Origin of the sequence: Mariniflexile sp. TRM1-10 (genome assembly GCF_003425985.1) — a bacterium.
In the GTDB taxonomy this organism is placed as follows: domain Bacteria; phylum Bacteroidota; class Bacteroidia; order Flavobacteriales; family Flavobacteriaceae; genus Mariniflexile.
This window is the reverse complement of record NZ_CP022985.1, coordinates 3515074-3572744: the sequence shown is the minus strand read 5'-3', so window position 1 is coordinate 3572744 and position 57671 is coordinate 3515074. Positions and strand designations below refer to the sequence as shown.

Below are 57671 nucleotides of genomic sequence, written 5' to 3'. Positions count from 1 at the left end.
ACATTTTATGTTCCAATACGGATGCTTGATAAGCTTCAAACTATACTTGTGCAGCTCAAAAGCCATATAAATCTCCCTTACTTGATAAATCAAGTCTCCCTTTAGGTTCAAACTTAAATCCAGAACCGAGGAAAGCAAAAGTCTTCTAAACCATTTTTTGTGATAAGGAAAACGCGATTTAAATTTAGCTACTTCAGCTTTTAAAAGTTCTCCTTCATAACCCGAGAATGTTAATTCCGTTAATGCATCAGATATTTTTATATGATATTGTCGTTTTCTATAAGAAAGATAGACAAACCTTAATCTGTGGTATACTATAATGATGACAAGAACAAGCAACAAAAGCATTAATATGGGAACCATATAATTTTGAAGGAAAGTTTCAAGAAAATTTTTAGCCATTAAATTTAAAAATCATTTTAAGTAGGTAAATTTGAGTTGGTCATTATACTATATATCAGTGTACAAATTATAAAACTTCAAATATTTTATCTTGAAACACTTACTTCAAACTGCATGAATATCATTAAAGTTAATAACCGTCTATTTACAAATGTAACGAATTGGGATGGTATTGATAAAATAAAATTTAAAACTATGATAGTCAGCACCATGTGCTCCCTTGAAAGGGGCGATATTAAGCACAGCTTTTTTCTTTAATTACGTGTGTAAGCAATACATTTAGCAAATCCACTAGTTTATGGTTAACAATTAACTTTCCTTCAGAATCACCAAAATAAGTAATATGGAACAATGCTTAATAGTTAGCTCCCATAAAACCATTAGCTTAACCCGTTTTATTTCTGAAAAAAAATACTGAAGAAAATGAATGAGAGGATTTTTACTATATTTATAAAAAGTTCAATCAAAATTAATAATAAAATAACTCCATAGTGATTAATAGAAAATGAAAAGACTATTTGTGTATTGCAAAGACAATTTTAAGTTTTTGCTACAATATTTACCAGAATCTACCGGATTATCCTACTACTTTTTTAGTGAAATAACCCAATTGAATATAGCAATACAACAACTAAAACCAGATGCTATATTATTTGACAGCATAGAATTTGACAACGCCATTTCAAGTGGTATTGATGGTGTTGGTAATAAGACTCCAATCATCATTTCAGGAACATTCACAAGTTTGCCTAAAATACCAAATTCACAGATCCATTGTTTACCAGATATATTCAATAAAGCAGACGTATTTAAATTATTTTCAAAGCTGAAATTGATTAATAACAGTTTTATCCCATTTGCGGATATTCCAAAGCATAAGAACCATAGCGAAGAAATCAAAAATGACAAACAGTTAGAAAACCAACAATTTCTTAATCTTTTAATGGACAATATCCCAGATGCTATTTATTTTAAAGATAGAGCGTCCAGATTTACAAAAATTAATCATGCACAGGCTGTTACTTTGGGAGTCAATACTCCAGAAGATGCCATAGGTAAACGCGATGAGGATTTTCTTGGTGGTAATCAGGGTAAAGAAACCTATAAAGATGAACAAAATCTTATGAATAGTGGCATTCCACTAATCAATAAATTAGAGCATATTGTGACCTCAAGTGTAGATAAATATGTTAGAGCCACAAAAATACCCTTAAAGGATGCCAAAGGCCATTCTATAGGTATGGTAGGTATCTCAAGGGATGTTTCAAATGAATATAAAATAGGGAATGAACTTCGTAAAGAAAAAAAATTCATGGATTTGTTGATGGACAATCTTCCTGACAGAATTTATTTTAAAGACAGGGACTCTCGATTTATCCGATGTAATATGGCTTTAGCAAAAATGTTCGGACTTAACTCTCCTGAGGAAATGTACGGAAAAACTGATTTTGATTTTTTTGAATCCGTTCACGCCAAAGAAGCTTTTGAAGACGAACAAAGAATTATGAAAAAACGGTCTGTCATTATAGATAAATTGGAGAGTCATATAAAAAACGGTGAGCGGTTTTGGGAATTAACAACAAAAATCCCATTTGTTAATAGCAAAAATGAAGTTATAGGACTCGTGGGAATTTCACATAATTTCACAAAACAAAAAAAATTAGAAGATAATCTTGAAAAGGAGAAAGAGCTCTTACAGATACTAATGGATAATGTTCCTGACTATATCTATTTCAAGGATAAGAATTCAAAATTCATCAGAGCAAATAAAGCCGTTGCCTCTTTTTTAAAGACAGACGTGAACGAAATGATAGGAAAAACTGATTTGGATTATCTTTCCAAAGAAACAGCAGAGGAGATATACAAACAGGATTCTTCAGTATTTAAAAATGATGTGGAAATAATAAACCAAGTGGAAAAGCTAGAAAATCTAGATGGCAAAACCATTTGGGTATCTACAACTAAAATCCCTATAAGTGACGAACATTCCAAAGTCATAGGATTGGTAGGAGTCTCTCGAGACGTAACCATATTAGAATTGACCAAACAACAATTTGAGATGGCAAAGGTAAAAGCAGAAGAAGCCAATCGGGCCAAAAGCTTGTTTCTTGCCAATATGTCTCACGAAATTAGAACACCTATGAATGGTGTTATTGGAATGGCCGATATCTTGAGTAAATCCAAACTTGATTCCACCCAAAAAGAATATCTGGATATTATAATGAAATCTGGACAGACTTTATTATCATTAATTAATAATATTTTGGATTTCTCTAAAATTGAGTCTGGCAAAATGGAATTGGAAACAGTACCTATCAATATTAGAAGTGTTATAGAAGAGGTTGCAGATATTCATATAGTCCATGCGACATCAAAATCAATAGATTTATTAACATACATCGATCCTGAAGTGCCCGAATTTGTAGGAGGAGATTATGTTCGTTTAAAACAAATCATTACCAATCTGGTAAATAATGCTATTAAGTTTACTTCTAAAGGAGAAGTTGTCATTCATGTTAGCTACATCGGTACAACCAACGGAACCCATGAAATACAATTTAAAATTAAAGATTCAGGTATTGGTATTTCAAAAGAAAATCAAAAAAAACTATTTAAATCATTCTCTCAGGTTGATCCTTCAACAACAAGAAAATATGGAGGAACGGGATTAGGACTGGCCATTTGCCAGAAGTTAGTCACTCTAATGGGCGGTGAATTGGATCTTGAAAGCTCTTCAAACTCGGGGTCTACATTTTTTTTCAAGGGCAAGTTTGCTGCATCTGGGGAAATTAAGAACAATAACATGTTTTTATGTAAAGATCAACTTCAGGGTAAGCACATTGCCATTGTAGATGATAACGAAACCAACAGGCTAATATTCAAAAATTATCTTGAAACCTGGCATGTAAAAGTATCTGAATTCAAAGACGGATTTGAAGCATTATCCTTTTTTAAGGAACAGTACGATTCAGGCAACCCCATAGATTTAGTGCTGGTTGACTACCAAATGCCTGGTATGAGCGGAAAGGAATTGGCAAAGCAAATTAAGGCAGATCAAAGAATAAGCGATTTAAAATTGATTTTATTGTCTTCAATCATTGATGCCATACAAACATCTGAAATGAATGAAATTGGTTTTGAAACGGGTCTTAACAAGCCAATTAAGATGAACCAACTGTTAAATGTCATTCTAAAGGTTTTAGGAATGCCGCAAGAGCAAAAAGAATTTGAAAGTGTAGAAAACGAAAACCATTTAATAAGCTTTAAAAATAAACGGTTTCTTATTGTAGAGGACAATAAAATCAATATTAAAGTGGCTCAAATAACATTGAGTGGATTGTCGTCACATGTTGAAGTCGCAACAAACGGTTTGGAAGCTGTTAATCTATTTCAGAAGCATAAGTTTGATGTCATATTAATGGACATACGGATGCCGGTAATGGATGGTGTAGAAGCAACTTTGAAAATAAGGGAATTGGAAAAGAGTTTAAATGCAGAAGATCCCGTTAAGATCATTGCAACAACCGCAAATACCTTGCATGAGGATATTGAAAATTGCATGGATAATGGAATGGATGCTTTTCTTGAAAAACCATTTAAAAGAAAAGATTTAGTTTACATTTTACAACAATTACTATAATTTGTTATAGAAGTGATTTAAACTTTTTTATAATTGGCTAAAAAATGATTACTGATTTTTATCCAAGCTAATGACATTTATATGAAGAAAATTTACTCTTAAAATTAAGATTGCAAAATATGCTTTACAGAGTTAATCGATAATGGTTTTGAAAAGATACTTTTAACAAGATCATGGTTTTGAGCCTGCTTTATATCATCTATATCTGTTGAAGAAGAAACAATATAAAGTGTCAAATTGTTATTTTTAATAATTCCCGATTTTTTTATTTCCTTCAAAAATTGCCAACCATTAATTTCTGGCATGTTAATATCTAGCAAAATAATATATTGATTATTAGAAGTGTAATTCTTCTTTAAATGATCAAGGGCCATTTTTCCATTTAAAAGAGAAATCACTTTTAGATGTTTACATATTTTTTGAATCATCCTTATAAAGATAATATGAAAAATAGGATCATCATCTATCAATAACACATGCTTATTCATTTTGGAATGTATTTAGGTTTAGTGATTTGGTTTCTTCTACAATATTTTGAACAATTTTATCCAGTTCATTACCTGATTGTTTGACTTGGTCTATCAGGTATGGTAAATCATCTGAATTAAAAGCTTCAAGTTCTAAAAGATTAATTATTCCTAAAATTCGTGATAAAGGAGCACGAACTATATGGGATTGAGTCCATGCAATATTCTTTAATTTAACGTTTTGTGCTTCAATTTTCTTTAAATACTCTAACTTGTCCGTGACATCATTTGCCAATACCAATCTTACAAGTTTATTATCATATTCTATGTTACTGCTATAAATTTCTACACTTATATTTTCACCTGACTTTAATACGTGGGTAAAAAAACCTGCAAAGCGGTCAGAATCATTTAACATACGTTGGCTTAAACTATCTTCTAACAGTTCAACTTCATTTGCGGGTCTAATATCCTTTATGGTCATACTTCTAAACTCTTCAAAAGTATATCCATATTTTACAATTGCTGCCTGATTTATATCTAAAAAATGTAAGGATGAAATATCGTAAAGCCACATGGGCTGTGGACTCAAATTAAATAAATCTTGATATGTTTTTTTTGTTTTTTTTAATCCTCTTATATAACTTTTTCGTTCTAGTGAATAGATTATGGATTTGTATAAGATCTCTGGGTTAATCTCGTCTTTAATTAAAAAATCCGACACTCCCACTGATAGGAGCTTTCTAGCCAAAACAAGTTCGGTGTATCCAGTCAAAATAATTACAGGAATATCGCCCGTATGCTTCTGCACTTTATCTACCAGAATTTCTCTTTGAAAATCGGGCAATATCAAGTCCAAAAGGATGATATCTATTTTTTTGACAGATTTTATAGTTGAAATTGCCGAGGAAAATAACTCCTCGTGAAAAATTTGGATAGTCTCAAATTTTTCATGGAGATAGTCTTCAAGTAACACAAAATCTCCAAGATTATCTTCTATGATTAGAATTGAAAGCGGCTGATTGTCTTTTAGCATTTTCCTTAGTGTTTTACTTAAATACGCACAGATTTACTTAGCTAGTTTGGAAAGTTGTAACCAAAATTGCTCTATTTTTAAAATGGCTTTTAAAAAATCGTTCATGTCAATCGGTTTGGTCACATAACTATTACTATAGTTTTCGTAGGCTTTATTTATATCATTTTGACTAGCAGACGTTGTAAGCATTATAACAGGTATCGTTCTTAACGAGGAATCTCCCTTGATTTTTTTAAGCACATCATGCCCATTGTAAACGGGGATATTTATATCAAGTAGGATTAAATCGGGACGGTCTTCCTCCATATAATCTCCTCTTTTAAATAAGAAATCGAGAGCATCAGCGCCATTTTTCACAACACTTATGCGCGTTTTTATTTTGCTTTCTTCAAAAGCATCTAGAGTGAGAACAATATCGCCTTCATTGTCTTCAACCAATAATATATGGACTTCTTTCATGTATTTATATTTATTATTTTTCAATGGTCATGCTTCGACAAGCTTCACTTGCTACCTTCGCTGCAAAATATATTTTACATCTCGCTAATGCTCAGCACAGGCTTGGAACATCCTAATAATCTTTCCTTTATGTGTCAAATCTGTTTCCATGGATGTTTCATGTGTTTATATTTATTGTTTTTCAATGGTCATGCTTCTACAAACTTCACTTGCTACCTGCGCTGAAAAATATATTTTGCATCTCGCTAATCCTCAACACGGGCTTGGAACACTTTAGATAATCATGTGCGTTTGCTAATATTTTCCTCATAGGTGTTTCATATTATGCCTCTATGTTTTTATCAATTGTAAAACAAAACTTACTACCATTTCCCAATTCCGATTCCACCCAAATCTTTCCTCCCCAAGATTCGACATGTTTTTTGGCTATAGACAACCCAATACCAGTACCTCCGTATTTATCTCGATTATGCAATCTCTGAAAGATAATAAATATTTTATCAAAAAACTGTGAATCGATGCCTATCCCATTATCTTCTATGGTTATCTGCCAATAGGATTCTGTTTCCAAAGCCGAAATTCTTATTATTGGATGCTCTGTTTCCTTTACATATTTAATAGCATTGTCAAGTAAGCAATGGAGCGTTTGTATAAGAGGTACCTTAAAACATTTAACCTCTGGAAGCACATCAACAATTATCGATGCTTTTTTTTCTTTAATTAATCTCCTCCTTAAGGCACGATAATCATCGATAAGTTGGCTTAAATTAATAGTCTCGATAGGATCAAAAAGTTTACCTGCCCTAGAATATTCAAGCAAATCCAGTATGATTTGTTTCATCCGTTTAGCCCCATCGGTAGCGAAATGTATATATTGTTGGGCTTTTTCATCTAATTGATGCCCATACTTTCGCTCTATTTGATTTAAAAAACTCGAAATCATCCGCAAAGGTTCCTGTAAATCATGGGAAGCAATGAAAGCAAATTGTTCCAATTCTTCATTGGACATTTCAAGTTCCTTGACATGCTTCTTTAGAATTTTATTCAATTTGAGCATTTCCTTTTCATATATAACACGGTGAGTAATATCAGTAATCGCACCAACCATTCGAATGGCTTTTCCATCCTGATTTCTAATAATGACGCCTTTATCTATAACCGTTTTTTCTTCGCCATTCTTTTGAATAATTCGGTATTCCTGCCGCCAATATTCCTTTAAAGGATCCTGCAAACACTCATTGAGACCTGCTTTTAGTTCGGGAAGATCCTCTGGGTGGAATTTTTCTTCCCAAAACTCGGCTCCTTTTAGTTTTTTACTTACTTCATGTCCAAATAGTTTATCAAAGCCGACTCCGCGATAAAGTGTATCATTTTCAATGTCCCAGTCCCAAATAGCATCTGTGGCGGCCTGGGTTACTTTTTCAAAACGCTCATTGGCCTGTAATATCCGTATATCTGTTTCCTTTCTTAAGGTTATATCTCTGAAATAAACAGACAAGCCTTTAAAACTTGGGTAGGCAGACACCTCAAACCATTTGTTCAATGTTGGATAGTGTTCCTCAAATGATACCGTTTTACCTGTTGCCACCGCTTTATGGTATTGTCTGTAAAAATCGGTATCTATCGCATCCGCATACTCTTCCCATAAGTTTTTGCCTAATATAGCATCCCTTTTCTTGCCAAGTATATTTTCTGCTTCTTTATTCCAATAGGTAATGGTCCAATCTTTATCAACAGCAAAAAAGGCATCCCCTATACTTTCTAAAATCTGGTTCTTTTCATCGTAAGCTTTTAATAAGCGCTCGTCTGCTTCTTTCCTATGTGAAATATCCCTAAAAAACACACTGATACCATCATTTGAAGGATAGGCATTAACCTCAAACCAAACACCATAAAAGTCTTCAAACATGATGGGCTCTCCTGTCTCCATTACTTTATGGTAATTGGTATACGAAGGCAAGGATACTGCATCGGGAAAAACATCCCATAAATTTTTGCCTAATAATGCCTCTCTCTTAAGTCCAATAAGCTTTTCGGCGGTTTTATTCCAATAAGTCACTATAAAGTTACTATCCATGGTAAAAAAGGCATCACCTATACTTTCTATAATGTCTATTTTCTCCTCGAAAGCTTCTTTTAGTTTTTTGTTTGATTTTTGTAATTCTAAAAGTTGCCCTTCTTTAATTGTAACATCTTGACAAATTACCATAATACACTTTCTGCCTTGAAAATCTATCTTGTGACCATTCGTATCCATTCTTATATTTTCACCATTTTTTTTCTGTTGGGTAAAAATTCCAAAACCAATATTCCCAACTTCATTGCAAATATTTAAATGGGCTTTCTTCACCCTTAGTCTTTCTTCTTTTATGCTTAGATCAGTGATTTTTAGAGACAAAAATTCTTCACTACTATAACCATAATGGTTTATTGCTGACTGATTCACATCTAGAATTTCAAAAGTGTCAAAATCATATACCAAATTAGGAAAAGGGTTAAAATAAAACAGTCTGCTATAGTCTTGTGTATACCCCATATAATTTTTTGTAGTACAAATATCACACAAATATAATAAAAAATATTTTTAACCCGTTGGATGCGACTATTTTTATTGCTATCCCTATCTCAATTGCCATATTAAATCTGTTGAAATGCATTTTTTTGATGTTTTCAACAATACAAGACTCACAATTATTTCCTAATTGATTAAATCATTACAAATGTGTGTTGTATTTAAAAAAAGTAAGTTATCTTTACTTTGTGAATAAGACTTATCGACATATAGTTTCTTACCTTCTTCTGCTCTACTTTTTTGCAACACTTATTCCAATCAATCTTTTCCATCATCATGAACTATATCCACATTGTGATAGAACTGATGTTAATATAGAAAGCGACCCTTGCCACATCAGTATTTATCATGGTCAATCCAAAGAGCATATATGTGGGCATAAATCACACTTAACCAATGTACACGATGCCTGTAAATCCTGCAAGTTTCTGACCCCAAGACAATATCATTATACCGCGGTCAGGCCCTATCAGCATACCATTGTTCCCATACTAGTTTCTAAAGACTTTTCATTAGAGTACAAGTCCTTTATACCTCTCTATTTTTCTAACTCTGTCCTTGGTAGGGCGCCCCCTTGCTAACCTTTTTTTTATTTTTTGCATCCCTTTTCCCGCTCGATAATTTAGAGTGGCTTTCTGCTATTTAACCCTGTTGATTGCAGTTGAGCCTTGGGTTGCACAATCATTTTTAATTATTTTCTAAAACAGATCGTGTAGAATGGGTGAATACGCTCGTTCCAATCGATCATAATATCTAAAATCATGAAAGAAACATTAAGTTTTTATGACGTAAAAAGTAAATCAAAGTTTGAATCGAATGAATATGATGTACGAGAAAAAAGCAACCGCTATTTTGCAGTTACAAAATCCCCTAATGGTCCCCACGAATGCTGGAGAGTTTTATCCAAAGAACAAAGTGAACGGCTCAAGTAGTAACACCGTATGTAGCAAAATCAGTATTCAAGTCTCGAAACTGCTTGAAAAGTGGCAATCATTATTGCACATTCATTATTGGAATATTCTATGCGAACCAATTGATGAGATGCAAGTTATGGATGATTTAAAAGGCGATATGCCTGGCCATGAATTTGTAGGGATTGCGATCGATTTTACAAATCTATTAGGCATTATCTACCATACAAGGCCCTTGCAGGAAGATGATATTGTACACGAATTGCTGCACGTTCGCTTTCCTGATTGGAGTGAACAAGAAGTGGATTATTGGACCAGCTTGCTTATAAACCGCCCAGATATTGATATATTAAAATTAAATGGCGGTTAATTAGTTAGAAACCGGGAGTTATGAATGAAATATATAATATACTCCGTTCAAGGGAAGCAGTTTTATCACTGCTTCCCTAACCGGTTTCTTGTTAACAATTATCCTATTCGTATTGCTATGGCAGAAAATCTGACTAAAAGGGTTGTTGACATTAATTCAACAATACATGAGTAATTATATGGCAACTAATAAAACGACATCCATCAAAAAAACCGATAATTATTATAAACAATTTCATAATAGCGGACACTATTTTTAGACTGATGCTGTACTTTTGTATTGTACTGTGTATTGACCAATCATATACAGATCCACAGAAATAAACCACCTTGACTGGATAAAACTGAGCGTAACAAAATCATTGCTAAGCCTATATGTGGCTTGGGCTGGAACACGTTTTAAATGCATGATGATTTCCATTTTCAGCGGTTCACTTTCACTATTTTTTGCATGTATGTACTTAACTCAATTTAGAATTGAATGCTCCTTCATCTAGTTTAACGTGAGTTCGATTTATTCTTGTCTGATAATCAATTATTTGCATTAACACTGTCTGGTCGAGCCTTTCGTCTTCGCTCAAGATAAACTAAAGTCGAGACCTCATTTAAAGGCATCAAAGTCTAAAAACCTCTCGACTGCGCTCGAGGTGACAGAAATACTATTCTTTAATCATATAACAATCAATAATTTGCATATCGTTCTATATCGATCTCACGTTAGTTTAAAGTTTTTTATTTGTTGAAATATTCTAATGCCCAGCCTTTTCTTTCAGCTCTTTATAATACTGTTGAAGGACATAAAAGGCCAGTTTTTTATTTCCTTTATTGTCTATTAAGCCTTTACGGTTCCACCCTTCTTGATAATCGGGGTTGTTTCTTCTGGGAGAACGGAAATCGGCAAGTATCCATGGGGATACGCCACTAAAATTATCAGGGAAACGCTCTTTGAACATGGCTATCTGTTCTTCATAAAACCATTTCTGGTATTCTTCACTAAATCGCATTTCCTTTTCATCATGGAAGCCTCCCTTGGCTCCGGCACCCGTTTCGCTGATAAAGAAAGGCTTGTTATATTTTGTTTCCCATTGGGCCGTTTTACAGGCATCTGGCAAACCTCCGTACCAACCAAGATACTCATTTAGAGAGACTATATCGGTATATTCCCCTAAAGGGTCATCTACGTAGTTTTTCCCTTCATTATATCCTACTTCCAATGCTGCCGATACCAAACGGGTGGGATCCAGTTTTTTAGCATCTTTTACCAAAGTGCTCATAAACTGGGTACGGGTTTCACTGACTGGGGTCTCGTTTCCTACCGACCAAATGATTACCGAAGCCCTGTTTCGGTCGCGGACAATCATTTCCTTTAATTGTTTTTGTGCTTTTTTCAATACCTCAGGATTCCCAAAATCTATAGTCCAGTACACAGGAATCTCTGTCCATACCAGAATTCCTAATGAATCTGCCATACGTGGCATATATTCGTTATGCGGATAATGGGCCAAGCGCACCATATTGGCATGTAATTCTTTTACTTGACCAAACAACTGCGCAGCATCTTTTTTACTATGAGCCCTTCTTACCTCCTGCGGAATCTCTTCGTGGATGCAAATTCCTCTCAGGAAAATCTGTTTACCATTCAGCTTTATTTGTTCTCCATCTACTTCTATTTTTCTAAAACCTATCTTATCTGATATGGGATTACCGTTAAGTTTTAGGGTTATATCATACAATTTTGGATTATCAGTAGACCAAAGGCTGATTTTTTTTACATCAAATTCAAATTTAAGGGAGTCGCCAGTTACCTTGTATTGTCTTTTTACTTTCAGCTCTGGAATTTCTATGCTAACCTCTGCATCGGTAACGGCTTCATTCAGTTTGACCCAGCCTTTAATATCATATTTTTTTAATTGTTGGGATTTTATGATGTCCTGATCCTGAGCTAACTGAATATGGTATTGCTGAATGAACTCTTGTGGAACCACAACCAGTTTTACATCACGGGTAATACCTCCGTAATTCCACCAGTCGGTATTAACGGTCGGAATTTCTTCCTGATGGCGTTCGTTATTTACCCGGACTACCAAAAAATTGTCTTTATCCTTTAACAACGCTGCTGGAATCTTAAAATTAAAAGGGGTGAAACCTCCTTTGTGCATGCCTAGTTTTTTTCCGTTCAAATATACATGGGCTTCGTAGTTTACCGCACCAAAGTAGAGGTATACATCTTCCCCGGAAGTTACATCGGGTGTATCAAAATTACGTTGGTACCACACAGTACCTTCATAGTACAAAAATTGCGGATCTTGCGAATTCCAATCCCCGGGAACCTGTATGTTGTAGGGCGCCTGATACCCGTGTTCTGTCCAATCGGTTTTCTTCTTTGGTACAAATTTATTCCAATAGGCACCTCCATCATTTTTCCTTCGCTCCCTTAAACGATAATCATAAAATCCCGTTTCGTATGGGTCAATAATATAATGCCATGTTCCGTTTAGCGAAACGGTTTTTCTTCCCTGGGTATTGATGATCAAATCGTCTTGAGCGTTTGTATATAACGGATTTAAAATGGTTAGCAATAAAATGAAAGCTGCATTTTTAATAGCTCTTATAAAAAATCTACAGGTTTTTGAAACCTCTGGGGTTTGGTTAATTAAATTCATTCTTTTTATTTTGAAATTAAACTGATACAATATGTGACTGTCCAAGTTCTATCCTTTGGTACTGCCTTTTCGTGTTGCAATCGACTTCATAGGTTTAAAATCTGTATTTTTTAAATTAGTTGTTCATTTTTTCATAGCGAACCATAGCTTCGGTTAAATAATAATCCCCGTAAGTCAGCGGTGTATCAATTTCAGTACCGTTGGGCATATTACCTACTCCGTGTTTTAATAAAAATCCGCCATTAGTGCCTTTTTCGGCTATATATTCAGGAGTTAAGAGGGTTTTTAATATTGTTTTGGCAGCATCATTATATTTTGCTTGTTTTTCTTCTTCTACATAGGTACTCAATTCCAGTAAAGCCGAAGCTATTATAGCAGCTGCCGAAGAATCCCTTAAGGCATTCGGAATATCCGGAGCATTGAAATCCCAATAAGGGATATGATCTTCTGGAAGGTTAGGATGATCTAAAAGATAATGGGCAATATGATTAGCCTGTTCAAGATATTTAAGGGCTTTGGTTTCCCTGTACGTCACAATATATCCGTATAATCCCCATGCCTGACCACGTGCCCACGAAGATTCATTTGCCGCTCCTTGGTTGGTAATCTTTGCTTTTACATCTCCTGTATTTCCATCATAAATAACCTCATGGTAAGAACTGTAATCATCCCTAAAATGATGCTTCATTGTTTTATCTGCATGATTTACAGCTATATTATAATATGTACTGTCCCCACTATGCTGGGTGGCCCAAAAAAGCAATTCTAAGTTCACCATGTTATCAATAATAACTACCACATCATCTCCTTCGCCTTTATTCCATGGTGCGTTGTCCCAAGAGCGTATGCCCTTTACCGTATCATTATATCTTGTGGCTAGTGATTTTGCACTATTCATAAGTACTTCTTCGTATGCCTGTTTGGGGAACAATTGTTGTGCTTTACCAAAACTGCAATACATCATAAATCCGAGATCGTGTGTGGAAGTATTGAATTGCTCCTTTTTTAAATCTTGTAGAACTTCTTCCGCTATTTTCTTTAGTTGGGGAGCATCTGCTGCTTTATACAGGTATAATAACATCCCCGGATAAAACCCGCTACACCACCAACCTGAATTACTTGTTTCAAGGGAATCGGTTTCGGCATGATATGTTTTGGGATAAACACCTTCAGATAGTTGATTGTTTAAAAATTCGTATTGTTTTACTGCTCTTTGTAATGTGGAATCAATATCCACAAGCAATGGATCTTTTTTTTGTTTTCCCTCCTGTTTACAGGCAATAAAAATAAAAATTGAAAGAAATATAATTATTAGTTTTTGCATCGTTAAGTATTTATCGCTTTTTAGGCAAATTGTAATTTGAATAATATATGGTTGCGTTTTCTCTTAAGCAAACCTTCGCCGTCAACCTGTATAATACTTTGTAAAAAACATATTGGGTCTCCTGTTTGCTTCATAAAGCTTTATCAAAATTGGGATAAGCCACTTTTTCCGTTAGAAAATGCGGCTTATTTATCACCTGCATTCATTGGTTTTCTCTTTACTGTCACATTTTTTGCAAAATAGGATGTTCCTGTATGAGGTCCCATGTCTCCTGAAGAACCTTCCATTTGCAAGTTGATGATAAGCCATAAAGGCTTGTTCGTAAAATTTGTATAGTGAACCCCGGTTTGCTCACCATCAATGTAATAAGTGATGGAGGCATGTTCTGCATCAATGTACTTTAATTTAACCGCATACGTATGCCAATTTTCTAGGGCATCCTGAATGGTTCTTTTTATCGTGGTTACATTCTTTGGGGTTATAAAGGTATTTTGCCAGTTTACGGCATCGCCTTTAAATTCCAGAATATCACTTTCTGGTGGCCAACCATCGACCGCCGTCAACCAAAATGCCGGCCATGTACCTTGTTCCGTTGGGGCTTTAAATTCACCTGAGATCATATATTCAGGGTATTCTTTAGATACTTTTATTTGGTGTTTTGCATGTACAGCGCCAGAGTGGTATTTAATAGCAAGATGTGGTGGCGATGTACTTTTTCCTTCTCCTTTTGCTACAGGCGATGCTTTTAAATGCAGTGAATTATTTTCAAGTCTAATTTGTGATTTGTACATCCTCGCCGACCCATTATGGTCTGTTCCCCAAGGATAAAAATAGTTCCAATTAGCTTTAAACCTTTTCATATCATCAAAAGAATCAGCTTCTATTATAGTTTCCCAGTCTTCTTCTTTTTGATGCTGATTTGGAGAATAGGCATGATCTATGGGTGCCTTGCCCCCTTCCCATATACTTTTTTGCGTCCAGTCACTAGCCGGGGCTGCCCAAAAAGGGGTTTGCTCCGGAAGTCCCAATACCAAAAAAGCTGCAGTACATAAATACAGGCTTCCGGTAGAAATATAGCCTTCGGCAATGTCTTTTTGACGTCCGTAAAAACCAATAGTGAGCCATCCGTTTTCATCAAAAGTCCCAGGAACGTCCATCTGTTTTTTAATGAGCGTATATAATGCCGAACGTACTTGGGTTGGGTTCATATTATCTGGTAATTGCTGCATTAAAGCGATTTGTGAAAGCAGCTGAAATGCCCCACACCTATAGGCCAACGAACGCCCTATGGGTGGAAAAGTTCCTTCGGGGGATATCAAACGCTCTTGAACCTCAGCATAACGTTGTGCCCGCTCTAAAAAGACATGGCTCTCATTTATAAATTTGTCTTTATTTACCCAATGTTTTAACAACTCTTTCTTTTCTTTTAAAACCGAAAGTATATCCAATATCATGGGCTGGATAACGTAACTGTTATAATAATCCCAGTGAAAATCCGGACCGTCTCCATACATTCCATCACCGAGGTACCATTCATCATGTTTAATGAGTGCATATTCCAAGCGGAGGATATCTGCCTTTCCCTCAAATTTTAACAATGCTGCCTCAATAGTGGCGCTAAAAAGCAACCAGTTCATATAATAAGGTGAAATGTCCCGTGTTTTTTTAAGCTCTTTTAAAACATTTTGTTGGGTGGAAGCATCCAATCGCGCCCATAATTGATTTGGGGCGCGGATTAATGCTTCTGCAAAAAATGCAGCATCAACAAGAGGCTGTCCACCTTTGGTAAAGTTCATATAATCCTTAGCCTCAGGGTCAACAGCGTTTTTAATGCCCTTTAAAGCCAATTGAATGTATTTTTCCCTAAGTTTTCCTTCCTCGGTATCATCTGGTCCCAATTCAAGCCACGGCGCCATACCAGCCAACGTTCTACCAAAAGCTTCCAGATAAGTCACATGTGTGCGTTCATCCCATGCGTGAGGTGATTTCTCTACGGGCATCAGCTCTTTTAATTTATTTTCACTCAATGCTGTTAAAACTGGATCACTTATTCTAATTAAAGAAGAAACAAAGAAGTCACGTATCTCTTTAGGAGCATCTTTATATGATTCCTCTTTTTGGGAATACGTGTTATTTGTAATCAAAAACAAAAACCCAATAAGCGATAAAGTTCTTTTTACAGTTTTGTTATTCATAATGTTTATTTTAAACGTGAGTTCGATGTAATATAATTTGATATACAAGTATTTAAATAGTTGTATAAATAAAAAAACGATATCATTACAAAACCTTAGTTCAGGTTGATAAGCACACCTTGTAACTTTTAACGGTTTAACCGTGTAATCATTGAATTGTGTATCACAAACTTCATACGTACATCAAACTTTGAACTTTGAACAAAAACAGGCACGTATGTTAAGTTAAAAAAAGAGAAGAAGACATTATATCTTCTTCTCAAAACTAAACTAATTACAACTAAACTCAATTTTTTTAATACCCTGGATTTTGTTCTAAGACGGCATCCTTATTAAGGTCTATTTCACTTTGTGGAATAGGTAAAAGCATGTGAAAATCCTGTAATCCATTCGTGGTTTCAATATTACCTCCTGCTAAAGGCGCTGTTCCATTTAAACTTTTTGCTCGGTCTACAAGGGTTCCTGTCCTTACTAATGTCATTCTTCTATTTTCTTCACCAATTAATTCTCTTGCTCTTTCATCTAAAATAAAGTCTAAAGTCATATCTCCTGCACTTACTGTTGGGGCATTGGCTCTATCTCTTAGAACATTTATGTCGTCTGCAGCACCATCAAAATTATCTTGCTTTAATCTAGCTTCAGCTCTTAACAAGTAGGTTTCCCCTAAACGCATCAGGATAAAATCTTTAATCATGTTATAACCAAAAACGTTTCTGCTATCAAATGCACCCCATTTTAGTGTATATGGCACGTATTTATAGATGGTGTCTGCTGCAAAAATTTTAACCTCACTACCATCAGGCAAAGGAAATACAGCATCTTCTCCATACGGTACTTCTGTTCCTCTAATGGCATCATATTTAGAATCCGGATTATTAAAATAGTGCTTACGATGGATTGAATATTTTGAATTACGCATATCTTCATCATCATAAAGATCATATACAACCCAATTATTTAATCTAATCCTAGCCAATCCTCTTCCACCTAATGTATCTGTTGGTACCATTCCCGGTAAATCATGATAAGATCCGCCCCAAACCCTTCTAAATTGGGAGTTACCAGTGCTTCCACCGGTTACATCTGTAGGGTTTTCTTGCTCTAAAACCCAAATAGCTTCAGTATTGCCTTGATTTCTTCTTTGATTTCCATAAAGGAACATATCTGAAAAAGCGTCTCCAGGCTCACCTGCACGAACACCGTATCTATCCGTTATTAGTGAATATTTTCCACTAGTAATGATATCTGTACATTGTTGTTCTGCTAAATTAGGCTTATTAGTACGTAAATAGACTTCTGCCAAAAGCTGGCGCGCCATATTTTTATTGGCTCTTCCGTGGTATGCCGCTTGGTCTGTATCTGGTAAATTAGCAACAGCCATTACCAAATCTGCCTCTATAAAATTATTCACATCACTTAAAGCGGCTCTGGTAAAATCTGTTTTGGCATCATCTATGGGTTCTGTAATCAAGGGAACGCCTCCATATAAAGTTGCTAACATATTATAGGCATAAGCTCTAAAAAAGCGTCCTTCTGCATTGTAAGCATCAATCTGTTCTTGAGTCATCCCAATGGCGCTTCCAGATTCTGCATTTGCTATAATAGTGTTTGCATTATTTACAATTCTGTATAGACTCGACCATATTCTCCATGAGCCAAAATTATCGGATATTAATTGTGAATAATCAAAAAAAGGTCTAGCAGCTCCATTGGATCTACCCGCAGGAGCCCATGTAATATCGGTTCCTAATTGAAAAATCCCTGGAAAGGTTTGGTCCCAGTCTGTGGTATAAAAATCTTGACTTAGATTGTGATACAAACCTACCGCTGCGGCCTCGTAACCCAATTCATCATTTAATGTTTCTGGCGCTGGCGCATCTAATACTTGCTCATCTAAAAAAGACTTTTGGCAAGAATAGTTTGCAAGTAACAAAACATAAATACCAATTATATATTTTATATTTTTTCTCATTTTACTTGAATTTTATTTTTTATTAAAGTGTAACATTTAACCCTAAAGAAATCGTTTTTGTCGTAGGGTAATTATTTGTCCAGCTTCCTCCAGAATTATCTGAAGAACCTCTCGAAAAATAAGTAACTTCAGGATCCCATCCATACCATTTTGTAAACGTGTGTAGGTTTCTACCAGCGGCATAAATAGTTAAGGCATTAACGCCTATTTTTTCTAAAATAGAGGATGGAAAGACATAACTTAATCTGACATCTTTAATTCTTACATAGCTATAATCTTCTGGAAAGGCATAGCCCTTGTAGTTTTTATAAGCTGACAATGAAGGCCAATAATTGTCTTTGTTTTCAGGAGTCCAATATCTAAAATCCGCTGGTAAATTTCTTCTTCCAGCCTCATCAGCGTAGGTAAGGTCTCTATTGCTTTTTAACCCGCCTTGAGAGGTTTGGATAAATATACTTAAGTTGAAATTTTTATATCTGAATGTATTGGTAAAACCACCAACCCAATCTGGCGTTGTTCTTCCTAAGATAACTCTATCTTCATTATCTATTTTTCCATCTCCATTTTGATCTTTAAACTTGATGTCTCCTGGTTGGGCAACTGGGTCTACGGAAGCAATATCTTCACCTTCTTGCCAAATACCTTCCTTTTCATAATCGTAAAAAACACGTAAAGATTCACCAATAAACCATCTGTTTCCTATATCGTCCTGACCATCTCCATAAAGATCCAAAATTTCATTTCTGTAAGTGGAAAAATTTATTGATGATTTCCAAGAGAAGTCTTCAGTATCTATATTAACTGTGTTTAATGTAACCTCTAAACCTTTATTTTCCATACTCCCCAAGTTGCTCCAAATATTAGCATAACCCGTAATATTAGGGAGGTTTCTTCTTAATAATATATCTTCAGTTTTTGATTGGTAAACTTCTACTGTCCCTGAAATTCTATTTTTAAGGAATCCAAAATCAACACCAATGTTTGATGATGTTGTAGATTCCCAATTAAGATTAGGGTTTCCAATATTATTGTATCTAACACCTGTTAAAACTGTTCCATTAAAAGGAAATCTAACACTAGTTGCTGTTGTAGCGGTTTGATTAACATCTATCGCCTGGTTTCCTGTTTTACCATGTGAAAATCTGATTTTTAAGGCATTAACAAAATTTGAATCTTCTAAAAAGCTTTCATTTTTTATGTTCCAACCTATCGCAACTGATGGAAAAACACCAATTTTGTCTGTATTTGCACCAAAGGCAGAGTAGCCATCCCGTCTTGCTGTTAGTGTTAATAAATAGCGACTGTCGTATGAGTAATTAATTCTACCCATTTGAGAAACTAATGTATATTCATTTCCTTGTGAATTAACAGATTGGGTAGTTCCTGATGCCAAATCATAATACGATAAACCATCGTTTACAAAACCTACAGCTCTAGACTCAGATTGAAAATAATCAACTTTTTGGGCACCATATAGAGCTGTTACATCAAAATGATGTTTATCGATATCTTTTGCATAGGTAAGAATGTTTTCTATAACCCAGTTACCTGTTTCACTGTTTGAAACAAATCCAGTACCACTTTGGTCGTCGGCAGCTCTACCCGAATAACTTTTAAAATTACCCCAGTTATAAGTGTAAGAAGCATTCATTCTATATGTAAGCCCTTTAATTGGTGCCAACTCCAAGAAACCTGTTCCTGTTAAGTTTCTAGCAATATCTTCCCTGTCTGTCGTTAAACCCAATAGTGGGTTTCTAAATAATAATTCGGGACTCATTGGATATATTATATATGCGCCATTTTCATCTTTTGGCACAGAATAGGGACTCATAGCGGTAGCTTCTAAAAAATTAGCCCTGCCGCCACTATAATTGTTTTCAGAGAAAAATGCCGAGGTTCCGATTTTTAACCAATCAGTAACCTCTGAATCCGCATTGAATCTAAACGTATTCTTCTTAAAATTATAGCCTTTTACGACACCATTTTGTTCCAAGTGGGCCGCGGAGATATAGTACTGTGACTTTTCTGAAGCGTTAGACAAACTAATATTATGTTCTTGTATGAATCCAGACCGTGTTGCTTCACCTAACCAATCTGTTGTAATACCTGCGTCATAATTTTCAACCTCTGAGGCATTTGGTAGTACCGCTGTTTGGCTTAATCCATTTGCTGTTAAAAAATCAGCATATTTTTGTACATACGCATCTGGTCCCATAGGTGTTAGTGGGTTTGCCATAGCTTCTACGCCAGCATATCCACTATATTTAACTATTGGCTTGCCATCAGATTGTTTTCCTCTTTTAGTAGTTATAAGAATAACGCCATTACTACCTCTAGTACCATAAATAGCTACCGCTGAAGCATCTTTAAGCACTTCAATGGATTCAACATCATTGGTATTTATATCATTTGTTACACCAAAGAAAGGGATACCGTCTAAAATGATTAACGGTGAGTTACCTGCATTTATAGAGTTTATTCCTCTAACTTGCACAGATGCCGAACTACCAGGCACAGAAGATGATTGAGCAATATTTAACCCTGCCGTCGTTCCTTGAATGGCCTGTAGCACATTCGTGACAGGTAGGTTTTCTAATCTGTCTTTTGGCACTGAAACAACAGAACCTGTGATGTCCGATCTTTTTTGTGTACCGTAACCAACTACTACAACTTCATCTAAAGCAGCAGCATCTTCTTGTAAGGTTATATTAATGGTGGTTTTTCCGTTTAAAGCAACTTCTTGGGTTTTAAAACCTATATACGATACAACTAATATTGAGTTCGCGTTCGTTACATTTAAAGAAAATTTACCATCAAAATCTGATTGGGCACCGTTCTTTGTTCCTTTTTCTATAATATTTGCTCCTGGTAAAGGCTGTCCATTACTATCTGTAACGGCACCCGATATTTGAACACCTTGTGACTGTTTCAATTCATTATCAAAATCTGTAATATTTATTTCACTTGCTTGAATTTGACCAATGGTCATGCATAAAACGAGTAATGCAAACTTCATCTTAAAATCAAATTCAAAAACATTAAAATAAGAGTTCTTATTTTTAATTAATTTTTTCATATTTAGTTTAATTTGGTTATATTTTTTAGAATCGTTGTTTTCCAAAATGGAAACTTTAGGTAATTGCTAGTGTTATTTTTACATCATATTTCTTTTTTTAGTTTTTAGTTGATAATTAATTCTTAAGTATTTGTTTTTCGTCATAATCATTTGTTTTATAGTTATTTTAAAAAGGTTAATTCCATTTTGTTTTTCCCTACCAATGACGTTTTTTTAAATTAGGACTTCGACAAGCTCAGTCTGACAAACTAAAGGTCATTTTATATTGCTTTTTTTTAGAATAAAAATGATACCTCAACATGGCTTCAACTAATACCATAAGTGAGAAGTGTATTAATTTCTGTTCATTTAGCATATTGCTTATGTCTATTAGTTTAAAGTCTTCATTGATGCCTATTTTTGAGATATTCATAATGCCTTAAGGTTCTTAATTAATAGATATTATCTAAAAATCTAGGGACTGATTGGTCTATAAAATTTATATTTAATAAATTGCTATTGTTTATAATTGTAATTAATACACTTTTTAAAAATCAGATAGTAAAACTAAATGAAGTTACGTAATTCAAACAGGCACAAATGAGCAAAAAGAGGGGCACAATAGACCCAAATGGAAGAGAAAACTAAAGTATATTCTATTTTAATTATTACAGAAATAACAATTTCTATTTTAACTGGTAGATAAAAGTGATTCGTTAGTTTTTCAAACTGTCCGAACACGATTGTCTACTTAATGATTAGATATCTTTTTTAATAATTTTATTGTAATTTACTACATTTTTAAAACCTTATTATTTATGAAATCGCCATTAACAAGAAGTTTGATTGCAATTTTCAAATCACAGAACACTTAAAAAATAAAGTTTAGTGAAGTAAACACCAATGAAAATAAGGCAGTACCTTATGACCTTTTAAAAACAATTAATAGTTATATATGAAACTAATTAAGAACCACCTATTGTATATATTTATTCTTACAAATACATTTTGTTATTCCCAAGGTTCTAATTTTAATAATTTAATAGCCCAGAGAAGTACTTTAAAATTTGAGCACTTTAATGTTCAATCTGGGCTTTCCAATAATTTCATCACAGATTTGGCTAAAGACTCTTTAGGGTATATTTGGGTTTCAACATTCGATGGCCTTAATCGTTATAATGGAGATGAATTTTTTAGTTTTAAAAAAGAAAATGATTCCAACAACAGCCTGAACTATAACTTCATTCAGCAGGCAAAATTTAATAAAAAAGGAGAACTACTAATTGCAACAGGCGAAGGTCTTAATATTTACAATCCACAAACCGATTCTTTTACACTTATAGATGAAACAAATGGCTTGATTAGAGAAAGTCTTAGTTGCTTGGAATTTGGAAAACAAAACGAGCTTGTTTTAGGCGTTTATGGAAGAGGTGTTCAGTTTTACAACCCCGATAAACCTAAGCAAACTACTTTATTGAAACACGAGCCGACAAACGAAAAAAGTGTCTCATCCAATAACATTTCTTGTATTCTTTTAGAGGAGGAAAGCACATTATGGGTTGGAACTTTTAATGATGGTCTCAATAAAATAAATTACTACACCAAAGAAGTTGAACGCATAGCCATCGGAAATAAATCAAATGAAGGATTGCATCAAATCAATTGCTTATTTCTAGACAGTGAAGGTAATCTATGGATTGGAACAAGAGATGGAATCGTTATTTTCACTAAGGATAATGAAAAAATATACATGACTTCCAGTAAAGATGAAAATAATGGATTAAGCGATAAAGAAGTGCTTTCATTCGAGCAAGATTACCTAGGTAATGTATGGGTAGGAACTCAAAATGGCGGCTTAAATATTATCAATCTTAATTCATATAGAAATCATAAAAAATTCATTAAATGGTATTTGCCAAATCATAATGGTAACGATTTTCAAGGTAGAGGCGTTTCAACTATCATGAGAGATCAAGATGATCATATGTGGATTGGTACAAATTATGGTTTATACTATGTAAATCCAAAGGATGAGCCTATAAAACACTTTAAAGAGAAATTCACCGATGCCCCTATTTCTATAAACTGCAATTATATTCGGAGTATTACTGAACGTTACAATGGTGAAATTTGGATAGGTACAGATGGTGCTGGAGTAAATTTATATAACCCAAATACTGGCAGATACAAATATTTTGTTCACGACGAAAACAACCCATCAAGTCTCTCTAATAATTATGTATATGATATACTTGAAGATAGCAAGAAGCGTGTTTGGATAGGTACCTACAGAGGCGGATTAAATCTTCTAAACCCCGCAACAGGTCACACCAAAAAATACCTTCAAGGCTCTATAGAAAACGGTTTTAAAGTAAATGTTATTTATGAAGATAACTTAAAAAATATCTGGGTAGGTACAAACCGTGGTGGCTTATACAAATATAATGAAACTTTAGATGCTTTTATATACATGTCAACTTTAGGAAAAATAGATGTTCGTGATATAACTGAGGATGAGTTTGGCAATATCTGGATGGCTACATACGGCAATGGTGTTGTTAAGTACAACCCAAATTCAGGTGTATCAGATATTTTTATGATGGGTAATACGATTGGAATTACCAGTAATATTATGTATGCCATCGTTAAGTTGACAAATAAAAGTTTTCTTGTTGGTTCTGCCTATGGAGGTATGTTTAAATTATATCCAGACGATAGGCGAGTTATAAGCTATACTGTTAAAGAAGGATTAAGCAACAATACCATAAACAGTATGGTATCCAGAAGTAAAGATGAAATATGGCTAGGTACTTTTAATGGCATAAGTTATTTCAACACAACTACCGAAACGATAACAAACCTCAATTCTTTTGATAATATTTATCAAAGCGATTTTAATGTTGGTGCTGCTTTCAAATCAAAAGATGGCATTCTTTATTTTGGAAGTAATAATGGGCTTTATATCATTAATCCAGATAAAATATTTGCTTCTGCGATTGACTATCCATTAATATTTGAATCATTAGAGGTATTTAATAACAAAGTAAATGTAACTCCAGATCAATCAAAAAGTATATTAAAACAGTCACTTCCATACGTAAAGCATATTGCATTAGACCATAACCAAACATTGATTACAATTGATTTTAGTATTCTAAAATATCCAAATGCTCAAAACATTAAATACTCTTATTTACTAGAAGGCTATCAAGATCAATGGGTAAATATCAACAATAGTAATTCCATAAATTTAAGTAAACTACCCCCAGGTGATTACAATTTAATTGTAAAAGGCGTTATTAATCCAGAAAAAACGGTTAGTAATAATCTGTTTATTACTATTAATCCTCCTTTTTGGAAAACACTTCCCGCTTACCTACTGTATTTAATTATTCTATCCTTTTTAATTTGGATTGGAGCTAAGTATTACAGCGAACGCATCAAACTTAAAAACTCCCTGGTTTTTGAAAAAAAACAGAGACAACTTGAGAATGAACTTAATTTTGAACGAGCGAGGTTCTTCACTAGCTTTTCCCACGAATTAAAAACACCTTTGAGTTTAATAATTGCCCCTGTAGAAAATCTCATTGAAAAAATTGACAAAAAGAAACAAAAAGAGCAACTAAATTTAGTACTTAAAAACTCTAAATATTTATTAAAAAACATACAGAAACTTTTGGAATTTAGAAAAACGGAGATTGGCTTAGATAAACTCTCTATTGATAACGTTAATATATCAGACCACATCAATCAAATTCTTACAAGCTATAAATCGCTAGCTAAATCCCGTGGAATAAATCTAAAACTTCACAAACCTGAAAGTGACATTTATACGTGGTGCGATATAGAAAAAATTGAAATAATCATCCATAATTTACTTTCCAATGCTTTTAAATATTCCAAAAGAAAAGGAACAATATCAGTTGATATTAAAACAAACAATGACCATGTATTAATTTCAGTAGCCGATGATGGCGAAGGAGTTCCAGAACACGATCTTCCTTATATTTTTGACTGGTATTATCAATCGAACATAACAAATAGAAAAAAAGGATCAGGAATAGGATTGGCACTATCTAAAAAATTTGCAGAACTCCATATGGGTTCTTTATATGTTGAAAGCAAACATAAAGAAGGAACCAAATTTACTCTAGATATTCCTAAGGATGCTTTTAATGAAAAAACAATTAACTCAAACTATACGCCTATTATAGAAAATGAAGATCAAAAGGAATTTAACAGTACTGCTGAAATTTGGGAAGTTCAAGAAGAGCTGTTTGAAAAAGAGTTAATTAGATCTAAAATCAAACAAGATAAATCCCGAAATCTTATATTGATTGTTGATGACAACAAGGACCTTCTTTTGTTTCTTTCTAGTTTATTAGAGGATGAATATGATTTAATATTTGCTGAAAATGGTACAGATGGTATTAATAAGGCCATAAAATATGTGCCAGATTTAATCCTTTCCGATGTCATGATGCCTATAGAAAACGGTATTGACCTATGCAAAATATTAAAAAAAGAACAAACCACCTCTCACATTCCAATTATTCTTTTAACAGCCGCAGGAAATACTGAAAAAATAAATGAAGGCTATCAAGAAGGTGCAGATGACTATATAACCAAACCTTTTAATCCTAAAATACTAAAAACAAGAATTCAAAACCTTATTCAAAATCGTTTAAAACTGCAAGATTATTTTAGTAACAGCATTACTGAAAACCCAGAATTCATATTAGAGAACAAAAGCTTACTTGATAATGAAAAAACCTTTTTACAAAAATTCAACCAAATCATAGATAAACACATCACTGAAAAAGACACCAATATTGAAGGCATTTGCAAAGAAATAGGCATGAGTAAAACGTCTCTTTATAGAAAAATGAAAGTTTTAACAGGAAAAAACATTAATGAATTAATACGTAAAGCTAGACTAGAGAAAGCTGTTAAATTAATTAAATATGAAAATCTCACAATTTCAGAAGCTTCTTATGAGGTTGGTTTTAATAGTGTTAAATATTTCCGAAAGCTCTTCAAGGAAGAATATGGCGTACTCCCTTCTAAATTGAGTGAAAAAAACTAAGTTTATATTGACTGGTCCTGAAATATAAGTTAAAAATTAATTTTATGTTATTAATCTTAATTAATCTTATATAATTAGGTGCTGGATCTTTTCATAATATTGGTTGAATAATAGACGGCTGTATCCAAAATCTCATTAAAAGTCAATATTTCTATATTATTGAGACTATTTCTCAATTGGATAGAATCCTTGTATATTTTTACATCTCTTACCATAACCAAAACCTATAGTAACAACAGGAACGCAACCCTTTCATTCTTCTTGCATCTTTTATTAAAAAAAAGAAAATGAAACCCCTATCTAACAAAATTGATTTTAAAATATTCTGGTCTTTAATTAGTTATAAATTAATAAAAAGAAAATTACTTCCCATCCAAATTGAATACGCTTTAATCATTCCAAAAGAATAGCAAACAAAAAAATTAACACAGATTTAATTATCTGTAGATACATCCACATAAAAGCAAAGTATTGTGATTACACGACATATTTCGCTATGAGGATTAACTCTGGATTTATTCAAATAATATAATAATCACACATTTCAGAATCCCAGATTATTATTATGACCGTATCTATAAGAAAGTTGCTGTTTCTGGATCATTTTGTTAATTCATAAAAGCTATTCTAAATCCATCTGGATATTCTAATATTCCTATTAGTTTGACAATGGATAAATATGCGAAAATCATCTAGAATAGGTTTCACTTTTATTATGCAAAAACAATAATGACATAAAAATTTAGATTTAACTCTTAATTATGAAAATTCTAATTGTTCAACAAAAAATGATAGGTGATGTTCTTTTAAGCACCATGCTTTGCGAACAAATCAAAAAAAATATTCCAAATACAAATGTTCATTATTTAATAAACTCAAATACAGAAGCAGTTGTTACAAACAATCCATATATAGACCGTATCATTTTTTTTACTGATGAATATCGAAATAGCAAGTGGTCCTTCTATAGCTTTTTAAAAGGTATAACAAGAGAGAATTATGATGTTGTCATAGATGCCTATTGCAAATTGGAGAGTATGCTGGTTAGTTTGTTTTCTAAAGCGAATGTTAAAATTTCGATGGACAAATGGTATGCTAGGCATATATATACCAAGACTTTTAAATATGTAAGAGCTGAATATTCAAATGTAGGGCTCGCTGTTGAAAATAGATTAAAATTACTCAAACCTCTTATTGGCGATTTAAAAGAAGTTGCAAGCCCCCCAAAAGTACATTTAACAGATAATGAAATTTTAAATGCTCGATTATTTTTAGAAAAAAACGCCGTAGATTTTTATAATCCAATCATTATGATAAATATTTTAGGAAGTAGCGTACAAAAAACATACCCACTCTTATATATGGCTGAAATAATTGACCATGTGGCATGCCAAGAGAATTTTACTATTTTATTCAACTATATGCCTTCACAGTTAAAAGAGGCTAAGGAACTTTATAGCCTATGCTCATCTGCATCAAAAGCTAAAATTAAATTTGATGTTTACACTCCTTCACTGCGAACCTTCTTAGGTATTTTGTACCATTGCCATGCTCTTATTGGTAATGAAGGCGGAGCAATAAATATGGCAAAGGCACTCAATGTGCCAACTTTTAGCATATTCTCTCCCTGGGTAGAAAAAGCAACTTGGGAAACTTTTAAATATACTAAGCGTAATGTAGCAGTACATTTAAATGATTACGAACCTTTGCTCATTAAAGGTAAATCCAGCAAAGAATTAAAAAAGGATACCCAAAAACTCTATAGTAAATTCAAACCTTTGTTTTTTAAGGAAAAAATTGGTCATTTTTTAGATAGTCTAATTCTTAAGAAAAATAGAATTTAATTCTGTTATTCTTTTAGTATATACTCCTATGAAAATATAAAATTTTAGTGAGAGAACTATACTTGCAACAAAACCGTATATATAATATTTAACTATTTAAAAAGTTCAAATTACTATTAAATTAATAAGCAACCTTTTAACAATTTAAGCATCTCAACATTGACCAATACTTTCAATGTAATTGCTTTTAAATAGCAAAAAAACTGAAACATATCAATATATACTACAGTTAATAAAAATCAAAATATCTATGAAAAAACCATGTCCTCCCAAAAATATTTTTCTAGAAACACACAATATAAAAAATCTATACAGCGGTTTTGGACAATTCAATTTTAATCTTGCTAAAGCATTGAGCAAGGAAACTGAATTTTTAAGCGAACATCAAATAATTCTTAATTGTAACAATAACAGCGTAAAAAAAGAGTTAAATGGCAACATTTCCTTTAATAGATATTTGCCTATAACAAGATATCCCCTTTTTAGAATCAAAAAAAAGTTTAGTTTGTGGCATTCTGTTAATCAAAATACAAAAATAGAACCTGCTTCTTTGAACGTTCCTTATTTATTAACCATTCATGATGTGAATTTTTTAGAAGAAGAATCAGGCAAACGTTTAGATTTCAGAATGAATCAACTCAAAAACAAACTCAAAAGAAGCTCTGCCATCGTATATGTTTCTGAATTTGCAAAAAAAAATACACATGCTCATTTTAGCGTTCCAAACATTCCTGAATATGTTATATATAACGGAAATAATTTCAATGATAATTCGTCAAAAAGGATAGAAAATAATCACCCTGGATATGTTCCCAATAAACCGTTTATTTTTTCAATTGGCCAAATAGTTGAAAAAAAAAATTTCCATACATTAATAGAAATGTTAAGCTTTTTAAGTGATATTGTTTTAGTTATAGCCGGGGGTCTTAAAACTGCATATACTGAGATTCTAAAGGAAAAAATACAGCATTATAAGTTAGAAAATAGAGTTGTTTTATTGGGTAATATACCAGAATCGGATAAAATATTTTATTATAAAAATTGCCTCGCATTTGCTTTTCCTTCCTTGCGTGAAGGTTTTGGACTTCCTGTCCTAGAAGCCATGACTTTTGGCAAACCTATATTCCTTTCCAACAAAACATCCTTACCAGAAATAGGCGGAGATCATTCCTTTTATTGGGATAATTTTGATGCCGAAGATATGGCAAATGTTTTTGAAGCTGGAATGTCTAAATTTGAAGACAATAAAGATGTATTCAAATCTGCTTATATAAATCGTTCACAACAGTTCACCTGGGAAAAAGCAGCCAAAGATTATACAAATGTTTATAAAAACATTTTAAAAAACTAACCCCATTATTTCAATTATTGTCTACTAAATGAAAAACTTTAAAAGGTTTCTTAAATACCTTATTCCTTATAAGAAATTTCAAATTCTAAGCATTGTTTTTAATATTTTATATGCTCTATTTTCTTCAATATCCATGCTTTCCCTATTGCCCATGGTTAAAGTTTTATTTGAAGAAGGGGAAAAACTAAGAGAAAAACCTGTTTTTAATGGATTTCAAGATTTTGATCTAAATTATTTAGAAAACTATCTCAATTACTCTATCACCACCATTCAAGATACTAAAGGTCATTTAGCCACCTTGATAATGGTTGTAGCTTTTGTTTTAAGCACATTTTTATTAAAAAACGTGTTTAATTATCTTTCTATTTTGTATATGACCTATCTAAACAATGGCATTTTAAAAGATTTAAGACAAGATGTATATGACAAGGTTATAAGCTTAAATGTGGGCTTTTTTTCGAATGAACGTAAAGGGGATCTAATTGCTCGAATGACTTCAGATATCAATACTATAAAAGTATCCTTTATGGGGGTTCTAATGATGGTGAGGGAACCTTTAACTATTCTATTCACACTTGCAGGTATGTTTGCCATAAGTTGGAAACTAACAATTTTCGTTCTCTTTTTTATTCCAATTTCTGGATTCTTAATTTCAAAAGTAAGTAAAAACATCAAAAGCCAATCTGGCGATATTTTTGCTTTAGAAGGTCATTTATTATCTAATATTGAAGAAACCCTAGGAGGCATAAAAATTATCAAAAACTTTACTTCAGAAAATTATTTCTCAAAAAAATTTAAAGATTTTACAGAAAACATAAATACGATTAACAATTCCATTGGAAAAAAAATGAGTTTATCCGCTCCAGCTAGCGAGTTTCTAGGAATTTTTGCCATTTCTATATTACTTGTTTATGGAGGGTCTTTAGTACTCATTGAAAAATCTTTAAGTGGCGGGGCTTTTATGGCTTATATGGGGCTTGCTTACCAAATTTTAACTCCTGCTAAGGCCATTACCAAGGCTAACCATGCATTGCAAGGTGGAAATGCAGCCTATGAAAGAGTGGCTTTTATTTTAGATGCTGAAAACCCTTTAAAAGACAAGATTGACGCCAAGGTAATTAGTGAATTTACCAAAGAAATAAAATTCAATAACATATCCTTTAAATATAAAGACGATTATGTGTTAAAAGATTTTAGCCTTACTGTTCCTAAAGGAAAAACCGTAGCGCTAGTTGGTGAATCTGGAAGTGGAAAATCTACTTTGGCAAATTTAATAACCCGCTTTTATGATGTAAACGAAGGCAATATTACTTTTGATGGTGTAGACATTAAGGATGTAACTACAAAATCCCTAAGAGAGCAAATGGGTATTGTAGCCCAAGATTCTATTTTATTTAATGATACCATAGCTAATAATATTTCGTTAGGTATCGAAGACGCAAATGATGAAAAAATAATAGCCGCAGCAAAAGTTGCAAATGCGCATAATTTTATTTCTGAATTTCCACACAAATACCAAAACAATGTAGGTGATGGTGGTAGTCTACTTTCAGGGGGACAGCGTCAACGTATAGCTATCGCTAGAGCAGTGATGAAAAATCCACCTATAATGATCCTAGATGAAGCAACTTCAGCATTAGATACAGAATCAGAAAAATTAGTACAGAACGCACTTGAAAATATGATGGAAAACCGTACCTCTTTAGTGATTGCGCACAGACTTTCCACAATTCAAAATGCCGATCTTATTGTAGTCATGAAAAAAGGTCGAATTGTAGAGCAAGGCTCCCATGAAGAATTATTAAAAATGAATGGTACTTATACTAATTTGGTTTCACTGCAATCTTTAGAAGTTAATTAATGCATCATATGAAAACACATCCTCTAGGACTTAATATTGTTGGCTATACCGATAGTATGTTTGGCTTGGGCGAAGCCGTAAAATTAAACATTGAAGCAGCTAGAAAACTTAATATACCAGTAAATATTATAAATTATGAAAAGGTTAAACGACATACGGACTACAGATATGAATTTAAATACTCAATAAATTTAGTTCAAATAGCAATAAACGATTTGGATAAATTTTTTAGCGTTATTGATCCTGATTTTTTTAATAATAAATATTCCATTCTTTTCTTAATATGGGAATCTGAATATTTCCCATCAAAATTTGAAAGAACCATAAATCTCTTTAATGAAATATGGACAGCTTCTACTTATTGCAAAAGTATATTTGAAAAGGTATATAAAGGTTCTATAATTACTGTTCCTCACCCTGTTGAGATAGGCCTTAAACCTATACAAAACCAAAATTCTGATCTGCTTTTTGATAAAAACAGATTTAGCTTCTTATTTATATTTAGCTACCATAGTTCCATAGAAAGAAAAAATCCGTTTTTCTTGGTTGAGGCTTTTATTAAAGCCTTTGGGAATAATGAGAAGGTTGAACTAGTCATCAAAACGGTAGGTGCCCAACAATTTAAACAATCAAAAAAGAAATTACATAAATCCATTTCAGGTCAAAATAACATTAGGATAATTGATCTTGATCTACATAAAAACAGGGTGAACCACTTAATAAATGATTGTGACTGTTATGTTTCCATGCATCATTCTGAAGGATTTGGACTTACCCTAGCTGAAGCCATGTACTTGGGAAAACCTACCATTGCAACTAACTATTCGGGTAATACAGAATTCATGAACGAGAACAATAGCTTTTTAGTGGATTATGAACTTGGACTTATTGAGAATCCTGATAATAATTTTTGTTCTAAAACCTTATGGGGCAATCCTAATATGCAATCTGCGGTTAAAAATTTAAAGGAAGTTTACAATAATCCGGACTTAAGAACAGAGAAAGCCATGAATGCACAGCTTTATGTTAAAGAAAAATTGTCATTTTATGCAATAGGATCGATAATTAAGAACCGATTACAGCATCTATATGCAAACTTTGAGACCTTAACAGTTAACCAAAAGCAAAATGCCTATTTATTAAATCAATTGCAGCTTTCAAAAAAGGAAATAGCTCAACTTCAAAGACAGGTTCATAGAATGAGGAAAAACGTCATTATCCGTTTTATTTTATTCCTAAAAGATACTGTTAGAAAATTTAAAGGAAAAATGATTTATTAGGAAAATTTTTAGTAGAACCCATTCGAGTCTACTTTCAAGAAAACCAACAGTCTAGATGTAAAACAAAAAACCAGATACTTTTTTTAAGCCCCATACAACTCTTTTTATTTTATAAAAATTTAATCCCAATACTTTTCCTAAATGTGAGTGTAAATGTTTTTGATCATACAACATTTATATATATCAAAATATTAAAAGCCATCTGACCTTCCTCGAAAATGAAATTTAAAGAAGTTTGTTAAAAAAAATGCTTTAGAGTTATGAAAAAACGATTGCATTCTTCATTGGTCTATAATACCCTTGAAACAGAATAAGAATTCTATCAATTTAAATATGTAGCATAGTCCTTAGAAAATTTGTCCTACTTTTTGTTGCAAGTCCACCTTTTCATATTGAATTCATCTTTACTTTTTCTATTTCCTTATATATTAAACAGCTTTGTTTATAGTAATTTTTTTGATGTAATTGGAAACAAAATAAACCTTAAAATAAGAATCTACATCTAATTGCAACTATTGTTTATGAAATTAGCACCAATCAAACAATATTATCGTAAATTTATAATAGCTCTTAATAATCTACCCTATATTCTAACAAAATTCATTTAGCCAGTAGTTATTGAATACAGGTTTATTTTGAGGTTATAAATCACAAATTAATCTAGCTATAGCAATACACAAATGAAGTATTTCGAAATAAATAAGATCAGATTAATCGTTCTAATCATCTTTTCTATACATTTTGAATTATTGGGGCAGGGTTTGGAACAATCTAATAGTATTAGGTTTAAGAAGTATGATGGAAATAATGGTATTCCTGGTGAAACAATAAAATCGATATACCAAGACCAATCGGAATTAATGTGGTTAGGAGTTGAATATAAAGGTCTAGTCTCTTTTGATGGTAAAAGTTTCAAACAATATGAGTTCAATCCAGAAAATAAGAATTCAATTTCGAGCAATATAGTCAACACTATTTGTGAAGATCGAGAGGGAAATCTTTGGATAGGAACAATAAATGGGCTTAATAAAAGAAAAAAAACTCTGAATAATCATTTGCAATCAGAGTTCCTGCGATTCTACAATGAAGATAATTCTGGCTCGATTCCGAACAATTGTATCAATCAAATTTTCCGAAATAAAAATGCCGACTTGTTAATAGGCACTGGACAAGGTCTATGTTTCCTTGAATCCGGAAATCAGTTCCTTCAGATACCGCTCACTGAACACAAAGACCCTGCTGTTCGTTGTATTTATCAGCTTAAGTCTGGTCAATACTTAATAGGAACAGACAAGGGACTTTTTAAATTGAGTGAAAAATACGAAAAATTGGATTATTGGCCGGTAGATGAGGCTCAAGGAAGAGTTACTTCTATGGAGGAAGACATGGATGGCAACTTATGGATTGGCACACAGTCTGGCATGTTTATATTTAAAGAAGAACGTCTGTATCCAATCAATGAAATTCTCAATAAAAACTATCTTTTTGGGGGCATGGGCATTCATTGTATGCTTCGTGACAAGGTGGGGCGTATGTGGGTTGGAACGTATTCCAGAGGACTTTATATTTTCTATAAAAATAATGGACATTATAAGTTTATCTCAAATGAAGTTCTTTATGAAAATGGTTTTCATGCTTATCAGATTAGAGGGGTTACCCAAGATTCTCAAGGGCTTATATGGGTAGCTACAAAAAATGAAGGTTTTTATGTTCACGATAATAGATTGGAAACATTCGGATTACTTAATACGATAAGTAGCCCGCTTAAGCTTAGTAATAACAGTATTTTGGCTATTTTTGAAAGTAGTGATAAAAAATTGTACATAGGCACCAGACAAGGAGGAATAAATATTATTGACCGAAAAAGGAAGTATATAACTTATTATACTCATGATCCTAACCGTATAAATAGTATTGGGGATAACCGCGTTGAAGGCTTTGCCGAACAGAAAACTGGAGAAATATGGGTTGCCACAGTAAAAGGTCTGAGCAAATTCATACCAGAATCTAAAAGATTCAAAAATTTTAATTTCAATCCAACACATTCCATTGTATTAGATCAAAATAATCAGTTATGGTTGGGTACCTCTAAAGGATTATTCATTTTTGACCCCAAAAAAGAAACTTTCAATAGTCCTCCTATTTATTCACCTGCTTTGGAGGACTATATCAGTAGTTTATTCATAGATAACGACCAAAATTTATGGATTGGAACAGGGAATTCCGGACTTCTCCAATATATCCCTAAAAAAGGAACTATCAAGCATTATCATGAAGATCATTTGGATGAAAATTTCAGGATACCTTCAAATGCAATCAGAGCAATTCAACAAGATCATAAACAAAATATCTGGATAGGCACGCTCCTAAACGGCATGATCAAACTTGAAAAAGACTCTGAAAAACAAGCATTTTCTTTATCTGAACACATATTTGACGGAATTGGAATTTTCTCCATTCTCGAAAGTAAACCCGGTATTTTTTGGCTGTCTACGAATGAAGGAATTTATAATTTTGATAGCCACACGAAAACCTCTAATGATTTTGGCGTTCAGTATGGCTTGCAAGGAGAAGTATTCAATAATACGGCTTTTCTCAAATCTACCGATGGTTATCTTTTTTTTGGAGGAAATAAAGGACTAAATTTTTTTAAGCCTGAAAATATCTATAAAAATTTATTTATACCTACAACCTCTATCAAGTCAATAACCGCCCAATCTTATGGGAAGAAAGATTTTTTTCAGGATCACCATGGTGTTTTTAATTTTAAATATGGGTCTTATACATCATTCGACTTTTTCCTAAACGATTATTCCAATCCACAAAATAATATGTTCAAATATAAATTAGAGGGAATCACTAAGGATTGGATAGACTTAATCAACAATAATAATATATCATTTGCTAGCTTGACCCCAGGTAACTATGAGTTGCATATCAAAGGTGCTAATGCCGATGGAATTTGGTCTAAAAACCAACAAACTGTTTCATTCAAGATTCTAGACCCATGGTGGTTATCTAAGTTAGCCAAAATTTTATATGGCTTTTTTATTGTACTAGTAATTTATCTGGTAATTAGGTTTATTACTTTTAGTGACAGGAAAAAACACGAACTGGAGATTATAAAACTTGAAAAAGCTCAGGTCGAGAAAATAAACGAAGAAAAGCTCAGGTTTTTTACCGATATATCCCATGAGCTTAGAACACCGCTTACTATTATTTTACCATCTGCTGAAAAATTAATAGAAATCAAAAAAGATAATATAGAAGAAGTAAAAAAACGCAGCTTGTCAATTCTAAGAAATTCTAAATTACTTATGAATCTTATTGAAGACCTTCTTGAAATTCAAAAAATTGAATATGGACATGTTCAGGTTCAGCCAGAGCCCGTAAAAGTAATCGAGAACTGCCGTAATATATTTGATAATTTTTCCTATTTGGCTGAAAATAAGAAAATCAAGTATCATTTCATAACGAACCTACCCGAAATCAGTGCAATGATAGACCAAAATATTTTGAACAAGATACTTTCTAATTTATTGGTTAACGCTATCAAATACACTCAAAATTATGGTTATGTAGAATTGCTCGTTACAATTAGAACTTCAACAGAGAACCTTTTGTCCCCTAAAATGGATCAACCAGATTCTCATCAATTGGTAATCACTGTTAAAGATACTGGTATTGGCATTTCAGAAAAGGAATTACCAAATATCTTTGATAGATTTTATAGAGTAAAATCTAAAAATACTTCAGGAGGCACAGGTATTGGGCTAGCTCTAACAAAAAATTTGGTTGAGCTTCACAACGGAAAAATTCATGTACATAGCCAAGAAGGAAAAGGCAGTGTTTTTGAAGTTGAAATTCCGCTACAATATGTTGAAAGTTTGGAAGCAGAGCAGAAATCGCATGATGGGTTGTTAGATGAGATTGAAACTCAAAAAGATAATGGTAATATAAGTAAAACCATTACTGAAGATAAGCCACATCAAGATTCAGTTGAAAATTTAGAAGATAGCATGTGCTATAAAAACAAGATGGTTCCTGAAATACTTATTGTTGAGGATGATGAAGAAATAAGGAACTTACTTAAGGATTTGTTTTCTGAATACAAGATTGTGGTAGCCAAAAATGGCAAAGAGGGGCTGGAGATAGCCAACCAAAAAGTGCAACCTTCACTTATTATTTCTGATGTGATGATGCCCGTAATGGATGGATTGACGTTTTGTCGAGAAATTAAGAATAATTTCCAAACAAGCCATATTCCAGTTTTGATGCTCACTGCTAAAACGACCACTTCCGATCAAATTGAAGGCATAAAAGTTGGAGCCGATGATTATATAAGTAAGCCTTTTTATTCTAATATGTTGATAGCTAAAGTTGAAAACCTTTTAAAAAGACAAATACGATTGAGAGAATACTTTGAGAAAAATCTCTCGATCCAGCCAGCTGATCCACCAGCCTATAATCGTGAGAAAGAATTGCTAATTAAGTGTAAAGAAATTATTGAACAGAATATTTCCAATCATGAATTTAGTGTCGAAAAACTTGCTTTGGAACTCGGTCTTAGCAGGGTTCATCTATTTCGAAAACTTAAGTATCTTATTAACCAGAGTCCTATGGAACTTATATACTCCATTAGATTAAAGAGGGCAATAGACTTGATTAAGACCAACAATTATACAATGTCTGAAGTGGCATATATGACTGGATTCTCTTCACCAAGCTCATTTAGCACAACTTTTAAAAAACATTACAAAGAATCACCAAAAGCTTATGTTGAAAAGCTCACCAAAGAAACCTCTTAATAAAATGGTGATTGTTTTCAACTTCATTTTTAGTTTAGCGAATAAAAGCCTCAACAAAGTAAAGCTTTTAGCTAATTACGGCAGTTGTAACCTCCGTTGAATCATTCGTAACATACAAAAAACACTGGCAAGTTCTTTTGCAGTTACTTTGTATAGAACGAATGATAGAAGCCTTTCGTTTTTTAGTGAACGTTCAAGAATCCTAAAAGGTAATCACATAAATTAGATTAAATAAGGAAGAATAAACAGGATGATTTTACAGCTAAAAAATGGATTTTCTTCATCGAACCAATTAACTAAAACTAAACTAACGATGAAAAATTTACTTTTAACCAGTTGCATGTTTCTGCTTTTTCTATTTACTTCTTGGGAAGTCTCGGCACAAATAGGGAGTGCTGATATAATTGTCGCTCAAGATGGGTCAGGAGACTATTTGACCATTCAACCAGCCATTAATGCTGTTCCTAACAATAGTACGGAAAAAACAGTAATTTACATAAAAAACGGCCTTTATGATACTGAAAAACTCTACATTCCACGAGAAAAGCAAAACATTACTTTAATCGGGGAAAATAGAACAGAAACAATAATAAGTTACCATACTTATAATTGTTCTAATCAAGGCATATGCCCTGCAGAAGAATACACCAAATGGTCTTTGGACAATATGCTTACTGCCGCAACACTCACAGTGGACGCTGCTGGATTCAGAGCAGAAAACCTTACCGTTCAAAATACGGCTGGTCCAGTTGGTCAGGCGCAGGCTTTAACCATGAAACCCAGAGCGGACAAACACATATTTATAAACTGTGATATCTTGGGCTATCAGGATACCATATTTTTCTGGAATAATGGGGAAAGAGGATATTATGAAAATTGCTTGATTACCGGAAGAACGGATTATATTTATGGTGCTGGTACTGTTTTTTTCAATAAATGCGAAATCAGAAGCTGGGGAGGTGGTTGGATTACCGCACCATCTACAGCGGCTGATCAAAAATATGGGTTCGTTTTTTACGACTGTGACCTCACATATGCCTACAATAGTCCTAGATTAGGCGATGATGGCAATTTGGTTAGATTTGGGAGACCATGGCACAACTATCCAAAAGTTACGTGGCTTTATTGTGATATGACAGAAATGATTCACCCCGAAGGATGGGGAGATGAGTGGAATATGGAATATTCAGCCACCTCAGATAGTCTTGAGCTTTTCGAATATCAAAATAGAGGTATTGGTGCGGATATGAGTGGACGTGCCAATTGGGCAGGGCTACGGGCGCTTACTGATGAAGAAGCTCCGTTATATGAAATGACGGTAGTGCTTGGGGGCTGGAACCCTAAAGAGGGCGAGTTATTAGACACCTCAGCACCTACAGCACCTACGAATCTTTTTGCTTCAGGTGTAGAATCGACTAGTATAAATCTTAGCTGGACATCATCTAGTGACAATGTGGGAGTAACCGGTTATGATGTGTTTTTAGATAATGGATACCATAGCACAGTAACAGATCCTTCCGCTACTATATCTGGACTTCAACCTTCTACTTCCTATGACTTTTTTGTAAAAGCAAAAGATGCAGCGGGAAACCTCTCCGAAAGCAGTAATATCCTTACTACTTCTACCATAGCCGAAACAAATCCTAATATTTTTGCAGACATTATAGTTGCCCAAGATGGATCTGGAGATTATACCACGATACAACCAGCTATCGATGCGGTTCCAAGTAATAGTTCTCAAAGGACGGTTATTTATATTAAAAATGGACTCTATGATACTGAAAAATTATTTATACCTGCTGATAAGAAAAATATTACCTTTAGAGGCGAAAGCAGAAAGGAAACCATAATTAGCTATCACACCTATACATGTGGACAACCTATCTGTCCTGCAGAAGAAAACTTAAAATGGTCTGTTGAAAATATGAGGACTGCTGCTACACTTACAATCATTGGTGATGACTTTCATGGAGAAAACCTTACCGTACAAAATACGGCTGGTCCAGTTGGACAGGCTCAAGCTCTTACCATAAGGGGTGATAAAGTTGTGTTTGTTAACTGTGACCTTTTGGGTTATCAGGATACAATATGGTTCTGGAATGAAGGTAAGCGTGGTTATTTTGAAGGATGTCTTATCACTGGAAGAACAGATTATATTTATGGAGGTGGTATTGACTTCTTTTACCGATGCGAAATTAGAAGCTGGGGAGGTGGTTGGATTACAGCGCCATCAACTATAGAAAGCCAAAAATATGGGTTTGTATTTTATGAATGCAACCTTACATATGCAAACAATAGCCCTAGAGCAGGTGATGATGGCAATTTGGTTAGATTTGGGAGACCATGGCATGAATATCCAAAAGTAAGCTGGCTGTACTGTAACATGACGAATATGATCCATCCTGAAGGCTGGGGAGATGAGTGGAACATGACGTACTCTTCCACTTCCGATAAGCTAGAGTTGTATGAATACAAAAATGTTGGAGCCGGTGCTGATATGAGTGGTCGTGCAAACTGGGCAGGTCTTAGAGCTATGACAGATGATGAAGCACCGCTCTATGAAAGAGCAATTGTACTAGCTGGTAATGATGGTTGGGACCCATTGAATTCGGACACTGGTAATGGGGAAAGTGCCACACTAACTAAACATGGTTCAGGGTCTTCGTCACAAACGGTTGATCAGAATTCACCAATTGAAAATTTCTATTATTCATGGAAAAATGCAAGCACAGTAACAGTAACCGGACTTCCTCCTGGAATTGATATTGTGGTAGACAATACAGCTAAAACGGTTTCCTTCAGCGGAGCCCCAACCGAAGGAGGTGAATACCCTTACACCATTAAAACCGTGGGTGGAGGCACACCAGCAACACAGAACGCTGTCATTACAGTTAATTATACCGAAGAGGCTGAACTAATCAAGCACGGGGCAGGATCTTCATCTCAAACAATTGTTGTAGGAACGCCTATTCAGGATTTTTATTATAGATGGCTAAATGCAGATACGGTAGAGGTTAACAATGTCCCCGAAGGTATAAATGTTGACATTGATAATGAATTAAGACAGGTTAATTTCAGTGGTTCCCCAACAAAGGCAGGAACATTTGATTACACCATTACAACAATAGGTGGGCTTACCACAGCAACTAAAAAAGGAACCTTTACCGTTCTTGGAGTTAATGAAGCGACACTGACGAAGCACGGTTCTGGATCCTCTTTCCAAACGGTGGAGATAAACACCGCTATTACTGATTTTTATTATAACTGGACCAATGCGGTTACTGTGACTGTAGAAGGACTACCAGCAGGTGTAAATGCAGATATTGACAATATAGAAAAAGAGGTTTATATCAGCGGATTACCTTCTGAGTTGGGTACTTTTAATTTTACCATAACTACGGTTGGTGGATTGAATGAGGTCTCAAAGTCGGGTCGAATCACTGTTGAATTACCAGTATTTAGTACAGAACCTGCTTTCCCAGGTGCTGAAGGTCATGGTCGCTTTACTACCGGTGGGCGAGGCGGACAAGTAATCTATGTTAGCAATCTTAATGACTCAGGACCAGGTAGTTTACGTGAAGCGGTAAGCACCAGCGGACCAAGAATTATTATGTTTAAGGTATCTGGTATTATCGAATTACAATCTACGTTAAGTATCGTTAATGACAATCTCACTATTGCAGGACAGTCGGCACCAGGAGAAGGAATTACTATTAAAAACCATGCAGTTTATGTAGGCGCCAATAACGTCATCATCAGATATATGAGATTTAGAATGGGAGATGAAGCTCAGGCTGAAAATGATGCTATCTGGGGAAGAAACAACCAAAACATCATCATTGACCATTGCTCGATGAGTTGGAGTACAGACGAATGTTCGTCATTCTATGATAATGTAAACTTTACTATGCAGTGGTGTATTCTTTCTGAAAGTTTAAGGAATTCCATTCACGGAAAGGGAAAACACGGTTACGGTGGTATATGGGGAGGCAAAAAAGCAAGTTTCCATCATAATCTTCTAGCTCATCACGACAGTCGTAATCCAAGGATGAACGGAAGTAGATATTCAAATTTACCTAATCTCGAAGTTGTAGATTTTAGAAACAATGTACTTTACAATTGGGGAGCCAACAGCGGTTATGCTGGCGAAGGCGGTTCGTACAATTTTGTTAACAACTATTATAAACCAGGTCCGGCAACGAGTTCAAATACCAAAGAGCGTATATTTTCGCCAAATGCAGACGGAGGAACCAACAATCAGCAAGCTGGTGTTTGGGGCGTATTTTATGTGGATGGAAACTACATGAACGGAAGTCAATCTGTTACCGATGACAACTGGATAGGTATACACCCTAACCCATCTACTAAAAATAAAGAAGAGCTTAAATCATCTGTAGAGTTTAATAAAGGGCAAATAACAACACATACCGCCGTTGCTACTTTTAATCAGGTGCTTCAATATGCAGGAGCTAGTTATCAGCGTGATGGCGTAGACTCGAGAATTACACAGGAAGCATTATCTGGCACTTATACGTTCGAGGGTTCCAATGGCAGTACCAATGGACTCATAGATACTCAAAATGATGTTGGAGGGTGGCCTACTTATAATTCAGAACCTGCTCCACAGGATTCAGACAATGACGGAATGCCTGATAGTTGGGAGACTTCCCATGGACTTGATAGTTCTAATCCCAACGATGGAAGCATTAAGTCAATCAGCAGTATTTATACGAATGTAGAAGTATACCTGAATGAGCTTGTTGCACCAATAACAACTGGACAAAATGAAAATGGGACTGCCAACTATACCGAGCCTGAAGAAAATTTGGATACTACGGCGCCATCGGCTCCAACAAACCTGATAGCATCTAATATAACTGCAAACAGTATAGAATTGAACTGGGATGCGTCTTCTGATAACGTGGCTGTAGCCAACTATGATATATATGTTGATGACGTATATGTAATGACCGTAAATGAAACTACAGCAAATGTTACAGGTTTGGAAGAATCTACATCTTATAGTTTTTATGTAACCGCCAAGGATGAAGCGGGCAATGTATCTGCTAGTAGTAATGTTATTACTGCTTCAACTGTAAGTGGTGCCGATGAAACAGCTCCTTCAGCTCCAGAGAACCTTCAAGCTAACAATGTAACCGAAAACAGCATTGATTTAAGTTGGAATGCGTCATCAGATAACGTGGGCGTTACTGGATACGACATATTTGTTGACGGAGTGCTTTATACTACGGTGACGGAAACATTCACATCAGTTACTGGATTATCAGAAGCTACTTCATATGAATTTTATGTTAATGCGAAGGATGATGCTGGAAATGTTTCAGAAAATAGCGAAACAATTACAGAAACAACGCTAGATAGAACACCTCCAACGGTTCCTGCTAATCTTGTGGCTAATGGAGCAACAACAAGTAGTATAAACATTAGTTGGGATGCTTCATCAGACAATGTAGGTGTTGTTGGATATGATGTTTATGTTAATGGAGATTTGTATGCATCACCAACGGAAACTAATATTTCTGTAACTGGGTTAGATGAAGCTACTTCATACGAATTTTATGTTACTGCTAAAGATAATGCAGAGAATGTTTCTGAAGGAAGCAACACTATTTCAGAATCAACGCTTGATGGCACTGCGCCAACAATACCTCAAAATTTGACAGTATCCAATATAACTGCAATGAGTGCAGATGTTAACTGGGATGCTTCCTCTGATAATGTAGGTGTTCATGAATATGAAGTTTTCCTTGATGGTGTATATCATTCTACCGTTTCTAGCAATGCTACAACTTTAGAAGGGTTAAACCACAGTACAGCGTATTCGGTTGCTGTTGTTGCAAAAGATATGGCAGGCAATCAGTCAGCGCTTAGTGAGAGTGCTGAGTTCTATACGGTTACACCTGCGAGCTCCAATGTTGGTTTATCACAACCTATTTTGGCGTCAACCTCAAAAGGAGGTCACATAGAAGAACATGCCAATGATGGTATTGGTTCTACATATTGGGAAAGTAAAAACGGCATGCCGCAATGGATCAGAATAGATTTAGGTGTACTAACAAATGTGAGCAATGTAACTATCGACTGGGGACCTTCGTATGGTGTTGCTTATGCTATAGAATATAGCGATGATGATGTGAATTGGACTACGGAGACTTATATCAATAATGGAAACGGTGGCACCGATATCCACAATGTTTCTTTCGAAGCAAGGTATGTAAGGGTTTTTGTTGCAAATAGCTATTATAGCAAGACAGTTGAAATCTATGAATTGGGAGTGTATAGTTATGATAATACAGGTTCCATGTCAAAAGCTAAATCAAAGGAATCATCATTATCAAACAATGATGTTGAGGAAGAGCAAACATTGCTAGTTTACCCCAACCCTACCTATGATAACCTCAATGTAAATCTAGGTCAACAGTATAGAGGAGCCACAGTATTGTTTTACTCAACATCAGGACAGTTGCTTTTTATCAAGGAAGCAGTGATGGAAAAAGAGTTGGTAATTCCAGTAGATTCATATAGCGAAGGTCTTTATTTCTTAAAGATTCTTGAAAATAACCGTTCAAAACTAATTAAAGTTATCGTTAAATAGTATTGATTTTAAGTAGTTGGCTCAAAATACCCTACCATAGTGTGATGCACTATGGTAGGGTATTTTATTCCTTGTCTTAACTGGATAGAGCGGAAAAAGTAAACCACCTTATGATTCTTGGCAACAGCTTAATAAAACAGGGAACAATAGAGGAATAGCTTCTTTAATTTACCCTATTTTCTTTATTAATCACCTATAAAGCTATAAACATTTTTATAAGTTATGAGTCTCCCCTGCCCCTCTATTCAATATCTCTATCATAGATAATTTATAATATAAATCTAAAGGAGGCAGAGCCTCGAGGAATTCTATAGATTAAAATAAGTGGTATGGGAATCTTCCTTATCTTGATAGAAGAGTGACCAACAATAAAACTGTGACAATATGCTGAAATGTCTGCACAGGTGCATCAAATTAATGAACTTATATTTTTTTCATCTATCCTGGGCAATTCAAGACGCACAGGTACAAGCAAATATGCAGTAGCTTGAAAATCTTTCACATATCAGACAATCAAAATTTCCCAATAGTAATTAAGCCAGCCTCTTATCTTTGGTCTTAATTGAATTTTCGACTATTTGAATTTCTTCAAATAATCCTGAATTACTCCAAAACTATAACCCGAACTCCTTCCTTGAATCCTACAATAAATATAGAAAATTCATGGTATGCTCTTATTTTTTCCATCAGCTCTCTGGCTTCAGATAAAGAATAGGTGGAACCAATAGTGTATTTGAACATCCCGTTATGTTGGTACATGGAAATATTATCAATTCCCTTCAGGGTGGGATGGTTTGGTCCCAAAGGCACATTTGAAGCCGCCAACTGAATGCGGTATTCAATATTTGCATCCTTCGCTTCAGCTTCGGAAATATTCATGTTCTTTTCCTTTTCAAGAACAAAAATTAACAGTTCCCAAATCTTACCTTCGGTGTTTCTCTGTATCTCGAAAATCCTAACCGTACTTCCGGCTTTCAGTCCCAGATTATCCAGCTGCTCAGCATCCAACCTTGCCGTGTAAGAGCCGGCTTTTAATCCCAAGAAAGAGAGTTTTCCATCCCGGTCTGAGACCATGCTGGTGACCTGTTTCTCCTCTTTATCAAATATCCTTAAACTTATTCCCTCTAATCCCAGTTTTTCATGCCCGCTCCTTACAAAAATCTGTCCACTCATCTCCTGAAGATTTATTCTCACCCCATTCAGAAAAGAAACAATAAAGGCGTCTTCAAATCCGCTTTTCAGAACCTTATTTCTGGTCTTCCTGATCTCCTCCAGTTTTCTACTCTCACCAACAGTATATTTATAAAGGCCTTTGTGTTTATATCTTTCCACCCCTTTAAGACCCTTCAATAATTTATGAGCCACCGAAAGTTTTGGCACAGTGGCCAATACCTGAACCCTAAAGACCAGTCCCTCATCTTGAATGCCCCTAGTCGAAGCCACGGCTTCCCCGTTGGTAGCGCTGAGGAAAAATTCAATTTCAGAATTATATATATAACCTTCTTCCCCGATCTTCACCGTCATCTCCGGGTTTACAGGCTTCATCCCGATCTGCTCCAATGCTTCGGAATCCAATTTGAGTGTATAAACTCCAGGTTCCAGATTAGGAGTTACAAAAGAACCATCGGCTTCAGAAAGTATGGTAGACACATATTTTCCTGTAGTTTCGGAAATTTCCAGCGAAATTCCGCCAATTCCTTTGATAGAGGAATCCCTAAAATAGATGACTCCTCTGGCCTGCCCGCGATTCAATCTTTCATTTCCTTGGAATGGTACTACAAAAGCATCGGACAATCCTTGTGACCTAAGTACATTCTTGAATTGGTTTGCCTCTCCAAAAGACCTGAAGTTTCCTAGGGAATATTTAAACATCTCCTCATGCCAGTACTCCTCAACACCTTCAAGTCCCATAAATCGGGCGTCTGTAGTTTCCATTTGCACCTCGGATGCTGCTACCTGTACCCTAAATTTCAGACCTCCCTGCTCTTTTTCTGAAATAATCTCTGTCTGGGGTATTTCCGGTTTCTGAACTGCTTCAGAAATTAAACTGTTGGGTTTATAATCCCGTTGCGCAATTCCATTTCTTATCGACACCGCTGCCTCCACCGAAATCCGCTGCCCGTTATAATAGTGCGCAACATATGCATCTTTAAACCCGCTTTTTCTCAGCTCATTTTGAAGCCTGGCCGCCTCACTGGAAAGAGTTGTGTAACCCCACAAATAGTTATACCCCAAAAATGACTTTTCCCTTTCCACATGCTCCAAGCCCCGTAACGCCTGCTGTCCTTCAGTAAGAGGTTCTTTTGAAGTGAGGAACTGCACTTTATACACCAGACCTTCTTCGGAAACAGTCTTCTGTCCATTATAATTCTCAGATGGTTCTCCAAAAAGGTCTTCTGATTCCCTAACCTCTTCCGCAGCAATTCCATCGGGAACAGACTGGAGATCTACTGTTTCTGCCAAAAGAAATTCAAGGTTATCCACATAATCTCCTTCGCGCGTATTATTAATGACAAAGGGCAATTCCTCTTTGGTCTTCATTTTAAGCTTTTCCATCTGGGTTTTATCCACACGGGCAATATAGTCGCCCGATTGCAGTCCCATATAGCTGAAATATCCGTCTGGGGCAGAAAGCACGCTGGAAACCAATTTGCCTTCAAAATCAACAATATTTACACGTATTCCACCAATGCCATTGTGACCCAGATTGACAAAGCCGGCAACTTCTCCCATTACCTTTACCGGAACTCCTACCACTTTCATTTGGTTGGGATTGACAAAAACTTCCATACTTTCATGGTCTACCTGCCATGCAATATTTTTCAGGTTTCGTGTATCGATTTGAAAGTAGTAAGAAATGTAAGGCTCCAGACCACGAAAGAGGATGGAACCATCTGGAGTTTGCTTCCTCATTCCCCCTCCCTGAATATGTACATTTAATCCCTCAATCGATGGTTCAGACTGGTCCTTGTTTCCGTTTTCATTGAGATCCAGAAAAGGCTCGAATTTAATACTGCCCCTTCCAATCATGGGGCGATGATCAAATGCCAATGAGTTGTCACTGGGTTCAAACATAATACTTCCCCCCGCAGATTGGGAAAACGAGCTATATCCCTTGTTAACACTGCTATTCATTGCTAATCTCGTGAACCCGAGATCAAAACTGAGGCCTACATTAATATAGAACTGATCAATTCTTATGTTATGAGTATAAGACGCCTGAAAATTGACCTTTTTGAAAAGCCGCTTTCTCACCTCCCCTTCAAAGGAAGTTAATCCATCCCGGAGGTATTCGTATTCAACCTTGGGCGAGAACACGAAATTCCCGGGAAATCGAATTGAGGTAGAAAGCCTGCTATACACCAGCGGTTCACTGTATTGATTAATAAATGCTGTACTGGTAAGATTGGCACGAAGTCCCCAGGCACTTCCCGATAATAACCATTCAAGATGGGTATATGAATTATTTCGAAGCACCATCTGTTGAAAATTGACACGTGATGTGCCTGTAAATTTTCCCACCTGCAAGGGAAAGGTCAAACTTGCTTTGCGCTCTTCCAGGTAACTGAAAAGAACGGCCTCCTGCGCTTCTTCAAATTTTTTATAGGACAGCTCCAGCCGAAGACTGGAGGGGGAAGTATAACTGAAATTCCCTTTATATCCTACCTTGTGCATGTATTCACCCGAAAAAAGCATATTCGCAGGTAACCGAACAGAAGTATTCAAAAAGGGTATTACGGGGTTCTCTTCAAGGGAGGAAAGATATTCAATTCCGCCCCCAACTGTGATCCGCTCCGTAAGGCCGTAGTCTGCTCTTCCCTGAAAGAATTTACTATTATTTCCATCTTCAACCATTCCCGAGCTGACCGTGTACTGGAATTCACCAGATGACAAAAAGTTGAAGGGAATATTAAAAATTTTATTGGATATCTCTTCTTCCCCGAAGGGGCCATAGTATCGCAGGCTGACCTGGGTGCTGCCATAAGTTAGGGGCACATCAAATGAAAAGAAGCCGGAAGCATCGGCCTGGGTGTAATCAACCAGCAAATTGTTGATATAAAGCTCTACGATCCAGTCGGGTTTCGTATGGTCACTTAGAGCATATGTGCCAAAAGATCGTTTCACAAAGGTAGGCGCATTGGTTATCTGGACTCCTACTACTGGATGATAGATTGAAGAAATGGAGCGGGAGGCAATTTTACCGGCAGTAAATTGCCTAAACAATTGGTTTTGATTATTTACGTACCTCCATTGGTAGAACAGGTTTTGGGAAGTGATATCCATGCCTGAATTGTAATTAATACTTCCCGTAAATTCCCCTCCTGCCAGTAAACCTCCTAACCCGAGTCCCAGCCTGTTATAAAAAAGGCCGTCAGTCCGTTGGGTAGCATTTACATTCCATGCCGCCGTACCAAAATGAATCAATGGGCGATCTCGTAAAATGGTAGTATCGGCTGAAATCTCCCCATGTACCCTTCTAAGGTTCTCCCGCATCTGCTTTCGCTTGGCCGCTTTTACAGCAGGCAGTTCGAAATCAGGAACCAGGGTAGCCGCAAGATTACGGGAGCTGAATTCATTTTGCAGCCCAAAGATCTTGGAGAAATGATCTGATCTTAAAAACAGGGTGGTCTTGGTCCTGATCAAATCTGAGGAATCTAATTGAAAAACATTGTTTTTATAGGAAATTTGCTTTGCCGGTTCATCTATAAAGAAGGTATCTTCCTGATGCTGTAGAAATCCTTCAACGATCTTAAAATCATGGGAAGGCTCATTTTTTACCTGTAAAAATTGGAACAGACCGGTCACCGAAAAATATACTTGTTTCCCACAAAGAATGGAAGGTAGCTCAGTTTTTCCAAAATACTCCACTATAAGCGTGACCGGTACCTCATCACAGTTGTTCGATTGTGAAAATGTATGAACGGGGGAAAGTAAAACAGTAAGATAAAATATTCTTAAGCAGATTCTACTGAATGCCTTTTTGGGAATTGCAACTACAGGGGAAAAAATTGCACCAGTTCTCAAGACACCTATTCACTGTTTGGACTTACGGTTATTGATATATTTCCTTGAAACTCTCCGGGAGAGAAAACTCCAGAGTTTACTTGTATGGTTCCACCTATCCTTACCTGTACAGGCTTTCCTGCCTGAATGGTGTAGGTGTCTGCAATAGTAGAAACCGAAGCCATCATCATTGTTGTGCCTTCTGAATTAATTAATGACTCCCGGGACACTTCTATTATAATATTTATAGGGGCGGGGTTGTCGGTAGAGATCGTGAATATAGCCGGATAATATTCAGAATTCAATAACTGGATCGTTCCGGAGGAGGATCTCATACCGGAATTGGTAACGGTTACAGTTCCGCCGGTACCTGCCACAATAAAATCCCCAAATTCCAGGGCTTGCTCTGGATAGATATAAAAATTCTGGGCCGACAGATTTGCGGCAATTAAGAAAAGTAAACCAAGAAAAATAGTTTTCAATGGTTTCATGGTTTTTTTTTAAAATTTATAATTTCAGAACTTTTTCTGCAATCAAGTTTTTTTGCCTTCCCTGGAAGAGATACCGTACAATTAATTCTCCCCCCTTATTATAATCCACATCTTCAGAATTATTGAGTTCTATTTTTGCTTTTCTTAGATGTCCCGGAGAATAGACTGCAAATCCTTGAATTTCTCCTACTATTTTTTCAACCCCCTGAGGGGATTTATACATTACTTTAATATCTCCATAACATGAGAAATCACCATTCCGATAGAATGAAAGATTTAAAATAGGTAAGTCATTTATTTTTTCGAAAGATAAATTTGAAATGGAAACCTCGACATTCGATTCCCCAATACTAATAACATTTGCAATACTAATTCCATATACGGGCACGAGATTTACCTTGAATTCATCAGTTTTTTGTTCCAAAATTTTTTCGGCTTCCTCTATTTTCGGTACTCCCCTGAAATAGAGATGGGAGCGGTATTCTCCATACTGGAGATCGGAAGTTTTAATCAATTGTACCTTCAGTACTTGAGATTCTTCCGGAGCAAGAGTTATAACACTTGGATAGAACCTTAAAAAAGGGGAGGCAAATCTCTGTTTGTCTCCTGGTTCTTGCACTTTTACAAAACTACCGTCTTCCTTCATTGAATAATTAATATAAGATATCCGGTAGGTCACAGTATCATTACTGATATTATGTAGATTAAGAATTTTTACCCGATCCCTGGTGTTTTGAAATTCCAATCGTTTTGGAAAAATCATGAGATCTCCCTGAGCAACCACGTCCTTTGAAAATCCAAATAAAAAAACAAGAAGTGCTATTGACCTTAATAAAAATGGAAATAAATAAAAGGCTGGGAAATAATACATTGAATTATAAAGATTATTAATTATAAAAAATGGGTGCCACAGGACTCCCTGTGACACCCATGATTAGTAAAGTTACTTAAGTTTAGTTATAATTTACGGTAACATCAAACCCAGTTGCATTAGTATAAGTTCCAGCTGTCTCCCCTGCATCAACATTTAATGTCGCACCAACGTTCAAAGTCTGGCTTCCTGCAGTCAACGCACCTGTTCCAGTTGGAGTGCTTGTAAAAGCATTAACTGCCATCGTTGAAGCGGGAATAGTAGTGTGTGTAACGGTGTAATCAGTAGTAGGCAAAGTGATAGCATACGTATAAGTTCCTTCTCCCGATACTGTAAAAGAAGCTGCCGATACTGTACCGGCTGTGGCAGGTAAGGTCACACCTCCGGTTGTTGATGTACCTCCTTCTGGTGTCATTACTACAGTACCAGCTGTAGCAGCTGAAACAGCAACATTTCCAAAGTTCATGTCGTCAACCTTTACAATAGATATTGGTGTAACGATTGTACCTGTAGCAATTGCTGAACCAGTAGCCTGCGCACTGGCGCTCATTGAAAAGCCGATTAGCGCGGCCACAATTAAAAATGTAAGTGTAAAGTTTTTTTTCATGGTAAATGATTTAAATTGTTAATAAAAGGTTAAATAAACTTGAGGGAGGTGGTTGGGTGGGTGGGTGACAAATGTAGTGAATAATAATTCATAAAGTCGATATAAATTTTGTTAAAACCGATTAAAAACATTTATAGACAGTTTATTACTACGTTTTCGGACTTCATATTCACCATGTAGTATTGAATTAACTTTGGGAGTGTTTTTTTATAATTCACTTAAATAAAATATAGTTGTTAAACCAAATTCATTAGTGAAGGTTTGCCCTAGTCTCAGACTTAATCACTGCACACCGAATTGCACGCCTTTTATATGATTTCAATTGCTTTTATTTGATATCAAACAAAATGGCTAAAAACAAAAAAAAAAAAAAAACACTGATAATCATACAATTAACAGTGTTTTAACAGGTGCTATTTCTAGGTTCGTCGGGGTAGCACAGAACTAATGAGAGAAAAAAAAGGAAAGTCACATGAGTTTCTTTCTTTGATTTCCAACTTTATAAAGATTCTCTATTTTTATAATTTTATAACTGTTTCAGTTCCGTTTAATCCCATATAAGGGACAACTTGTTTTAAAATGCGTTTGGGAATCGCAGTGTAAACGAACGAATTGAACACTTCAAAACACATCACTTCAGGATCAAGATCAATTGTTGAGTTTATTTTGGCTAGAAGGATTGGTACCAAAAACAAACAATAACAATCAACATAACGGCTGTTCCATGGCTCAAATTATTTAACTTGAATTTCATATTATAAAATTTATTTGTTAATAGTCATATATGATATCGTCTTTTATTTATCGGTGTTTACTTATATAAACTTGTTATTTGCAACGATTTCATGTGTTTATATTTATTGTTTTTCAATGGTTATGCTTCGACAAGTTTTGAACATCCAAATAATCATTTCCATGTGTGATTAAAAATCAATCATGGATGCTTCATATCTCTTTTTTTGATGGATTGGTACCATCACTGGTTGAACTGCACTTTTTAACATTCCAACATTGATCAATAGGGCTAACACTGGTGTTCTTCCTGAATAGTGATTAATTTTAGAATTCGTAATAAATCTCCTTTCCAGAATAGCTAAAAACCTTTTCTAATTGTTTTGATCCGTTGTGCAAAACAACTCGAAATGAACGCTCTTTTCCCATGCCAGAGAACTTTCCTTTTCTTTTCCCAATGATAAAAGCTCTTTTCTCATTATCCCAAACTAGTTCTATAGTAGAAAAAGCACCTTTCTCGTAATTATAATTATTGCCTTCATCTTCATATAAGGTAAAACTTGTGTTTTTTCCTGGGTAAACAGCTATCTCCAGTACTTTTCCAGCTAATTCACCTGTGTGTTGTATTTCTGGTCCCATAGGCACAATAGAGCCTTGGCGTACAAACAGGGGTATTTTATCTATAGGGGCATTCGCTTTTATAGTCTGTCCGCCTTTGTAAATCGTGCCTGTCCAGAAATCAACCCAGTTAGTCCCTTTCGGCAGGTAAACCTCCCGTTGCTTTTCTATCCCGTTAAGGGCAACAGATCCCTTATCATAATACATAGGAACAGTAACGGGACAAACCAAAAAGGCCGGGCCAAACATGAACTCGTCCTTAATATCCAGTATAAGGGGATCGTCTGGAAAATCAAACGCAAGCAAACGGGTCATCGTATAATGTTCCCGGGTTACCTTACCCGCAAGGGAATAGGTGTAAGGTAATAATTGATACCTTAACTTAATCATCTTTAATAAACTCTCATAAAACGGTTCGCCAGGTTTCCCAAAATTCCATATCTCTCGTGGGGTATCTGTACCGTGACTACGGAAAATCGGCAGGAAAACGGCGTACTGGAACATTCTTGTATAGAACTCACGGTAACCTAAATCGTCCACGCCTTCGTTAAAATCCCCATTCCAGAACCATTGGGAGCCCTTTTTAACAAAAAAAGCACCTATATCTACCGTCCAATACGGAAAGCCTGCCGCCATTAAATTCAACCCTGAAGGGATCTGTTGTGCAAAAGATTTCCATGAAGCATGAGTGTCCCCATTCCAAACAATGGTAGAATAGCGTTGCTGTCCCGCATAACCCGAACGGGTTAGGTTGACTACCCGCTTTTGGTCGGTGGTTGCTCGCTGGTTTTCATAGAGCCCTTTGGAATGGTAAAGCGAGTAAAGGTTGCTGCGTTCTGCCCCCAAAACTTCGTTAAGGCCTGCCAAGTTGCTTTCCCATCGTTCACGGTGGTTGTCCCATCCGTAGCCTTCTCTCATTTTTTTCCAGTCAGCATCGCGGGGCTCTGTACAATCACACCACCAAGCATCAAAACCATTCTTAAAAAATTCATTATTGGCATATTCCCAATAACATTGTCTCGCTGAAGGATTAAAAGCATCATAAATAGAAAATTTCCGCATAAATCCCTTTTTTTCAAGTTCGTCGGCCTGTGGGTTGTTGCTCAGGATAGGCCAAATGGAAATCATTAACTTTGCATTCATGGCATGGATAGAATCTGCCAGTTTTGCTGGGTCAGGGTAATATTTAGGATCCATTTTCATATACCCCCATCCTTGGGGCCAATAATTCCAATCCTGTACAATCACATCTAAAGGTACTTGGCGTTTGCGGTATTCGGACACTACATTAATAAGCTCTTCGGAACTTTTATACCGTTCTTTGGATTGGATATAACCAAATATATATCGTGGCATCATAGGACTTTGCCCTGTTAGGAAGCGATATTGCCCTATCACTTCATCCATAGTATGCCCCTTCATAAAATAATAATCGATCTGATTTGCCGCCTCTAATTCTATAAAACTGTTTTCCTCTTTATCTCTGTATTGCATACCGCATCCTGCATCAAACAACAGACCGTAACCTGCGGTGGAATTTAAAACAGGAATGACAACTTTTAAATTATGTTGGATTAAATAAAGCTCTTTTCCCCTTAAATTCATGTAATCTTCCATGTGCGAGCCTAATCCATAAATAGCTTCATCATCAGACCACTGAAAATGGTTACGGTACTTCCAACTATGACCAATGGTATCCCTGCGCAACACATCCATCACTTCTTTCTCTCCATCTGCCGTCTTTACCATACGTTTAGTACTTTCATCATAAGTGACCTTTTCAGTATAGACCCGCTCTCCTTCACGTGGATTGATGCTTCTTTCACTTAATAACAACTCATTGTTTCCTGCATTTCGATATTCAATAGAATAGGTATTCAAATCAACCTGAACGGTGAGGCTATCTGATATTAACGACAATTTGTCTCCTTTTTGCCTCGTTTTGAACCGTATTTTCTTTTCCAGCTCCTCAACTCGGACAATAGTCCCGTTTCCCTGAAAATCATCATCCTTCGTGTATTGTACGCGTACAATATCTGATGTAATAAATTCTATACGCAGCTTACCTTGCACCGTTTGAAAATCAACACCATTCTTTAATACGATAAATTTTTCATCGTTCCGTTCTTGGGCTTTACCAAGCAGAACTGTCAAGAAGATACAACTTCCAAGAAACAATCGGCTAAACCATTTACTGCTACTAGTCAATTTGTAAATTTTATATAATCTCATGTCTCGATTTGATGAATTGATTTTTTTTTTACACTCTTAAGTAAAAGTAAATTATATCTGAAAAATAGAGACCATTTTATAAGAGGAAAGTAACGATAGTTAATAATGTAACTATCACCCACTCTACTTTCTCTTAATCAATTATTGAAATAAAAGCCTACATTAAACTACTTTTTAACAACAAGATCACTAGTTTCGTTCTCAATATTCTCTTCAGCTGTTTTATTCTTGGAATGAGCCTTACTTTTGAAGGTATCTATTTTAACTCCAGTTCAACTATGGTATCAATGTCGTCTAATTTGTCTTTTGGAATTCTGATGGTAACACCGTCTTTATTTTTCAGAAATTTAACGGGAGATTTGTCTGCAAAAAATTTCGCAGATTTGATTTTCTTTTTCAATGCAGGAAGCTCCAACGATTCTTCTGACCAGTTTAGAATGTGAACGTACACCTTGTTCCCTTTCTGGGTCGTGACACCCCATTCGTGAGCCGTTATGGGACCTCCTTGAGTTTCATAAATGGTTTCCCCATTTGCCTTAAGCCAATCACCTACTTGTTTTAACAATGTTACGTGATCTGGTTGAATCTTACCGTTGGGCATGGGTCCTACGTTAAGGAGGAAATTAGCATTGTATCCAGCCGCTTTCACAAGATACTGTATCAATTGTTTTGGAGTCTTGTTTTTATCATCCTTTAAATTGAACCCCCAAGAGTGGTTAATGGTCTCGCAGGTCTCAATCGGTAGTTCACCGACTTTGGAACCGGCCGAAAAACCTGCGGTATTGTGACCGGGAAGATCCTTCTCGAACATTTGGAAATCTTCACCAGAAATCGGAGCCTGATGATGGTTACTACCAACCATTGTGCCCGGTTGAAGGCTATGGATCAAGGAATAGGTCTTTTCCAAACGCCAGTCGGCATCTTTCTTATCCCACATACCATCGAACCAAATACCGGCAACGTCCCCATAATTGGTGAGCAGTTCAGTCAGTTGGGCATCCATATAGTCCAGATATTTGTTAAAATCACCTTGCTCGGGTCTTCCAGACCAATCGCCACCTGTTTTTCCTTGCGGAAAATAATCGGGATGGTGCCAATCCAGCTGTGAATGGTAGAAGAAAAGTTTCATGCCTTCCTTACGGCATTCCTCAGCCAGCATCTTTAACACGTCCTTTCCGTAAGGTGTTTGTTTTACGATATTGTAGTCCGAAACCTTACTGTCCCACATGGCAAAACCATCGTGGTGCTTACTGGTGATGACGATGTATTTCATGCCTGCATCTTTTGCCATTTGTACCCAAGCCTTAGGCTCATAGCCCGTGGGATTAAAAAAGGATGGCAGTTTTTCATAGGTTTTTACTGGAATTTTTTGTTGGTTCATAACCCATTCACCATCGCCAAGGATACTGTAGACGCCCCAATGTATGAACAGTCCGAACCGAGCGTCCTGAAACCATTCCCTGTTTTTTAGATTTTCGGGTGAGGGTTCATACATGGTCTGTGAATGTCCCATGGAGGTTAAATGGATTACAAAAATGAACAAGAAAAAACGCAGTGTATTTATCATAATTTTTAAAGTTATATTATTAAATTTTGTGAATAAAAACATTAATGAAGGTAGGATCAGGGTTTAATAATTGCTTTGCTATCTTTACTGATAAGATACCCTACAAAATACCAAATTACCTGATCCTTAATACCTAATATCCTAAAACAATTCTATGATTAATGGTTTTTGGAACACTATTTATTTAATTTCTGGCAACGGAGCCCAATAGTAAGTGTGATTCACATCCGATGGTTCACCTAATAATGAGACTTCCGAAATAGCTCTCTGTGAATTCGCTTTAGCTACGGTTTCCGTCCTTATAAGATCAAACCATCTAATACCTACTTCTGCTGCAAATTCCCAACCTCTTTCCATTATCACGGCATCTACAAAATCGGTTTGTGACAGGCCCTGCTCCAAATCTGCTAGCCCAGCCCTTTGCCTTACCTGATTAATGGCATCATAGGTCGTTGCATCGGGACCAGAAGCCATAGCCTGAGCTTCTGCATAGGTAAGCAGAACTTCGGGGTATCGGATAATAAATGTAGTCATACTGCCCCACCAGTTATTAGGTGTATGGGTTGACCAATCATAGCTATAATCATCACGGTATTTTAAGAAAAAAGGATGGGATGCTGCTGTTTCTTGCCATGAAATCACATCGTCGGGATCATTACCCTTGTAATAGGCTTCCTGATAAGTAGCTTCCTTTCTGGGGCCGTCAGGGAAATTATTATAGAAAGTGATCTCCCCATAGCCATCTTCCCAACCGCCTTCTTCGCTTGGGGCAAATGGATTGGGTCCCATCATAGTACCATTTTCCCAGTTCCATTCTGAAACCGTATTATTATAGTAGCAGGCAAACACCGCTTCGCTATTTTCTTTATTATCAATCATCCAAATATCTTCAAAATTAGCTTGCAGTTTATAGCCCCATGTGTCTTTGTTATCAATGACCTCCTTAGCTTTTTGGGCTGCTAACGCATATTTATCGACTTGATTGAGCGGCCATCCAGCCATTGTTAGATAAACATTTGCCAACAAAGCTTTAGCAGAGCCATTAGTAGGAAAAATATCTACTCCGTTCTGATGGGCTTTTCCAGACCAATGATCAGGTAACATGGCTTCTGACTTTTTAAGATCATCAACTATTAGTGCATAGATATCCTCAACTTTGGCATTGGGACGTTCAAGATCAACAATAGCTTCGATGGGCATAGGTACCTCTCCCCAGGTTCTTGTGAGATAGAAATAAGAAATAGCCCTAATAAAATAGGCATGCCCTGCTGCATTGTTCCTTTGCTCTTCAGATGCTTCAGTGGCATTTTCATAATTCGCTATCAGGGTATTGGCTGCTTTTATAGCTCCATAGAAAGAATTCCACCATGCGGTCATTCTCCCATTGGACGAATTAGCATTAAAAACATCAAAATCTGAAAATTCTATTTTATTACCCAATCTCTTTGATGTTAGATCATCGGCTCCATAATACAGGCCTGACACGGTATTAAAAGCACCGTTCAATTTCCATGACAAAGCCGCCTGAGCCAACTCAAGATCATTGGCTGATTGATAAAAGTTTTCGGGAGTAAGACTTGCTTTTGGAGTTTCTTCCAAAAAATCACCAGCACACGCCGTTACCAAAAATATTGGCAA

At 35.4% G+C, this 57671-nt stretch carries 26 protein-coding genes (2 of these 26 only partly in view); 9 read left to right on the top strand and 17 right to left on the bottom strand.

Annotation, left to right across the window (positions count from 1 at the left end):
- Window positions 1-402 carry the 5' portion of a HEAT repeat domain-containing protein gene (locus tag CJ739_RS14895; RefSeq protein WP_117176712.1) on the bottom strand. The gene continues 669 nt to the left of window position 1, outside the view, so the window shows 402 of its 1071 coding nt (coding positions 1-402); the start codon lies at window positions 400-402; its stop codon lies beyond the left edge, outside the window.
- A gap of 505 nt (window positions 403-907) precedes the next feature.
- On the opposite strand from CJ739_RS14895, the gene CJ739_RS14890 reads away from it, so the two are divergent.
- The gene (locus CJ739_RS14890) at window positions 908-4042 is read left to right on the top strand and encodes a PAS domain-containing hybrid sensor histidine kinase/response regulator (protein WP_117176710.1); all 3135 of its coding nucleotides are present in this window, start codon (window positions 908-910) and stop codon (window positions 4040-4042) included.
- A gap of 104 nt (window positions 4043-4146) precedes the next feature.
- On the opposite strand, the gene CJ739_RS14885 is transcribed toward CJ739_RS14890, so the two are convergent.
- The 4 genes from CJ739_RS14885 to CJ739_RS14870 form a co-directional block, all read right to left on the bottom strand.
- Complete coding sequence (locus CJ739_RS14885; protein WP_117176707.1) at window positions 4147-4530, bottom strand: response regulator; 384 nt, start codon at window positions 4528-4530, stop codon at window positions 4147-4149.
- Complete coding sequence (locus tag CJ739_RS14880) at window positions 4523-5545, bottom strand: response regulator (protein ID WP_117176705.1); 1023 nt, start codon at window positions 5543-5545, stop codon at window positions 4523-4525. Before CJ739_RS14880 ends, CJ739_RS14885 begins: the two co-directional genes overlap by 8 nt.
- A gap of 33 nt (window positions 5546-5578) precedes the next feature.
- Window positions 5579-6004 carry a response regulator gene (locus tag CJ739_RS14875; protein WP_117176703.1) on the bottom strand — a complete coding sequence of 142 codons (426 nt, stop codon included), beginning with the start codon at window positions 6002-6004 and terminating at the stop codon, window positions 5579-5581.
- Window positions 6005-6326: 322 nt separating this feature from the next.
- Entirely contained in the window at window positions 6327-8540 is a 2214-nt protein-coding gene (locus tag CJ739_RS14870) for a PAS domain-containing sensor histidine kinase (protein ID WP_117176701.1), read from the bottom strand.
- 909 nt (window positions 8541-9449) lie between these two features.
- Between CJ739_RS14870 and CJ739_RS14865 the strand changes: the two genes are divergently transcribed.
- Window positions 9450-9857: a hypothetical protein gene (locus tag CJ739_RS14865; protein ID WP_162880229.1), complete on the top strand. Its 408-nt coding sequence runs from the start codon at window positions 9450-9452 to the stop codon at window positions 9855-9857.
- A gap of 748 nt (window positions 9858-10605) precedes the next feature.
- Here the strand turns inward: CJ739_RS14865 and CJ739_RS14860 are convergent.
- The 5 genes from CJ739_RS14860 to CJ739_RS14840 form a co-directional block, all read right to left on the bottom strand.
- Window positions 10606-12519 carry a glycoside hydrolase family 2 protein gene (locus tag CJ739_RS14860; protein ID WP_117176697.1) on the bottom strand — a complete coding sequence of 638 codons (1914 nt, stop codon included), beginning with the start codon at window positions 12517-12519 and terminating at the stop codon, window positions 10606-10608.
- 115 nt (window positions 12520-12634) lie between these two features.
- Window positions 12635-13843, bottom strand: coding sequence for a glycoside hydrolase family 88 protein (locus CJ739_RS14855; RefSeq protein ID WP_117176695.1), 1209 nt, complete (start codon window positions 13841-13843; stop codon window positions 12635-12637).
- 185 nt (window positions 13844-14028) lie between these two features.
- Window positions 14029-16038: a DUF2264 domain-containing protein gene (locus CJ739_RS14850; RefSeq protein ID WP_117176692.1), complete on the bottom strand. Its 2010-nt coding sequence runs from the start codon at window positions 16036-16038 to the stop codon at window positions 14029-14031.
- Between the two features lie 295 nt (window positions 16039-16333).
- A complete protein-coding gene (locus tag CJ739_RS14845) occupies window positions 16334-18010 on the bottom strand; it encodes a RagB/SusD family nutrient uptake outer membrane protein (RefSeq protein ID WP_117176690.1) in 1677 nt (558 codons plus the stop codon).
- A 22-nt stretch (window positions 18011-18032) separates the two neighbouring features.
- A complete protein-coding gene (locus CJ739_RS14840) occupies window positions 18033-21086 on the bottom strand; it encodes a SusC/RagA family TonB-linked outer membrane protein (RefSeq protein ID WP_236951517.1) in 3054 nt (1017 codons plus the stop codon).
- A 934-nt stretch (window positions 21087-22020) separates the two neighbouring features.
- Here CJ739_RS14840 and CJ739_RS14835 point away from each other — a divergent pair.
- From CJ739_RS14835 to CJ739_RS14805, 7 genes are all read left to right on the top strand, one after another.
- Window positions 22021-26151 (top strand): two-component regulator propeller domain-containing protein, encoded by a 4131-nt coding sequence (locus CJ739_RS14835; RefSeq protein ID WP_117176687.1) that lies wholly within the window; start codon window positions 22021-22023, stop codon window positions 26149-26151.
- A gap of 761 nt (window positions 26152-26912) precedes the next feature.
- Entirely contained in the window at window positions 26913-27995 is a 1083-nt protein-coding gene (locus CJ739_RS14830) for a glycosyltransferase family 9 protein (protein WP_236951516.1), read from the top strand.
- 181 nt (window positions 27996-28176) lie between these two features.
- Complete coding sequence (locus tag CJ739_RS14825) at window positions 28177-29346, top strand: glycosyltransferase family 4 protein (RefSeq protein ID WP_236951515.1); 1170 nt, start codon at window positions 28177-28179, stop codon at window positions 29344-29346.
- Between the two features lie 28 nt (window positions 29347-29374).
- The gene (locus tag CJ739_RS14820) at window positions 29375-31207 is read left to right on the top strand and encodes an ABC transporter ATP-binding protein (RefSeq protein ID WP_117176683.1); all 1833 of its coding nucleotides are present in this window, start codon (window positions 29375-29377) and stop codon (window positions 31205-31207) included.
- 8 nt (window positions 31208-31215) lie between these two features.
- Entirely contained in the window at window positions 31216-32487 is a 1272-nt protein-coding gene (locus CJ739_RS14815; protein WP_117179019.1) for a glycosyltransferase family 4 protein, read from the top strand.
- Between the two features lie 680 nt (window positions 32488-33167).
- Window positions 33168-37295: a hybrid sensor histidine kinase/response regulator gene (locus tag CJ739_RS14810; protein ID WP_117176681.1), complete on the top strand. Its 4128-nt coding sequence runs from the start codon at window positions 33168-33170 to the stop codon at window positions 37293-37295.
- 313 nt (window positions 37296-37608) lie between these two features.
- A complete protein-coding gene (locus tag CJ739_RS14805) occupies window positions 37609-43911 on the top strand; it encodes a pectinesterase family protein (RefSeq protein WP_162880228.1) in 6303 nt (2100 codons plus the stop codon).
- 603 nt (window positions 43912-44514) lie between these two features.
- On the opposite strand, the gene CJ739_RS14800 is transcribed toward CJ739_RS14805, so the two are convergent.
- From CJ739_RS14800 to CJ739_RS14770, 7 genes are all read right to left on the bottom strand, one after another.
- Window positions 44515-48936: a carboxypeptidase-like regulatory domain-containing protein gene (locus CJ739_RS14800; protein WP_162880227.1), complete on the bottom strand. Its 4422-nt coding sequence runs from the start codon at window positions 48934-48936 to the stop codon at window positions 44515-44517.
- Window positions 48937-48941: 5 nt separating this feature from the next.
- The gene (locus tag CJ739_RS14795; RefSeq protein WP_117176675.1) at window positions 48942-49406 is read right to left on the bottom strand and encodes a DUF4402 domain-containing protein; all 465 of its coding nucleotides are present in this window, start codon (window positions 49404-49406) and stop codon (window positions 48942-48944) included.
- 16 nt (window positions 49407-49422) lie between these two features.
- Window positions 49423-50277 carry a fimbrial biogenesis chaperone gene (locus tag CJ739_RS14790; protein ID WP_117176673.1) on the bottom strand — a complete coding sequence of 285 codons (855 nt, stop codon included), beginning with the start codon at window positions 50275-50277 and terminating at the stop codon, window positions 49423-49425.
- 82 nt (window positions 50278-50359) lie between these two features.
- On the bottom strand, window positions 50360-50884 hold the full coding sequence (locus CJ739_RS14785; protein ID WP_117176671.1) for a DUF4402 domain-containing protein: 525 nt from the start codon (window positions 50882-50884) through the stop codon (window positions 50360-50362).
- Between the two features lie 1059 nt (window positions 50885-51943).
- Window positions 51944-54466, bottom strand: a complete 2523-nt coding sequence (locus tag CJ739_RS14780) for a glycoside hydrolase family 31 protein (protein WP_117176669.1) — start codon at window positions 54464-54466, stop codon at window positions 51944-51946.
- 256 nt (window positions 54467-54722) lie between these two features.
- Window positions 54723-56033, bottom strand: coding sequence for an alpha-L-fucosidase (locus tag CJ739_RS14775; RefSeq protein WP_117176667.1), 1311 nt, complete (start codon window positions 56031-56033; stop codon window positions 54723-54725).
- Between the two features lie 180 nt (window positions 56034-56213).
- On the bottom strand, window positions 56214-57671 hold the 3' portion of the coding sequence (locus tag CJ739_RS14770; RefSeq protein ID WP_117176665.1) for a RagB/SusD family nutrient uptake outer membrane protein. 39 nt of this gene lie beyond the right edge of the window; 1458 of the gene's 1497 nt are visible here — the last part of the coding sequence; the start codon falls outside the window, past its right edge; it ends in the stop codon at window positions 56214-56216.

Excerpts from the sequence above, each read along its gene's own strand:
- CJ739_RS14785 (WP_117176671.1), bottom strand. The coding sequence starts at position 50,884 with ATGAAAAAAAACTTTACACTTACATTTTTAATTGTGGCCGCGCTAATC.
- CJ739_RS14845 (WP_117176690.1), bottom strand. The coding sequence starts at position 18,010 with ATGAGAAAAAATATAAAATATATAATTGGTATTTATGTTTTGTTACTT.
- CJ739_RS14805 (WP_162880228.1), top strand. The coding sequence starts at position 37,609 with ATGAAAAATTTACTTTTAACCAGTTGCATGTTTCTGCTTTTTCTATTT.
- CJ739_RS14830 (WP_236951516.1), top strand. The coding sequence starts at position 26,913 with ATGAAAATTCTAATTGTTCAACAAAAAATGATAGGTGATGTTCTTTTA.
- CJ739_RS14775 (WP_117176667.1), bottom strand. The coding sequence starts at position 56,033 with ATGATAAATACACTGCGTTTTTTCTTGTTCATTTTTGTAATCCATTTA.
- CJ739_RS14855 (WP_117176695.1), bottom strand. The coding sequence starts at position 13,843 with ATGCAAAAACTAATAATTATATTTCTTTCAATTTTTATTTTTATTGCC.
- CJ739_RS14795 (WP_117176675.1), bottom strand. The coding sequence starts at position 49,406 with ATGAAACCATTGAAAACTATTTTTCTTGGTTTACTTTTCTTAATTGCC.
- CJ739_RS14840 (WP_236951517.1), bottom strand. The coding sequence starts at position 21,086 with ATGAAAAAATTAATTAAAAATAAGAACTCTTATTTTAATGTTTTTGAA.
- CJ739_RS14875 (WP_117176703.1), bottom strand. The coding sequence starts at position 6,004 with ATGAAAGAAGTCCATATATTATTGGTTGAAGACAATGAAGGCGATATT.
- CJ739_RS14885 (WP_117176707.1), bottom strand. The coding sequence starts at position 4,530 with ATGAATAAGCATGTGTTATTGATAGATGATGATCCTATTTTTCATATT.
- CJ739_RS14870 (WP_117176701.1), bottom strand. The coding sequence starts at position 8,540 with ATGGGGTATACACAAGACTATAGCAGACTGTTTTATTTTAACCCTTTT.
- CJ739_RS14850 (WP_117176692.1), bottom strand. The coding sequence starts at position 16,038 with ATGAATAACAAAACTGTAAAAAGAACTTTATCGCTTATTGGGTTTTTG.
- CJ739_RS14890 (WP_117176710.1), top strand. The coding sequence starts at position 908 with ATGAAAAGACTATTTGTGTATTGCAAAGACAATTTTAAGTTTTTGCTA.
- CJ739_RS14780 (WP_117176669.1), bottom strand. The coding sequence starts at position 54,466 with ATGAGATTATATAAAATTTACAAATTGACTAGTAGCAGTAAATGGTTT.
- CJ739_RS14835 (WP_117176687.1), top strand. The coding sequence starts at position 22,021 with ATGAAACTAATTAAGAACCACCTATTGTATATATTTATTCTTACAAAT.
- CJ739_RS14790 (WP_117176673.1), bottom strand. The coding sequence starts at position 50,277 with ATGTATTATTTCCCAGCCTTTTATTTATTTCCATTTTTATTAAGGTCA.
- CJ739_RS14865 (WP_162880229.1), top strand. The coding sequence starts at position 9,450 with ATGGTCCCCACGAATGCTGGAGAGTTTTATCCAAAGAACAAAGTGAAC.
- CJ739_RS14815 (WP_117179019.1), top strand. The coding sequence starts at position 31,216 with ATGAAAACACATCCTCTAGGACTTAATATTGTTGGCTATACCGATAGT.
- CJ739_RS14820 (WP_117176683.1), top strand. The coding sequence starts at position 29,375 with ATGAAAAACTTTAAAAGGTTTCTTAAATACCTTATTCCTTATAAGAAA.
- CJ739_RS14860 (WP_117176697.1), bottom strand. The coding sequence starts at position 12,519 with ATGAATTTAATTAACCAAACCCCAGAGGTTTCAAAAACCTGTAGATTT.
- CJ739_RS14810 (WP_117176681.1), top strand. The coding sequence starts at position 33,168 with ATGAAGTATTTCGAAATAAATAAGATCAGATTAATCGTTCTAATCATC.
- CJ739_RS14880 (WP_117176705.1), bottom strand. The coding sequence starts at position 5,545 with ATGCTAAAAGACAATCAGCCGCTTTCAATTCTAATCATAGAAGATAAT.